Source organism: Actinoplanes teichomyceticus ATCC 31121 (assembly GCF_003711105.1).
Lineage (GTDB): Bacteria > Actinomycetota > Actinomycetes > Mycobacteriales > Micromonosporaceae > Actinoplanes > Actinoplanes teichomyceticus.
Genome location: NZ_CP023865.1, coordinates 4,567,548 through 4,624,336 on the forward strand (window position 1 = coordinate 4,567,548; position 56,789 = coordinate 4,624,336).

50 protein-coding genes and 1 pseudogene (2 of these 51 cut by a window edge) are annotated in these 56,789 nt (G+C 73.6%); 32 read left to right on the top strand and 19 right to left on the bottom strand.

The genetic code is table 11. The annotated features are described in order from the left end of the window. Positions 1-181, bottom strand: the start of a protein-coding gene (locus ACTEI_RS20180; protein WP_122982282.1) for an SAM-dependent methyltransferase. It extends 638 nt beyond the left edge of the window; only the first 181 of its 819 coding nucleotides appear in the window; the start codon lies at positions 179-181; its stop codon lies off the left edge, out of view. Positions 182-281: 100 nt separating this feature from the next. On the opposite strand from ACTEI_RS20180, the gene ACTEI_RS20185 reads away from it, so the two are divergent. After that, positions 282-611, top strand: coding sequence for a hypothetical protein (locus tag ACTEI_RS20185; RefSeq protein ID WP_122979073.1), 330 nt, complete (start codon positions 282-284; stop codon positions 609-611). A gap of 102 nt (positions 612-713) precedes the next feature. Here ACTEI_RS20185 and ACTEI_RS20190 read toward each other — a convergent pair whose 3' ends face one another. Next, positions 714-2,270, bottom strand: a complete 1,557-nt coding sequence (locus ACTEI_RS20190; protein WP_122979074.1) for a sensor domain-containing diguanylate cyclase — start codon at positions 2,268-2,270, stop codon at positions 714-716. A gap of 112 nt (positions 2,271-2,382) precedes the next feature. Beyond that, a complete protein-coding gene (locus ACTEI_RS20195) occupies positions 2,383-3,120 on the bottom strand; it encodes an MBL fold metallo-hydrolase (RefSeq protein ID WP_122979075.1) in 738 nt (245 codons plus the stop codon). A gap of 45 nt (positions 3,121-3,165) precedes the next feature. Between ACTEI_RS20195 and ACTEI_RS20200 the strand changes: the two genes are divergently transcribed. Next, positions 3,166-3,771 (top strand): CGNR zinc finger domain-containing protein, encoded by a 606-nt coding sequence (locus ACTEI_RS20200; RefSeq protein WP_203723697.1) that lies wholly within the window; start codon positions 3,166-3,168, stop codon positions 3,769-3,771. 102 nt (positions 3,772-3,873) lie between these two features. Next, a complete protein-coding gene (gene nadE / locus ACTEI_RS20205; protein ID WP_122979077.1) occupies positions 3,874-4,683 on the top strand; it encodes an ammonia-dependent NAD(+) synthetase in 810 nt (269 codons plus the stop codon). 119 nt (positions 4,684-4,802) lie between these two features. Here nadE and ACTEI_RS20210 read toward each other — a convergent pair whose 3' ends face one another. Continuing rightward, positions 4,803-6,728: a LysM peptidoglycan-binding domain-containing protein gene (locus tag ACTEI_RS20210; RefSeq protein WP_164466030.1), complete on the bottom strand. Its 1,926-nt coding sequence runs from the start codon at positions 6,726-6,728 to the stop codon at positions 4,803-4,805. 484 nt (positions 6,729-7,212) lie between these two features. On the opposite strand from ACTEI_RS20210, the gene ACTEI_RS20215 reads away from it, so the two are divergent. From ACTEI_RS20215 to ACTEI_RS20225, 3 genes are all read left to right on the top strand, one after another. After that, entirely contained in the window at positions 7,213-8,010 is a 798-nt protein-coding gene (locus tag ACTEI_RS20215; protein ID WP_122979079.1) for an SDR family oxidoreductase, read from the top strand. A gap of 22 nt (positions 8,011-8,032) precedes the next feature. Continuing rightward, positions 8,033-9,040: a 5'-3' exonuclease gene (locus tag ACTEI_RS20220; protein ID WP_239082454.1), complete on the top strand. Its 1,008-nt coding sequence runs from the start codon at positions 8,033-8,035 to the stop codon at positions 9,038-9,040. Positions 9,041-9,235: 195 nt separating this feature from the next. Continuing rightward, the gene (locus tag ACTEI_RS20225) at positions 9,236-10,087 is read left to right on the top strand and encodes a hypothetical protein (protein ID WP_122979080.1); all 852 of its coding nucleotides are present in this window, start codon (positions 9,236-9,238) and stop codon (positions 10,085-10,087) included. Here the strand turns inward: ACTEI_RS20225 and ACTEI_RS20230 are convergent. Then, positions 10,084-12,204: a protein kinase domain-containing protein gene (locus tag ACTEI_RS20230; protein ID WP_239082455.1), complete on the bottom strand. Its 2,121-nt coding sequence runs from the start codon at positions 12,202-12,204 to the stop codon at positions 10,084-10,086. The two genes, ACTEI_RS20225 and ACTEI_RS20230, sit on opposite strands and share 4 nt — an antisense overlap. A 222-nt stretch (positions 12,205-12,426) precedes the next feature. On the opposite strand from ACTEI_RS20230, the gene ACTEI_RS20235 reads away from it, so the two are divergent. Genes ACTEI_RS20235 through ACTEI_RS20260 form a run of 6 tightly spaced genes read left to right on the top strand, consistent with a single transcriptional unit; the run spans position 12,427 to position 19,031 of the window. Beyond that, on the top strand, positions 12,427-12,969 hold the full coding sequence (locus tag ACTEI_RS20235; protein ID WP_122979082.1) for a hypothetical protein: 543 nt from the start codon (positions 12,427-12,429) through the stop codon (positions 12,967-12,969). A gap of 9 nt (positions 12,970-12,978) precedes the next feature. Further along, on the top strand, positions 12,979-13,665 hold the full coding sequence (locus ACTEI_RS20240) for a PIG-L deacetylase family protein (protein ID WP_239082453.1): 687 nt from the start codon (positions 12,979-12,981) through the stop codon (positions 13,663-13,665). Beyond that, positions 13,662-15,044, top strand: coding sequence for a glycosyltransferase family 2 protein (locus tag ACTEI_RS20245; protein ID WP_122979084.1), 1,383 nt, complete (start codon positions 13,662-13,664; stop codon positions 15,042-15,044). Before ACTEI_RS20240 ends, ACTEI_RS20245 begins: the two co-directional genes overlap by 4 nt. After that, a complete protein-coding gene (locus ACTEI_RS20250; protein ID WP_122979085.1) occupies positions 15,041-17,047 on the top strand; it encodes an ATP-grasp domain-containing protein in 2,007 nt (668 codons plus the stop codon). The genes ACTEI_RS20245 and ACTEI_RS20250 overlap by 4 nt, the downstream gene beginning before the upstream one ends. Beyond that, positions 17,044-18,189 (top strand): non-hydrolyzing UDP-N-acetylglucosamine 2-epimerase, encoded by a 1,146-nt coding sequence (gene wecB / locus ACTEI_RS20255; RefSeq protein WP_122979086.1) that lies wholly within the window; start codon positions 17,044-17,046, stop codon positions 18,187-18,189. Before ACTEI_RS20250 ends, wecB begins: the two co-directional genes overlap by 4 nt. Then, positions 18,186-19,031: an HAD family hydrolase gene (locus ACTEI_RS20260; RefSeq protein ID WP_122982284.1), complete on the top strand. Its 846-nt coding sequence runs from the start codon at positions 18,186-18,188 to the stop codon at positions 19,029-19,031. Before wecB ends, ACTEI_RS20260 begins: the two co-directional genes overlap by 4 nt. Here the strand turns inward: ACTEI_RS20260 and ACTEI_RS20265 are convergent. Then, a complete protein-coding gene (locus ACTEI_RS20265; RefSeq protein ID WP_122979087.1) occupies positions 19,007-19,438 on the bottom strand; it encodes a PPOX class F420-dependent oxidoreductase in 432 nt (143 codons plus the stop codon). The two genes, ACTEI_RS20260 and ACTEI_RS20265, sit on opposite strands and share 25 nt — an antisense overlap. Before the next feature lie 83 nt (positions 19,439-19,521). Between ACTEI_RS20265 and ACTEI_RS20270 the strand changes: the two genes are divergently transcribed. The 6 genes from ACTEI_RS20270 to ACTEI_RS37175 all read left to right on the top strand — a co-directional run bounded on the left by ACTEI_RS20270 (position 19,522) and on the right by ACTEI_RS37175 (position 27,245). Continuing rightward, the gene (locus tag ACTEI_RS20270; RefSeq protein WP_203723696.1) at positions 19,522-19,929 is read left to right on the top strand and encodes a YkvA family protein; all 408 of its coding nucleotides are present in this window, start codon (positions 19,522-19,524) and stop codon (positions 19,927-19,929) included. A gap of 241 nt (positions 19,930-20,170) precedes the next feature. Further along, positions 20,171-24,271, top strand: a complete 4,101-nt coding sequence (locus ACTEI_RS20275; RefSeq protein WP_187645956.1) for a SpoIIE family protein phosphatase — start codon at positions 20,171-20,173, stop codon at positions 24,269-24,271. Then, on the top strand, positions 24,268-24,567 hold the full coding sequence (locus ACTEI_RS20280; protein WP_122979089.1) for an STAS domain-containing protein: 300 nt from the start codon (positions 24,268-24,270) through the stop codon (positions 24,565-24,567). Before ACTEI_RS20275 ends, ACTEI_RS20280 begins: the two co-directional genes overlap by 4 nt. Before the next feature lie 289 nt (positions 24,568-24,856). Beyond that, positions 24,857-25,618, top strand: a complete 762-nt coding sequence (locus tag ACTEI_RS20285; protein WP_122979090.1) for a DUF6807 domain-containing protein — start codon at positions 24,857-24,859, stop codon at positions 25,616-25,618. A gap of 242 nt (positions 25,619-25,860) precedes the next feature. Beyond that, positions 25,861-26,514 (top strand): hypothetical protein, encoded by a 654-nt coding sequence (locus tag ACTEI_RS20290; protein WP_307837886.1) that lies wholly within the window; start codon positions 25,861-25,863, stop codon positions 26,512-26,514. A 125-nt stretch (positions 26,515-26,639) separates the two neighbouring features. Next, a complete protein-coding gene (locus tag ACTEI_RS37175; RefSeq protein ID WP_149100714.1) occupies positions 26,640-27,245 on the top strand; it encodes a hypothetical protein in 606 nt (201 codons plus the stop codon). A 702-nt stretch (positions 27,246-27,947) separates the two neighbouring features. Here ACTEI_RS37175 and ACTEI_RS20300 read toward each other — a convergent pair. Next, positions 27,948-29,150 (bottom strand): hypothetical protein, encoded by a 1,203-nt coding sequence (locus tag ACTEI_RS20300; protein WP_239082451.1) that lies wholly within the window; start codon positions 29,148-29,150, stop codon positions 27,948-27,950. 317 nt (positions 29,151-29,467) lie between these two features. Here ACTEI_RS20300 and ACTEI_RS20305 point away from each other — a divergent pair, with 317 nt between their 5' ends. Continuing rightward, positions 29,468-29,905, top strand: a complete 438-nt coding sequence (locus ACTEI_RS20305; protein ID WP_122982287.1) for a response regulator — start codon at positions 29,468-29,470, stop codon at positions 29,903-29,905. A gap of 249 nt (positions 29,906-30,154) precedes the next feature. Beyond that, a complete protein-coding gene (locus ACTEI_RS20310) occupies positions 30,155-31,501 on the top strand; it encodes an FAD-dependent oxidoreductase (RefSeq protein ID WP_187645957.1) in 1,347 nt (448 codons plus the stop codon). A 48-nt stretch (positions 31,502-31,549) separates the two neighbouring features. Here ACTEI_RS20310 and ACTEI_RS20315 read toward each other — a convergent pair whose 3' ends face one another. Further along, a complete protein-coding gene (locus tag ACTEI_RS20315) occupies positions 31,550-32,794 on the bottom strand; it encodes a saccharopine dehydrogenase family protein (protein ID WP_122979092.1) in 1,245 nt (414 codons plus the stop codon). Positions 32,795-32,907: 113 nt separating this feature from the next. Between ACTEI_RS20315 and ACTEI_RS20320 the strand changes: the two genes are divergently transcribed. The 4 genes from ACTEI_RS20320 to ACTEI_RS20335 all read left to right on the top strand — a co-directional run bounded on the left by ACTEI_RS20320 (position 32,908) and on the right by ACTEI_RS20335 (position 37,335). Continuing rightward, positions 32,908-33,636 (top strand): TetR/AcrR family transcriptional regulator, encoded by a 729-nt coding sequence (locus ACTEI_RS20320; RefSeq protein WP_122979093.1) that lies wholly within the window; start codon positions 32,908-32,910, stop codon positions 33,634-33,636. Between the two features lie 43 nt (positions 33,637-33,679). Beyond that, positions 33,680-34,330 (top strand): lipoyl(octanoyl) transferase LipB, encoded by a 651-nt coding sequence (gene lipB / locus ACTEI_RS20325; protein ID WP_122979094.1) that lies wholly within the window; start codon positions 33,680-33,682, stop codon positions 34,328-34,330. A gap of 109 nt (positions 34,331-34,439) precedes the next feature. Next, positions 34,440-36,344, top strand: a complete 1,905-nt coding sequence (locus tag ACTEI_RS20330) for an acyl-CoA dehydrogenase family protein (RefSeq protein WP_122979095.1) — start codon at positions 34,440-34,442, stop codon at positions 36,342-36,344. Positions 36,345-36,465: 121 nt separating this feature from the next. Beyond that, entirely contained in the window at positions 36,466-37,335 is an 870-nt protein-coding gene (locus ACTEI_RS20335; RefSeq protein WP_239082450.1) for a CYTH domain-containing protein, read from the top strand. Positions 37,336-37,444: 109 nt separating this feature from the next. On the opposite strand, the gene ACTEI_RS20340 is transcribed toward ACTEI_RS20335, so the two are convergent. Next, positions 37,445-37,825 (bottom strand): winged helix-turn-helix transcriptional regulator, encoded by a 381-nt coding sequence (locus ACTEI_RS20340; RefSeq protein ID WP_122979096.1) that lies wholly within the window; start codon positions 37,823-37,825, stop codon positions 37,445-37,447. Positions 37,826-37,909: 84 nt separating this feature from the next. Here ACTEI_RS20340 and ACTEI_RS20345 point away from each other — a divergent pair, with 84 nt between their 5' ends. The 3 genes from ACTEI_RS20345 to ACTEI_RS37185 all read left to right on the top strand — a co-directional run bounded on the left by ACTEI_RS20345 (position 37,910) and on the right by ACTEI_RS37185 (position 40,312). Next, complete coding sequence (locus tag ACTEI_RS20345; RefSeq protein WP_122979097.1) at positions 37,910-38,563, top strand: NADPH-dependent F420 reductase; 654 nt, start codon at positions 37,910-37,912, stop codon at positions 38,561-38,563. 157 nt (positions 38,564-38,720) lie between these two features. Further along, on the top strand, positions 38,721-39,809 hold the full coding sequence (locus ACTEI_RS20350; RefSeq protein ID WP_203723691.1) for a cytochrome P450 family protein: 1,089 nt from the start codon (positions 38,721-38,723) through the stop codon (positions 39,807-39,809). A 50-nt stretch (positions 39,810-39,859) separates the two neighbouring features. After that, on the top strand, positions 39,860-40,312 hold the full coding sequence (locus ACTEI_RS37185) for a type 2 periplasmic-binding domain-containing protein (protein WP_145831008.1): 453 nt from the start codon (positions 39,860-39,862) through the stop codon (positions 40,310-40,312). A gap of 74 nt (positions 40,313-40,386) precedes the next feature. Here ACTEI_RS37185 and ACTEI_RS39405 read toward each other — a convergent pair. The 6 genes and pseudogenes from ACTEI_RS39405 to ACTEI_RS20375 form a co-directional block, all read right to left on the bottom strand. Continuing rightward, a pseudogene (locus ACTEI_RS39405) lies at positions 40,387-40,597 on the bottom strand (leucine zipper domain-containing protein); the annotation flags it as partial. A 130-nt stretch (positions 40,598-40,727) separates the two neighbouring features. Then, a complete protein-coding gene (locus tag ACTEI_RS20360) occupies positions 40,728-41,870 on the bottom strand; it encodes a pyridoxal-phosphate dependent enzyme (RefSeq protein ID WP_122979099.1) in 1,143 nt (380 codons plus the stop codon). Positions 41,871-42,761: 891 nt separating this feature from the next. Then, positions 42,762-43,493, bottom strand: coding sequence for a hypothetical protein (locus tag ACTEI_RS37190; protein ID WP_145831007.1), 732 nt, complete (start codon positions 43,491-43,493; stop codon positions 42,762-42,764). 367 nt (positions 43,494-43,860) lie between these two features. Beyond that, positions 43,861-44,586: a dienelactone hydrolase family protein gene (locus ACTEI_RS20365; RefSeq protein WP_122979100.1), complete on the bottom strand. Its 726-nt coding sequence runs from the start codon at positions 44,584-44,586 to the stop codon at positions 43,861-43,863. 682 nt (positions 44,587-45,268) lie between these two features. Beyond that, a complete protein-coding gene (locus ACTEI_RS20370) occupies positions 45,269-45,781 on the bottom strand; it encodes an RICIN domain-containing protein (protein WP_122979101.1) in 513 nt (170 codons plus the stop codon). 204 nt (positions 45,782-45,985) lie between these two features. After that, positions 45,986-46,927, bottom strand: a complete 942-nt coding sequence (locus ACTEI_RS20375) for an NAD(P)H-dependent flavin oxidoreductase (RefSeq protein WP_122979102.1) — start codon at positions 46,925-46,927, stop codon at positions 45,986-45,988. A 198-nt stretch (positions 46,928-47,125) separates the two neighbouring features. On the opposite strand from ACTEI_RS20375, the gene ACTEI_RS20380 reads away from it, so the two are divergent. Beyond that, positions 47,126-48,316 carry a S8 family peptidase gene (locus tag ACTEI_RS20380; protein WP_122979103.1) on the top strand — a complete coding sequence of 397 codons (1,191 nt, stop codon included), beginning with the start codon at positions 47,126-47,128 and terminating at the stop codon, positions 48,314-48,316. 59 nt (positions 48,317-48,375) lie between these two features. On the opposite strand, the gene ACTEI_RS20385 is transcribed toward ACTEI_RS20380, so the two are convergent. Continuing rightward, entirely contained in the window at positions 48,376-49,989 is a 1,614-nt protein-coding gene (locus ACTEI_RS20385; protein WP_122979104.1) for an alpha-keto acid decarboxylase family protein, read from the bottom strand. A gap of 141 nt (positions 49,990-50,130) precedes the next feature. Beyond that, positions 50,131-50,994, bottom strand: coding sequence for an alpha/beta fold hydrolase (locus ACTEI_RS20390; RefSeq protein ID WP_122979105.1), 864 nt, complete (start codon positions 50,992-50,994; stop codon positions 50,131-50,133). Between the two features lie 215 nt (positions 50,995-51,209). Between ACTEI_RS20390 and ACTEI_RS20395 the strand changes: the two genes are divergently transcribed. Beyond that, on the top strand, positions 51,210-53,435 hold the full coding sequence (locus ACTEI_RS20395) for a putative bifunctional diguanylate cyclase/phosphodiesterase (protein ID WP_239082449.1): 2,226 nt from the start codon (positions 51,210-51,212) through the stop codon (positions 53,433-53,435). A 4-nt stretch (positions 53,436-53,439) separates the two neighbouring features. Then, the gene (locus tag ACTEI_RS20400) at positions 53,440-54,090 is read left to right on the top strand and encodes a ThuA domain-containing protein (protein ID WP_122979107.1); all 651 of its coding nucleotides are present in this window, start codon (positions 53,440-53,442) and stop codon (positions 54,088-54,090) included. 26 nt (positions 54,091-54,116) lie between these two features. On the opposite strand, the gene ACTEI_RS20405 is transcribed toward ACTEI_RS20400, so the two are convergent. Further along, complete coding sequence (locus tag ACTEI_RS20405; protein WP_239082448.1) at positions 54,117-54,584, bottom strand: TIGR03668 family PPOX class F420-dependent oxidoreductase; 468 nt, start codon at positions 54,582-54,584, stop codon at positions 54,117-54,119. Positions 54,585-54,727: 143 nt separating this feature from the next. On the opposite strand from ACTEI_RS20405, the gene ACTEI_RS20415 reads away from it, so the two are divergent. After that, on the top strand, positions 54,728-55,309 hold the full coding sequence (locus ACTEI_RS20415) for a hypothetical protein (RefSeq protein WP_145831006.1): 582 nt from the start codon (positions 54,728-54,730) through the stop codon (positions 55,307-55,309). A 41-nt stretch (positions 55,310-55,350) separates the two neighbouring features. Here ACTEI_RS20415 and ACTEI_RS20420 read toward each other — a convergent pair whose 3' ends face one another. Further along, the gene (locus ACTEI_RS20420) at positions 55,351-56,391 is read right to left on the bottom strand and encodes an aldose epimerase family protein (protein WP_122979111.1); all 1,041 of its coding nucleotides are present in this window, start codon (positions 56,389-56,391) and stop codon (positions 55,351-55,353) included. 50 nt (positions 56,392-56,441) lie between these two features. On the opposite strand from ACTEI_RS20420, the gene ACTEI_RS20425 reads away from it, so the two are divergent. After that, positions 56,442-56,789, top strand: partial view of a zinc-dependent alcohol dehydrogenase gene (locus ACTEI_RS20425; RefSeq protein ID WP_122979112.1) — the beginning only. Its footprint extends 654 nt past the window's final position; only the first 348 of its 1,002 coding nucleotides appear in the window; the start codon lies at positions 56,442-56,444; its stop codon lies off the right edge, out of view.

Consider the following 56,789-nt stretch of genomic DNA (forward strand, 5'->3'; position numbering starts at 1 on the left):
GCCGGTTCTCCAGGGTGGCGATGCGGATGGTGGGCATGGCGGCGGCGATGGCGTCGCCGGACTCGCGGTCGGCGGCGAAGTTGTCCTTGCCGCCGAGCCAGTAGTTGTAACGGCGGGCCGGATGCGGCCGGCTCGTGTCGATCCGCCCGATCCCGGGATGCTCGCCTCGCCGGTCCGACATCGCCGCCTCCACCACGATCCACTGTGCACGTCCGGGCGTCGAAGCCTACCGCTCGGCCACCGCGCCCGGTCACCGGCCGGTGCGGCGGCCACCCGGCAGGGTGAGCGCCGCCGGGCCGCTGAGCTCGGCGCGGTTCGCCCGGGCGCTGGCCGCCCACTGGCTCGACATCGGTCGCGCCGTCGCCGCCGCGACCCGGGACGCCGACCTGCTGCTGGCCCCGATGGGCCTGCTCGGCTACCACGTGGCGGAGGCGGCCGGGATCCCCAGCATGGGGGCCTTCCTGCAACCGCTGGAGGCGACCCGGGCGTTCCGGCCCGCCGTGCTCCTGCACCGCCTCACCGGTTTCACCCGCGGGCCGTCGCGTCCGGAGATCAGCCGGCTGGTGGCCGGGCTGACCAGCGGTGCCGGGTCCCGTCCGCCGGCCGGGTGACCGGCAGCACCGGGGACAGGCCGATGGCCCCGTGCGACCCGCTGCGTACGTGGTATGGCCGGTCTGGAATCGCTTCCGGACCCGCGAGCGCCGCGGCCCGGGCTACCGCCCGGCGACCTGGAGACCTTCCGCGCGGGCCAGGTCGCCGACCACCACCCGGTTGCGACCCTGTTCCTTGGCGGCGTACAACGCCCGGTCGGCGTGCCGCAGCAGGTCCTCGGCGCTCGCGCCGGGCGCGGTCTGGACCACGCCGGCGCTGAAGGTGGCGCGCAGCGGGCCGCGCGGGGTGTCGACCACGACCAGCGAGCAGGCCTGCCGCCAGCGCTCGGCCAGGTCCGCGGCGGCCCGCGCGTCGATGCCGGGCAGCACGACCGCGAACTCCTCACCGCCGTAACGGGCCACCGTGCCGGCCGTGCCGACCGCGCCGTCGATCCCCTGGGCCAGCCGGATCAGCACCTCGTCGCCGGTGGCGTGCCCGTAGGTGTCGTTGACCGCCTTGAAGTGGTCCACGTCGATCAGCACCGCCGACAGCGGACGGTCCTCGGCGGCGGCGCGCCGCACCTGCTCGCGCAGCACCGTGTTCAGGTGGCGGCGGTTGTAGACGCCGGTCAGGCCGTCCCGTACCGCCTGGTCGGTCAGCTCGGCACGCAGCCGTTCCAGCTCGGTGATGTCGCGGACCACCACCACCGTGCCGGAGGACTCGCCCCGGTCCGGCCGCAGCGGGACCACGCGCACGTCGTAGACGGTGCCGCCGGCCACCGTGATGGCCTGCTGGTCCGGCCCGGAGAGGATGGGCGCCAGCTGCGGCCCGGCGATCTCCTGCCAGGGCCGGCCCACCACGTGTCCGGCCGACGCCGGGTGCAGGGCGGCCAGCATCGCCGCGGCGGCCGGGTTGACGTCGAGGAACCGGCCCGCCCGGTCCAGCACCATCACCGCGTCGCTCAGCGCCGCGATCACCTGCTTGTACGCCACCGGCATGCGCCGGGCGGACAGGCCGGAGCGCTCCGCCCACCACCACATCGTCGCGGTGCCGACGAACAGCACGGGCGTCAGGTCGACCTGCCGCTCCCCCATGTCCACGAAGATGCTCACCAGGTTGCCGACGGCCGGGGCGAAGGCGCCGGTCAGGAAGATGACGAAGACCAGCCGGTGGCCGCGGACCGCCCGCCGCATCGCGACCACCCCGCGCGCGGTGCCCAGCCCGATCATGGCGTAGCAGTACACCGTGTGCAGCCAGTAGAGCGGGCCGGGCTCCGCGGTGACGCCGCCGCCCGGGGCGGCGCGGACCGCGTCGAAGAAGGCGTGATGCCAGGGGTCGGTCAGCACGAACAGCATCAGCAGCACCGGATGCACCAGCAGCAGGGCCTGCCGGCGGCGCAGCCGGTCCAGCCGGTGCCCGGTGAACACGGTGGTGTGCCAGACGAAGCCGGCCACGATCATCGCGACGCCGGGGAACATGGCGTAGGTCGCCAGCAGCGCGACGCGCGGCGACGCGCCGGCGGCCACCGCCTGCGCCAGCGACCAGTGCGTGGCCCCGGCCGTGATCAGCGCCAGCGGCGCCGCCAGCGGGGACAACCGGCGGCGGCGCCAGGAGAGCACCGCGTACAGCGCCGAGAGCACGGCCGCGGCGGCGTACACCCAGACCAGCGCGGCACCCATCGGTCACCCCCTCCACTCCCGCCGACGCAGATCGGCCGGTGGCGCGGGGAACTGAGCCGATCGCGCCGGGGCGGACGATCGGGGCGGGCCGGCCGCTCCGATCGTCGCCGGGTCAGGGCAGCTGGACGCGGTCGATCAGGCCGGCCGCGGTGAACGCCCGGACCAGCGCGTCACGCCCTTCGGTGAAGTGCGCCCAGCTGTCGAAGTGCACCGGCACGATCTGCCGGGCGCCCAGGATGCCGGCGGCCGCGGCGGCCTGCTCGCTGTCGAGGGTGAGCAGCGCGCCGTCGAACAGGCCGGTCCGCACCGCGCCGGCGAACAGGACCGCCGTGCCGACCGGGCCGAACCGCTCGGCGACCTGCTCGACCAGCTCCAGCGCGGCATTGTCGCCGCTGACGTAGACGGTGGGAAGTCCGGCGCCGGTCAGCACGAAACCGGTCACCTCGCCGGTGAGCGGCTCGCAGCCCACCGGGCCGTGCCGCGCGGGCACCCCGGTCACGGTGACCGCGCCGACGGTGACCGACTCCCACGGTGCCAGCCCGCGGGCCGTCCCGCCGAGCCGCTGCGCGCCGCTGACCGTGGTCAGGGTGAGCGGGACGTCGGCGAGCAGGGCCCGGCCGGCGTCGTCGAGGTTGTCGGCGTGCTGGTCGTGCGAGAGCAGGACCACGTCGATGCGGCCCAGGTCGGCGGGGGCGGCGGCGGGCGGGGCCAGCTTGGTCAGCGTGGTGCCGCTGGGTGAGGTGTAGCTGCCGGGCTGGTCGAACGTCGGGTCGGTGAGCAGGCGCAGGTCGCCGTACTCGAGCAGGGCGGTGGGGCCGCCGAGGGTGTGGACCGGGATCGCGTCGGACATGACTTCCTCACGGATAGCAGGGCTGTCATCCGTGAACCTAGCTGTTTGTCACGGATATCGGCAAGCTGTACCGTGAGAAGGGTGATCGAAGCTGCACCCGGCGCGGACCGGCACCCCGGCCTCGACCTGGCCAACAGCCGCCTCGCCAGGCCCGGCGTCCCGCCCACCGACCTGCTCGACACCCCGCCGGCCGCGACCCGCTGGCTCGTCGAGCGCGGGCTGGCCCCGGCCGGCGCCGGCCTGCACGAGGCGTGCGCGGGCCGGCTGCGAGCGCTGCGCGAGCACATCCGGGACCTGTTCGCGGCGCATGTCGCGGGCGGCGAGCCGCCGGCCGGGGCGCTGGCCGCGATCAATGCCGCGCTCACCCGCGTGCCGACCGCCGCCGAGCTGCGCTGGGACCCGGACCGCGGGCTGCACCGCGCCGCCGGGCACCCGACCGATCAGGTGGTCGACCACGCGCTCGGGGTGCTCGCCGCCGACGCCGCCGACCTGCTCACCGGCCCCGACGCCGAGCGCCTGACCGCCTGCGATTCGCACCCCTGCCTGCGGTTCCTGCTGCGCAGCGGGCGGCGGCAGTGGTGCTCGGTGCGCTGCGGCGACCGGGCCCGGGCGGCCCGGGCGTACGCCCGGCGCTCGGCCGCCCCGCGCTGACCGGCCGCCGGCCGCACGGCCACCACCGGTTTATCCGCGCCGGTACGCCGGTACATCCACCACGCGTCCCCTTCCGCGACAGCCCCGACCTCAGGAGAGCCGATGAGCCGAGAGATCGCCCGCGAACTGCACGTCAGCCCGGACTTCGACGCCGGGGTGGAGATCGAGCGCCGGCTCGCCTTCCTCGCCGGCACGCTGGTCACCACCGGCGCGCGGACCCTGGTGCTGGGGATCAGCGGCGGTGTGGACTCGTCCACCGCCGGGCGCCTCTGCCAGCTCGCCGCGGAACGCGCCCGGCAGGACGGGCACCACGCCGAGTTCATCGCGATGCGGCTGCCGTACGGCGTCCAGCGTGACGAGCACGACGCGCAGGCGGCGCTGGCGTTCATCCGGCCGGACCGGGTGCTGACCGTCGACGTGCGACCGGCCGCCGACGCCGCCCTGCAGGCACTGGTGGCCGCCGGGCTGACCACCCGGGACGCCGCCGAGCGGGACTTCATCCTCGGCAACATCAAGGCCCGGGAACGGATGATCGCCCAGTACGCGGTCGCCTCCGCGACCGGCGGGCTGGTGGTCGGCACGGATCACGCCGCGGAAGCGGTCACCGGCTTCTTCACCAAGCACGGTGACGGGGCGGCCGACGTCGTACCCCTGGAGGGCCTGACCAAGCGGCGCGTGCGCGCCGTGGCCGGGGCGCTGGGCGCTGCGGCCGGGCTGGTCGACAAGGTGCCCACCGCCGACCTGGAGTCGCTGCGCCCCGGCGTCGCCGACGAGGACGTGCTGGGGTTCAGCTACGACGACATCGACGACTTCCTCGAGGGCAAGCCGGTGCGGCCGCAGGTGGCGGACGCCATCACCGCGCGCTTCCGGCAGACCGCCCACAAGCGCCGCCTGCCGCTGGGCCCGTCCTGAGCGGCCCGGCCCGCGGGCCCCGCAATCCCGGTGAGCCCGCGGTCCGCGCGACCCGGCCTGAGCGAGGCCGCGGCTCACGGCGAGCCCGCGCCGGCCGGTCCGGCCGGCGCGGGCACCGGTCAGTTCGGCAGCACCAGGATCTGGCCCGCGACGATCCGGTCCGGGTTGGCGATCACGTCCCGGTTCCGGGCGAAGATCTCCGGCCAGCGGTCACCGTCGCCGAGCTGCGCGCGGGCGATGCCGGTGAGCGTGTCCCCACGCCGGACCGTGTACAGGCGCGGGATCGGGCCGGTCGGCTGCGCCGGCGGCAACGCCAGGACCTGGCCGGCGAAGATCTGATTCGGGTTGCGGATCACCGAGCGGTTCAGCAGGTAGATCTCCGGCCAGCGGCTGGCGTTGCCGAGCTGGCTCCTGGCGATGCCGGTGAGCGTGTCGCCGCGCCGGACCGTGTACGTCCGGGGCGGCTGGCCACCGGTCAGCACCCCGGCCAGCCGTAGCAGGTCGGCCAGCTCGAACGTGTCCCGCTTGGCGGCCGGCAGGAACGGCCGCCACGCCGGCAGCCGCAGGATCGAGTCCGCGCTGCGGCGTACCAGCCCGACCAGCACCTCGGCGACCAGGGTGCTGCCCACCGGGCCCAGGCGCGCGCCCCGGTGGAAGTGGTTCGCCTCGGCGAGGATGTAGAACCACAGCGGGGTACGCGACTCGAACCCGCCCGCCTGCAGCGCGGCGACCTGCTCCGGGCCGCCCGCCGCGGCGAGCAGTTCGTCCTTGCCGAGCACCGGCAGGTCGAGCAGCTGGGCGACGGCCTGTCCGGTGGGCACCCGCAGCCGGTAACCGCGCAGCAGGTTGCGTACCGGCAGCCGGGCGGCGTCCGCCGGCGTCTCGGTCACCCCGGTCACCGTGCGCAGGTTGAACAGCGCCCGGTTGCCGGTGGTGGCGACCCGGGTGTCGATCCGGCGCGCCTTGCCGACCGCCGGATCGTCACCGATGATGTTCTCCCACTCGATGATCCAGTTCTCCGGCAGCGTCGCGAAGTCGCCGAGCTGCCCGCTGAGCGCGGTGAAGGTGAACAGCAGCTCCAGCGTCGCGGGCACGCCGCCCGGACGGAGGTGGAAGTTGACGTTGAAGTTGTACGCCGCGCGCACCATCGTGTGGCCGAACCGGTAGCCGGCCGCCGCGAACTCCAGCGGCATCCGCAGCGGCGTGGCCAGCGGATCGAACCAGCGGTTGCCGCGGGTGACGACGTCGTCCACGATCTCCGGCTGGGCGATCCGCTTGAGGAAGTCGTGCACGACGATGTGCTGATAGTGCTGGCGCAGGATGCGCTGCGCCTCGGTGCCCGAGAATCCCCGCGTGACCAGCGCGTTGTGCGCCTTGAGGAACGCGACGTGCAGCTGGGCGATGATGGTGTTCTCGTCGTTGCGCGGGTCGCCGGTCAGTGCCGCGCGATCGTGCTCGATGTCGCCGCCGGCCGGTTCCCGGGGCAGGTCGTTGTCGTCGCCCTTGCCGGGCGGGCGGGCCAACGGCGGCTCGGTGCTGCCGGTCGGGCTGACCCTGCCCACCAGCAGTTTCGCGGGGTCGGCCGGATCGCGCGGCGCGGGCGCGCCGTAGACGCTGTCCAGGTCCAGGCTGCCGGTGCGCAGATTGCGCAGCGTGCCACGGATCTGTTCCGGCGGCAACGGGGTCATCGCCGGGTCGAGCAGGTCGCCGATCGCCGCCGAACCGACCTCCAGCGTGATGTCGTGGTCGACGAACTGCCCGAAATAGGTGTAGGCGGCCGGGATCGGGCTGTCCTCACCCGGCCGGTCCGGGTCGACCATCGTCGCGCCGAGCCGTTTGAGCAGTTGCGGCATGTTCGCCGTCGCGGGCAGCAGATTCGCCTCGTCCTCCTGCAGCCCGGGGAACAGGAAGTCGAAGCTGTGCGCGTCCACCGGTGGAGTGAGCGCGAATCGTGCCGGCGAGCGCGCGCTGAATTCCGCGAGGTCACCGGCGGCCCGGTTGATTTCCTGATCGGTGATGACTCGTCCGTGCGGCAGACGTGGCATGGCCTTCCTTCCCCGTCGAAGTGTGCGGCCGAGAGAACGCCGGGCGGAGGCGGTCACCGGACCATCCGCATCGACCTGCGCCAATCGGGCCACCATAGGCCGATTCACCCGTCCGGGGGCGGTCGGATCATGGACAGCCGGCGACGATGGCCGATTCCGATCGCCGACCGGCAGATCGCGATCCCGCACCAGACCTGCAAATGGGGATTGCGGGCGCGGCTCTCCCGGCGGCGAGAGATGCGGTCACGCAATTGCTCCGTCCCCGGAAACCGCCGGCGCCGCATCCGCCGAGGACTTCGCCCACCGCGGACCGGAATCGCGTTCGCCGCGAATGCGGAAACGACCGGAAATGCCGGCGGCATCTTTTTCCGCGAGGGAGAAGAATCACATGGCGCCATCCGTACGTGCTCGCCGCACGCGCCGATCGGCCGCTGCCGGCGCGCGCCCGCCACCATCGGGGCCCGGCACCGGCTATGTTGCTCGGATGCAGCGCACCGCCCTGGTCACCGGCGCCTCCTCCGGCATCGGGCTCGCCACCGCCACCGCCCTGGTCGCACGCGGTTACCGGGTCATCGGCACCAGCCGGGACCCGTCCTCGATCGGCCACCGGGTGGACGGCGTCGAGTACACCGCTCTCGACCTCGGCTCCGACGAGTCCATCGCCGCTCTGGCCGAGCCGCTCCAGCACGTCGACGTGCTGGTCAACAACGCCGGCGAGAGCCAGTCCGGGCCGTTGGAGGAACTGCCGGCGGACGCGCTGCGGCGGCTGTTCGAGGTCAACGTGCTCGGGCCGGTACGGCTGGCCCAGCTGGCGCTGCCCGGGATGCGCGAGCGCGGCTGGGGCCGGGTGGTGATGGTCGGCTCGATGCTGGCGTCGTTCCCGCTCGCGTACCGGTCGTCGTACGTCGCGTCCAAGGCGGCGCTCCGGGGGTTCGCCAGCGCGGCACGGCACGAGTACTCGCCGTACGGGGTGTGGCTGACCACGGTGGAACCCGGCTCGATCAACACCGGGCTCAGCGAGCGGCGCACCGTGTACCTCGCCGACGACTCCCCGCACCGCGCCGACTTCGGCCGGATGCTGGCCGCGCTCAATCGCAACGAGAAGGCCGGGGTGCCGCCGGAGCGGGTCGCGGCGACCATCGTCACCGCCATCGAGGCGGCGCGGCCCCGGCAGCGGTACGCCGTGGGCAGCAACGCGCCGCTGGTCTTCGCCCTGCGCCGGGTGGCTCCGGCCCGGCTGGTGGAGCGGCTCACCCACCGTAAGCACGATCTGGCCCGCTGAGCCCGGCGGCTATGCTCGTCGGGTGTCGCGTGCGGGTGGGTTGCTGCTGGTGCTGGACGGCAACAGCCTGCTGCACCGGGCGTACCACGCCAGCGACGGCTCGCCGGAGCCCGCCCCGGCGCTGCGCGGCCTGATCGGCTACCTCGCCCGGGCCGCCGCGCAGCTACGCCCGGACGCGGTGCTGGTCGGCTTCGACTGCCCGCGCGACTCGGCCCGGCGCGCCCAGCACCCGGGCTACAAGGCGCACCGGCCGGCGAAACCGGCCGAGCTGACCCGGCAGCTGGCGGCCGCCCCGGACCTGCTGCGCGCCGCCGGGGTGGGCACGGTCGTCCCGCCCGCCTGGGAGGCCGACGACGTGCTCGCCAGCTCGGCGGCGCTGGCCCGGCGGCTGGGCTGGCGGTCGGTGCTGATGACCAGCGACCGGGACGCGTTCGCGCTGATCGACGACAGCACCTCGGTGCTGCGCGTCCGCAACGGCGGGTTCGACCGGTCGGTCCTGGTCGACTCCGGCTCGCTGCCCGCGATGTACGGCGTGCACCCCTGGCAGTACACCGATTTCGCGGCGCTGCGCGGCGACCCGTCGGACAACCTGCCCGGCGTGCGGCGTTTCGGGGCCCGCACGGCGGCGCGGCTGCTGGCGGCGTTCCGGTCGGTCGACGAGGCGTGGCGCGCCGGCCACGCCGCCGTGCGCGAGGTGGTCGGCGAGCCGGCCGCCGCCGCGCTGTGCGAGCCGGGGGCCCGGGAGATCGTCGACCGGAACCGCCGGCTCATGCGGATGCGCCACGACCTGCCCGTCCCCAGCCCCGAGTCGGCCCGGCTGCCGCTGGACTACCTGGTCATCCGCCAGGCTCTGCGCGCGCACGGGATCAATCTGGGGCCGTCGCTGTGGGCGCTGACCGGAGGCGACGCCACGGTCGACGGGCCACCGCAACCGGAGCCCGCCTGGGCCGCGACCCTGCGGCCGCGGGTGCTGCGCGCCGCGATGTCCGGCCGCCGCGACCCGATCCCCGGCCAGGCCGCGCTCTTCTGACAACCCTTTCCGGGTACGAAACCCGCCGTCCCGCCCGCAGGCCACCGGCCGAGCCCCGGGGGCCGGGCCGCGCGACGCCCGCCGCGCGCCGGCCGGCGACGCGGCTTCCGGTGGGCCCCGCGGTGTCGGGTGGCCGTCCGGCGCCGGCGCGGGTTACCCTGCGGGACACATCGATCCCCCGGAATGGTTGATCACGTGCCCGCACTGTTCACCGCCGCCCGGAGGCGACGCTGGTCGGCACCGCCCCTGATCATGGGGCTCGCCGTGCTGGGCGGGGCGGCCGGCTGCGACGACGCCGCGCCCGCACCGCGCGCGGTGTCGAGCGAGATTCGCGGTTTCGATTTCGGCGCCGCGGAATGGGTCGACGCGATGAGCGCGTCCACCGTCCAGCTGACCGGCGGCCGGGCCCGGCGCGCCCCCGCGGCGGCCTGGGGCGGGATGTCCTGGCAGATGCTGGGCCCGAGCGCCTACCTGGATCTGGACGCCGACGGTGACGAGGACGCCGCGGTCGGACTGCACAGCCACGGCGGCCAGATGTTCTCGTTCGCCTGGTACATCTGGCTGTGGCAGGACGGCCGGGCGGTGCAGGTGCGCCGGCCGATCGCCGAGACGTCGCGGTGCGCGGGCCCGATCGACTCGGTGACCGCCACACCGGCGGGTTTCCAGGTTCGCATGCTGATCACCGAGATGGGCCGGGACGACTGCGCGGGCGGCGGGTCGGTGCCGGTCACCTACGTGGTGGGCATCCGCGACGGCTGGCCGGTGCGGGTCGCGCCGGACTTCGGCCCGATCGAGACCTGCAATCCGCACGAGCTGACCGTGCCGCTGTCGCCCCCGTCGGCGGTGCAGCTGCGCACCGCGCCCGACGACGCGGCGCCGCCGATCGGGTCGCCCGCGCGGTACGCCACCGTGCTCACCACCGAACTGGCGGTCAGCCCCTACCTGAGCGCGCAGGAACGCGGCGACTGGCTGCTGGTGACCGCGGTGGCCGCCGGCGGCCACCGCCGGTGCGGGTGGGCCCGGGCGGATCAGGTACTGCCGGGCTAGGCCCGGTACCGGCTCCAGATCTCGACGAGATCGGCGGCCGGGCTGTCCGTGGTCACCACGCCGATCGTCTGTGCCTCCCGGTCGGTCCAGACCAGGGCGCGGTGCGTGGCACTCCACTGGAACACGTGCGTCCCGGACGGCGGCGTCCGCTCCGTTCCGACCGGGTGCTCCGCCGCCGGGGCGCTGAGGTAGCGCTGCGACACGCCGGCGAAACCGGCCCCTGGCCGGAACTCGGCGAACATCACGGTGAGGTTCCCGCCGTTGCCGCACGACAGGCTGTGGACGGGTGGCTCAGGCTCGGCACGCCGGGCCGGGAAGCTGCCGTTCAGCAGGGTGTCGCCGGAGCCGGTCCGGCAGGCGACCCATGCCGGGTACTGGTCCCATGGCTTGACGAAGTTCTTGAACTGCGGCGTGTCGGCCAGCTCGGTCGGCCGGCGGGGCAGGCCGGTCTGCGCGTCGCTGGCGCCCGCGCCGCTGCCGCGCCCGCCGGGCTGGTCGCCGGCCGCCTCGTCGAGCAGCGGAATCGTCACGGCGAGCGCCGCGGCCACCACGCCGATCACGGCGACCACCACGATCTCGGACCGGCGGCCACCGGCCGGATCGTCACGACCGGAGCCGTCGCCGGGAGAATCGCCCCGGGCAACGTCGCCGGAAGGACCGCCCCGGGTCGGACCGTCACCGGAAAGATCGCCTTGGGTCGGACCGTCACCGGGAGGATCGTCGCGGGCCGCGTCGTCGCCGTCCGGGACCGGTGGCCCGGCGGCGGCCGGGTGCGTTGCGGCGGCGGCCCGTACCGCCTCCCGGATCCGGTGGTCGACGGCGGCGGCGCCGATCAGCGCGGTGTGCCGCGCGCACGCCTCGGGATGCCGGCGCAGCGACACGGCGGCGATCGACGCCGCCTGCCCGGACTGCGCCGAGAGCCAGGCCCGCACGGCGCCCCCGGCATCCGCGGCGGCGCCGGCCGCGTCCAGGTGCAGCGCGCTGTCGACGGCGTCCTCCAGCAGGTCCCACTCGCCGAGGCCGGCGGCGTGCCCGGCGATCGTTAACAGCCAGGTCACCACCCGACGGCGGCGGGCCGGCGACGGCGCGGTGCCGGCGTACCAGGACGGGGCCGAGCGGACCACCTCCGCGGCGGTCGCCGGGTCGGCCGCGACCGCGGCCCGCACCCGGTCCGCCGGGAGGTCGACGACGCTGTCGAAGAATCGGGCGTGGTCGTCGCCCGCGTGGCCGGCCAGGCTGAACAGCTCGACCAGCGCGCTGCCGTCGCCGTCGCGGATCGCGCCGGTCAGGCGGGCGGCACGGGCGGCCGCCGGCTCCGGGTCGAACTCGGCGGCGATCAACGCCAACAACCCGTCGACGCCGTCGGGGCGGCGCGCCGGGTCGTGGGCGGTGGCGGCCTTCGCGATGATCCGCCACGGACCGGACGGCGGCAGCAGCGGAACGTTGGGCTGCGGGTCGCGGCCGGTGCAGGCCCAGCCCACGATCTGGCCGATGCTGAAGACGTCGGCCTGCGCGCCGGCCAGATGCGCGTTCACCGCGAGCTCGGGAGCGGCGAAGCCGGCCGTGCCGAACTCGCCGCCCACCCTGGTGCGCGCCGGATCGGTGGTGGTCCCGCGCGGGCGGCGGCCGAGGCCCCAGTCGGCGACCACCCACCGCCGGTCGAACCGCAGGATGTTGTCGGGTTTGAGGTCGCGGTGGATCCAGTCACGCCGGTGCGGCTCGCGCAGCGCGTCGCAGATGGCGGTGATCAGCTCACGCAACGACGCCGGATCGGCCGGCCCCGCGGCCAGCGTCCTGGCCGTGCCGCAGGCCAGCGGCATCACGAACCAGTCATGGGCGGGACTGGCGTCCAGCACCGGCATGACGTGCGGATGATCGCCGAAGAGCCGGGCCGCCTCGATCTCGCGGCGCATCCGGGCGAGCGAGTGCCGGTCGCGCAACGCGGCCTTCTTGAAAGCGACCCGGACACCGGTCGGCTTGTGCACGGCGCCGTGCACCGTGGCCTGGCCACCGCGCGCTATCGGCCGCGGGTCGAGCGCGTAGTCCCGGCGCGACCCGCGCCCGGCACGCCGGACCGCGTCGAGCCGGCTGCGCTCGTCCGCGCCGGACGGATGCACACTCGCCAAGCTGGATGATCCTTCCGGAAGGGGGGCGCCGAGCCAACCGCTGATTCTGCCAGCCGGGCATCGATCTCGGTTTCCGGCCGGTCCGGCCGCGACGCCGCGCCGTCCGCCCGGTACGGGTCAGCCGGCACGCAGCCGCAACCGGCTCGCACTCAACCGGCGGGCACGGCGACCGATGGGTCCCTCGCCAACGCCCTCGACCGCGAAGGAAACCCCATGCGCCTCGTGCCCTCGTCCCTGCGCCGCCGGGGCGGCCTGATCGTGGCCGGCGCCGTCGCGCTGGTCGTGGCGGCCGTCGCCGCGCTGACCCTGAACACCGGCACCGCGGCGGCCACCTGGAAGACGCTGGCCGGCACCCCGACCTGCGACTGCGTGCTGCGCGACAGCGCGAGCAACACCTACCGGGCGGTGTTCGGCTATGTCAGCACCGCCTCCTCGGCGGGCACCATCGCGGCCGGCGACAACAACCGGATCGAACTGATCGGGGGCAGTACCCGGCGGACCACGCACACGGTGACCACCCGTTTCGAGCCGGGCGTCCACAAGGGTACGTTCGCCACCGGCTGGATCAGCCGGGACACCACGGTGACCTGGCGGGTCGGCGGCAAGACGGTCGTCGCCGCCTGGACCAAGCCGACCTGCGGCAAGGATGTCAGCCTGCCGGCCGGCGGCAACGGCACCGGCCCGCTGGCCGCGCTGGTCGTGGCCGGCGCGGTGGCCGCGTTCGTGCTGTGGCGCAAGCGTCGCAGGGCCGCCTGAGCCATGATGATGCGCAGCGTACTCGCGATCGGGGCGCACCCGGACGACATCGAGCTCGGCTGCGGCGGCACCCTGGCCGCGCACCGGGCGGCCGGCGACGCGGTGACCATGCTGGTGGTGACCGGCGGGCAGAACGGTCCCGGGCCGGTCGGTGAGCGGCGCGCCGAGGCGGAGACGGCCGCCCGCAGCCTGGACTGCCTGCTGCTGTGGGGCCGCCTGCAGGACTGCGCGGTGCAGGCCGACGCGGCGACCATCGCGGTGATCGAGGACGCGATCCGGCAGACCGAGGCCGATGTGGTGTACGTGCACGCGCCGGACGACTCGCACCAGGACCACCGGGCGGTGGCCGCGGCGACCGTCTCCGCGGCCCGGCACAACCGGCGGGTGCTGCACTACCGCAGCCCGTCGACCACCCGGTTCGAGCCGTCGGTGTACGTCGACATCTCCGCCCACCTGGACCGCAAGCTGGCCGCGCTGGCCTGTCACCGCAGCCAGGTGGCGAGCTCGGCGATGGTCGACCCCGAGGTGGTGGCCGCCTCGGCACGGCACTTCGGCGCGCAGGCGCGGGTCCGGTTCGCCGAGGCGTTCGTGCCGTCCCGCTTCGTGTGGGATCTGTCGCCGCCGCCTCAGCTGCCGCCGGCTCTGGCCGACATGCCGGTGTACCAGGCCGCGTACCGAAGCCGGGGGGTGACATGAACGCCGGTGGCCGCCACCGCCCGCGCCGCGGTCCGCGGTCGCGGGAGAGCTACCGGCTCGCCCTGGCCGCGCACGGCGCGGTGTTCGTCGCGGCGCTGCTGCTGTTCGGCCTCGACCGGACGCTGGGCTGGCTGGCCACCGCCCTGAACCTGGTCTTTCTGATCTTCTTCTTCCGGCACCTCGGTTTCGCCGTGGCCGCCGCCCGGTGGGCCGAACGGGACCTGAACGCGCCGCTGGTCGGGGTGGAGGACTTCACCCCGACGGTGGCCGTGCTCGTCGCCTGCAAGGACGAGGAGCTGGTGGTGGACGGCATGGTGGCGGCGCTGCTGTCGCTCGACTACCCGGCGCACGCGCTGACCGTGGTGGTGGTCGACGACGCCTCCACCGACGGCACCGGCGCCCGGCTGGACGCCTGGGCCGCCGCCGACCCGCGCCTGCGGGTGCTGCACCGCGAGCCGGGCGCCGGCGGCGGCAAGTCCGGGGCGCTCAACGACGCGCTGGCGCTGACCGACTCGGAACTCGCGGTGGTCTTCGACGCCGACCACCAGCCGGAGCCGGACGTGCTGCGCCGCCTGGCCCGGCACTTCCGGGACCCGCGGGTCGGCGCGGTGATGGGCCGCTGCGTGGTACGCAACGGCGTCGAGTCGTCGCTGGCCTCCACGATCTTCGTCGACTACCTCTCCGGCTACCTGGTCAACGAGTACGGCCGGCAGGCGCTGTTCGAGCTGCCCGCGTACGGCGGGGCGAACTGCGCGGTGCGCACCTCGCTGATCCGGGCGCTGGGCGGCTGGAACCCGGACACCGTCACCGAGGACACCGACCTGACGCTGCGGCTGCTGCTGGACGGTCACCGGGTGCGCTACGACCCGTCGGCGGTCGACTTCGAGGAGGCGGTGCTGTCCTCGCGGCGCTTCTGGAAGCAGCGCTACCGGTGGGCGCGCGGACACCAGAAGTGCCTGCGCGACTACTGGCGGCCGATCCTGCGGACGCCGCACCTGAGCGTGACCGAGAAGGTCGAGACGATCCTGTTCCTGTGGGTGTACCACGTCCCGGTGCTGTGCGGGCTGGGCCTGCTGCTGATCGTGCTGCACGCGTTCGGCGTCGGGAACTCGTCGGCGATCCAGATGGTGTCGCTGTCCGCGCTGCTGTTCGCCGGGCCGTTCTGCGAGCTGGCGGTGGGTCTGGTGCTGGGCCGGGTGGAACGGCGCGCGGTGTGGACGCTGGTCGGCTTCATCCCGGCGTTCGGCATGTCGATCATGACGGCCACCAAGGCGTACTTCGAGGGCATGGCCGGCACCACGTACACCTGGTCGAAGACGGCCCGCTCCGGCGCGACGTCGGTGGTCGCGGCGCCCCGGCAGCTCGAGCCGGCCGGATGAGCACGCTGATCGCCGCGCGGCTGGACCGGACGCTGCACCGGGCGGCCGGTCGCCGGCCCGCCGGCGCGACCGTCCGCCGCCTGCGGCTGGTGATGATCGAGCTGGCCGGGGCGGTGGCCGGCTGCGTCGCCGGCTACCTGCTGCTGGTCGACCACGCCCGCCGGTTCGAGGTGGCGCTCGCCGCCGAGCTCGTCGACCTGCTCGGGGTGGACCGGATCTCCGGTGTGCTCGGCGACTCGTTCGTGGTCTTCGGCCCGCGGATGGAGCCGGTCGTCGCCGAGATGACCGGCTCCTGCACCATCCTCAGCAGCGTCCTGGCGCTGGCCGCGCTCGCCTGCGTGGCGTTGCGGCAGCGGCCCCAGGCGTTGCCCGGCCTGCTCGCCGCCAGCACCTTCGTGCTCGCCGCCAACCAGGTCCGCCTGGTGCTGTCCCTGCTGGCCGGCCGCTACCTCGCGGTGGACGCGCTGGTGTTCTTCCACGACTGGATCGGCGCGGCCATCAACTTCGCGTACACCCTCTTCGGATTGCTCATCATGATCGGACTGACCATGTACGACGCACAGCGCGCCGAGCAGGACCGCTCCGGGCGGCACACCGCCGACCGCCCCGCCGCCTGGGCCCAGCCCGGCCTGGGCCACCGGGTGCCCGTCGAGGCCGAAACGCGGGCGCCCCGGGTGCGGGTCGCCGCGTTCGTGCACCGCCGGGTGCTGCCCGAGGCGCTGTCGCGGCGCCTGGCCCGCCGCCGTGAGCAGCGGCGCGTCGACTACCGGGTGGGGCACGAGAACCCGCAGCGGCGCGCCGAGATCGTCCGCCGGCTGGCCGCCAAGGGCCTGGCCGTGCACACCGCCACGCTGCTCGCGGTCGCCTCCTACGAGACCGACCCGATGGTGCTGGACGCGCTCGCCGACGCGATCGCCGAACGCCAGTGGGAGCCGCTGCACTCCGCCGACGTGGTCGCCCTGCGCCTGTGGGCCCGCGCCTGGCTGATGCGCGCGCCGCACCGGCCGCGGCCCACCGGCCGGCTGATCGCCGTGACCGGCGCCGGCGGCCCGGCCGGCGTCGCCGTCATCCACGCCCTGCAGGCGGCCGGCGAGCAGGTGCTCGCGCTGGACGCCAACCCGGACGCCGTCGGCCTGCGCCTGGCCGCCCGCGCCGCCGTGCTGCCCCGCGCCGACCGGCCCGGATACGCCGACGCCCTGCTCGCCGTGATCGCCGAGCACCGCCCGGCGGCCCTGGTCTGCACGGTCGCCGAGGAGTACGCCGCGCTGACGCCGCTCACCGGCGCGCTCGCCGGGCTCGGCGTCCGGACCTGGCTGCCCGAGCACGCCGACCTCTGCCTGGACAAGGTCGCGTTCGCCACCACGCTGCACGCCGCCGGGGTGCCGCACCCGGTGACCGCCTGGACCGCCGAGGGCGCCCGCCGGGTGCCCGGCCCGTGGGTGGTCAAGCCGGCCCGTGGCCGCGGCAGCCGCGACGTCGTGCTCGTCGACGACCCGGGCGAGCTGGCGCACGCGCTCGCCACCGTGCCCGGCGCGATCGTGCAGACCCGGCTGAGCGGGCGGGAGTTCACCGCCGACGCGCTGGTCGACCGGGACGGCACGATGGTGGCCTGCGTGCCGCGGTGGCGCGAGGAGACCCGGGGCGGCATCTCGGTGCGGGGCACCACGTTCGCCTCGCCGGCGGTGACCGAGGTGGTGGCGGCGACCCTGCGCGCGGTGCGGCACACCGGCCCGGCCAACGTGCAGGGCTTCGTGGCCGACACCGGCGAGGTGACGATCGTCGAGGTGAACCCGCGGTTCTCCGGCGGGCTGCCGCTGACGCTCGCGGCCGGGGCGGACGTGGTGAACACGTACGTCCGGGGCATCCTGGAGCCGGAGGCGAAGCTGCCTTCCCTCGGCTTCCGCGACGGCCTGCGGATGACCCGGCACTTCGCCGAGGTGTTCTACCCGGCCACCGAGACCGCGGCCCCGGCCGGGGCGCCCGAGCTGGAGCCGGCCCGGTGAACCGCCGGATCCTCGTGCCGTTCGGCACCCGCCCCGAAGTGATCAAGCTGGCCCCGGTCGTGCACGCCCTGCGCGCCACCGGCCACCACGTCACCACCGTGGACACCGGCCAGCACCGGGACGCGGCGATGAGCACCGACGTGCAGCGCGCGCTGGGGCTGACCGCCGACGTGCGGCTCACCCCGCCCGCCGGCCCCAGCCTTCTGGCCGCGCTGCTCAGCGGCGCCACCGAGGTTCTCGCGGCGCACCCGGCCGACGTCGTGCTCGCGCTCGGCGACACCCACACGGTTCCGGCGTACGCGCTCGCCGCGCGCGGCGCCGGCGTGCCGTTCGCGCACCTGGAGGCCGGGCTGCGCAGCTTCAACCCGCGCAGCCTGGAGGAGGTCAACCGCCGGGTGGCCGCCGCCACCGCCCAGGTCCACTTCGCGCCGACCGCGCGCGCCGCGGCGTTCCTGGCCGGCGAGGGCGTCCCGGACGAGCGGATCTTCGTGGTCGGCAACCCGGTCGTCGACGCGCTGCGCGAGCGCGGGATCCGCCCGGCGCCGCCCGCCGGCCGGCACGGTGTGCTGGTCACCGCGCACCGCGCCGCCAACGTCGACGACCCGGCCCGGCTCGCGCGCCTGGTCCGGGTGGTCGGCCGGCTCGCCGCGATCGGCCCGGTCCGCTTCCCGGTCCACCCGCGCACCCGTGCCCGCCTGACCGAGCACGGCCTGCTGGACCGGCTGGCCGCACTGCCCGGCGTGCTCTGCCAGGACCCCCTGGGGTACGACGATCTGCTGCACGTCCTGGCGCACAGCCGCGTCGTGGTCACCGACTCCGGCGGGCTGCAGGAGGAGGCGGCGTACCTGGGCGTGCCCGTGGTGGTGCTGCGCCGCTCCACGCCGCGCTGGGAGGGCGTCGAGGCGGGCGCCGCCGTGCTCACCGGCATCGGCTCCGACGACGAGGCCGGCCGGGCGGTCGAGGCCGCGCACCGGCTCAGCGCTCCGCAGTCCCTGGCCCGGACCGCCCGGCTGCCCTGCCCGTACGGCGACGGCCACACCGGCGCCCGGATCGCCGGGCTGCTCGCCGACCCGGCGATGGACGCGCTGCTGGCCCTGGACGAGCCGGACTACACCGGCGGGCGGCTGCCGTGGGCGCGGTGACCGCGCTGCGCCGCCCACCGGCCGCCGTCGTCGTCGATCTCGACGACACGCTCTACCCGCAGGCGGCGTACCTGTACGGCGCGGCCCGGGCGGTGGGCCGCGCCGGCGCCGCCGCCGGCCTGGATCCGTTCCGGCTCGGCCGCGCGGTCCGCCGCCAGCTGATCGCCGGCTCGGACCGCGGCGGCACCATCGACCGGGCGCTGGCCGCCTACGGCCTGCCACCGGACCGCGCCGGCCGGCTGGTGCCCGCGCTGGTCGCGGCGTTCACCGCCTACCGGCCGCGGCGCCTGCCGCACTACCCCGGCGTGCCCGAGGCGCTCACCCGGCTGCGCGAACGCTACCGGCTGGTCTGCCTGACCGACGGCAACCCGGTGATCCAGCGCGCCAAGCTGGCCGCCACCGGGCTGTCCGGCTGGTTCGACGCCGTGGTCATCACCGACGAGCTGGGCGGCCGAGCCGCACGCAAGCCGGACCCGGGCGGCCTGCGGCACGCCGCCGGGCTGCTCGGCGTCGCGCCGCGGGAGCTCGTCGTGATCGGCGACCGGCCCGGCAAGGACGTGGCGGTCGCGGTGGCGCTGGGCGCGCGGTCGATCCGGGTCCGCACCGGCGAGTACGCGGCGGCCCCGGACGAGCCCGCGGCCACCGCCGTGGTCGCCGACCTGACCGCCGCGGCCGCCCTGCTCCTCTGCGGCCGGGGCGGCCCGGCGCGCTCGCGCTGGGGCGCGGACCGCGGCCGGGGTGCGGATCCGGCGACGCTGGGACCCGCGCCCCGGGGTGCCGGTCACCACCGAGACCGGCAGCACCGCGGCGATCGGCGTCAGCTGCCGAGGTCCTCCCCGTAGACCCGGGTCACCTTGAGGGCCAGCAGGACCCGGCGGTCGGCGACCATCGCGGAGCGGTACTCGTCCCAGTCCGGGTGCTCCCCCGCCGCCCGGCGGTAGTAGTCGACCAGGGCCTGCACCTCGGGGCCGTACGGGTCGTCGCCCGGGCCGATCAGGGTGGCGTCGCCGTCGGCGGTCGCCCAGGCCCGCCCGTCCGGCCGGGTCACCTCGATCGCGGCGCGCGGGTCGCGGCGCAGATTGGCGGTCTTGGCCCGGCCGTCGGTGACCGAGACGTAGATCGTCTCGGCGTCCCGGTCGTAGTAGGGCAGGATGGGAGACAGCTGCGGGCGTCCGTCCTTGCGCAGGGTGGCCAGGACACCGAGGCGGCTCTCCGCGAGCAGCGCCCGCGGATCGAATGCGGTCGTCATATCTGTCGCCAAGTTCCCGCCCGCGCCGGGTATTCCGGATCACCCGATCCGCCGGGCGGACGCACCGAGTGGAGGGAGCCGCCGTGGCCTGGTGGTGGCAGACGCTGCTGAGCATCGGCGCCGCGGTCCTGCTGATCTGGCTGGCGCTGCTGATCGCCCTGCTGGCCGCCAAGCCGGACCGGGAGCGGCTGAGCGAGGCGCTGCGACTGCTGCCGGACCTGTTGCGGCTGCTGCGCCGGCTCGCCGGCGACCGGACCCTGCCGGCGGGCGTACGGATCCGCCTGGGCCTGTTGCTGGCCTACCTGGCGCTCCCGTTCGACCTCATCCCCGATTTCGTCCCGGTCCTGGGCTACGCCGACGACGCGATCATCGTCACCGCGGTGCTGCGCTCCACCGTCCGGCGCGCCGGGCTCGACGCCGTCCGCCGGCACTGGCCCGGCACTGAGGCCGGCTTCGCCGCCCTCAGCCGGCTCACCGGCCTGGACCGCTGACCCCGGCGCCCGCTCCGCCGGTGTGCCGCGCGCCGCGGGGTTCGTCCCGGCCACGACGCGGGTAGAAGAAGCCGGAGCAGCGCAACCGGGGACACCGGTGGTCACCGGGCGTGGTGGCCCTCTGCGCTCCGGCCGGTGGTGGGGCGGCGCCGCCGTACCGGTAGCACGACCCGCTGCCGGCGGGGCGCGCCGAGCGGATATTTTGTGAGCGGGCTGTGCCGGTGAGGAGAAGATTCGTACGGTGAGCGACGTCTTCGCTGCGGACGCCGAGGTGGGCCGGGATCTGGCCGCGGTCGACTGGGGGCGCACCCCGGTCGGGTCGCCGGACGGATGGCCGCAGAGCCTGCGGACCGCGGTCAGCATCCTGCTGTCGTCCCGGTTCCCGATGTGGATGGCCTGGGGTCCGGATCTGACGTTCTTCTGCAACGACGCGTACCGCCGGGACACGCTGGGCCGTAAGTACCCGTGGGCGCTGGGCCGCTCGGCGCGCGAGGTGTGGGCGGAGATCTGGACCGACATCGGCCCGCGCATCCGCAACGTGCTCGACACCGGCCACGCCACCTGGGACGAGGGCCTGCTGCTGTTTCTGGAGCGCTCCGGTTACCCGGAGGAGAGCTACCACACGTTCTCCTACAGCCCGCTGCGCGACGACGACGGCGCCCTGGTCGGGATGCTCTGCGTGGTCAGCGAGGACACCCACCGGGTGATCGCCGAGCGGCGGATGGCGACGCTGCGCGACCTGGGATCCGACCCGAGCGTGATCCGCACCGAGCAGCAGACCCTGGCGTTCGCCAACGAGCAGCTGGGACGCAACCGGCGCGACCTGCCGTTCACGCTGACGTACCTGTTCGACGAGGACGGCGGGGCCCGGCTGCGTGCGGCGTCCGGCATCCCGGCCGGGCACCCGGCCGCTCCCGGGGTGCTCGGCGGCGACACGGTGTGGCCGGCGGCCGGCCCGGACGGTCCGGAGTCGCAGCTGGTCGACCTGGACGCCACCGGCCTGCCCACCGGGGACTGGCCGGAGCCGCCCCGGCAGGCGCTGCTGGTGCCGCTGCGGCGGCGAGGCGACGCCCCGTACGGCTTCCTGGTCGCCGCCCTCAACCGCTACCGGCCGGCCGACGAGGCGTACCGGGGCTTCATCGAGCTGGTTGCCGGTCACGTGGCGGCCGGGATCGCCAGCGCCCGCAGCTATCAGGCGCAGCAGCGGCGCGCCGAGGAGCTGGCCGAGCTGGACCGGGCCAAGACCACGTTCTTCTCCAACATCAGCCACGAGTTCCGTACCCCGCTCACGCTCATCCTGGGGCCACTGGACGAGCTGCGGTCCCGCCTCGACGGCGCCGACCCGCAGGTCCGCGACGAGCTGGACGTGATCCACCGCAACGGGCTGCGGCTGGGCAAGCTGGTCAACGCGCTGCTGGACTTCTCCCGCCTGGAGGCCGGCCGGATGCAGGCCCGCTTCGAGCCGGTCGACCTCTCCGCCGCCACCACCGAGCTGGCCAGCGTGTTCCGGTCCGCCGTGGAACGCGCCGGGCTGGCGTTCGCGGTGGACTGCCCGCCGCTGCCCGAGCCGGTGCTGGTGGACCGCGGCATGTGGGAGAAGGTGGTGCTCAACCTGCTGAGCAACGCGCTGAAGTTCACCTTCGACGGCTCCATCCGGGTGGCGGTGCACGCCGAGGACGGGCACGCGGTCGTCACCGTGGCCGACACCGGGATCGGGGTGGCCGCCGAGGAGATGCCCCGGCTGTTCGAGCGCTTCCACCGCATCGACAACGCCCGCTCCCGTTCGCACGAGGGCAGTGGCATCGGCCTGGCGATGGTCAAGGAGCTGGTCGGCCTGCACCACGGCACGGTGGAGGCGGACAGCAGCCCGGGCAAGGGCACCACGTTCACCGTCCGGCTGCCGTTCGGCGCCGCGCACCTGCCGCCCGGCGCGGTGGCCACGACCGGGTCGCGGGAGGCGCCCGCGGTCTCGGCCACCGCCGAGCCGTTCGTCGAGGAGGCCAACCGCTGGCTGCCCAGCGCCGCCGACGGCGGGACGCCGCTGGAGCCGAACCCGGCGATCGGCCGGCTCGCCGGGGCCACCGCCGACATCGTGGTGGCCGACGACAACGCCGACATGCGCGACTACCTGAGCCGGCTGCTGCGTTCGGCCGGGCACCGGGTCACCGCGGTCGGCGACGGCCGGCAGGCGCTCGACGCGGTCCGGGCCGCCGCCCCGGATCTGCTGGTCAGCGACGTGATGATGCCGCGCCTGAACGGGCTGGAGCTGCTCGCCGCGCTGCGCGGGGACACCCGCACGGCGGGGATCCCGGTGCTGATGCTGTCCGCCCGGGCCGGCGAGGAAGCCTCCATCGAAGGGCTGGAGGCGGGCGCCGACGACTACCTGTTCAAGCCGTTCTCGGCGGCCGAACTGCTGGCCCGGGTCCGCGCCAACGTGGAGCTCGCCCGGCTGCGCAACCACCACGCCCGCTGGCGTACGGCCCTGGTCGACTCGTTGCAGGAGGCGTTCTTCGTCTGCGACGAGGACGGCGCGGTCGTCGAGATCAACGCCGCGTTCACCGACATGATCGGCTACGGGCCGGAGGGTCTGCCGTACGCGCCGGTGCACCCGTGGTGGCCGGACAAGCAGGTCGAACCGGAGGCGTTCGCGCAGGTGGCGGCCGCCTTCGACATGCTGATGCAGGACCGGCGGGGCGGCTACACGGTCCCGGTCACCCACCGCGACGGGCACCGGCTGTGGGTGGCTGCCGCGTTCAACCGGGTGCGGGACCCGGAGACCGGGCGGCGCGTGGTGGTCGGCACGTTCCGCGACGTCACCGACGAGCACTACGCGATCCAGCGGGAGACCGCGCTGGCCGCGCTGAGCATGCGCCTGTCCGGGGCGGACCGCCTGGCCGACGCGCTCGCCGGGGCCCTGGACGAGCTGCGCGGGCTGTGGCAGGCGGGGTACGTGCTGGCCGCGGTCTTCGACGGCGCCGGGCCGCCCGCGCTCAGCGCCACCGAGGCCGGCCCGGGCTGGGACGAGCTGCCCGGGCAGCGCCGCGAGACGCTGCTCGCCCTGCGCGACACGCCGCTGCTCACCCCGGTCACCGAGCACACCGCCGGGGCCGGCATCGCGCTGGAGCACCCGGCCGGCACCATGGTGCTCTGGGTCGACCTGGGCAACCGGCGCCCGTTCACCGAGCAGGACCAGACGCTGCTGGCGCTGCTGGCCGGGCATCTCGGGCAGGGCCTGCGCCGGGTGCACCAGATCGACCAGCAACGCGAGACCGCCCTGGCCCTGCAGCGGGCGATTCTCGGCCCGGCGCGGCTGCCGGCCGGGTTCGCGGTGCGCTACGAACCGGCCACCCGGCCGTTGCGGGTCGGTGGCGACTGGTACGACACCGTCCCGCTGCCGGACGGCCGGATCGGGATCGTGGTCGGCGACTGCGTCGGTCACGGCCTGTCGGCGGCCACCGTGATGGGCCAGCTGCGCTCGGCGTGCCGCGCCCTGCTGCTGCGCGACAGCAGCCCGGCCCGGACGCTGGCGGCGCTCGACCGGTTCGCCGCGCTGCTGCCCGGCGCCAGTTGCGCGACCGTGTTCTGCGGGGTCCTCGACCCGGCGAACGGTCACCTGCGCTACTCGGCCGCCGGTCACCCGCCGCCCATCGTCGCGCTCGCCGACGGCGCCACCGCGCTGCTCGACCGGGGCCGGTCCCGGCCGATCGGGATCCGCCCCGACGAGCCGCGGCACGAGGCCGAGTACGACCTGCCGCCCCGTACCACCCTGATGCTCTACACCGACGGGCTGGTCGAGCGCCGCCGCCGGCCGCTGACCGCCGGGATCGAGCAGGCCGCCGCCGCGGTCCGCGCGGGCCGGCGGACACCGATCGACGAGCTGGCCACCGAGGTGATGGAGCGGCTCGCCCCGGCCGGCGGGTACGACGACGACGTGGCCCTGCTGCTGTACCGCCAGCCCGGCCCGCTGGAGATCGAGTTCCCGGCGGACGCCGCCCGGCTCTCCGGGATCCGCAGCGCCCTGCGCGGCTGGCTGGAGCGCTGCGGGGTGGACCCGGGCACCACCCAGAACGTGCTGGTCGCCGCCGGCGAGGCGTGCGCCAACGCCATCGAGCACGGCCACCGCGACCTGCGCGGCGGGCTGATCCGGTTGCGTGCCGCCGCGACCGCGGACAACGTGCGCCTGGTGATCGTCGACAGCGGGCGCTGGAAGGTTCCCCGGCCGGCGGACAATCCGCACCGCGGGCGCGGCATCATGCTGATGCGGGCCTTCATGGGCGAGGTCTCCATCACCACCGGCCAGACCGGGACCATCATCGACATGCAGACGAGGATCGCGTCATGACCACCGCGCTCACGCTGACCGCCGGCAACGGGCCCGGCGGTGTTCCGGTTCTCACCGCGGCCGGCGAGATCGACATGAGCAATGCGGAGTCCTTCGCGGCGGCGCTGAGCGCGGCCGTTCCGCCGGAGGGCGGCACGCTGGTCGTGGACCTCACCGGGGTGGAATATCTGGACAGCGCCGGGCTGGCCGCGCTGTTCCGCCACGCCGACCGGATCGAGGTGGTGGCCGGGCCGCTGCTGACCCCGCTGCTGTCCATCTCCGGTCTGGCGGACCTGACCACGGTGCGCGCCGGCTGACCGGGCCGCCGCCGCTGTTCGTTCCTGTCCGGGCCGATGAGGCGCCGCGCCACCCGCCAGCACTACGCAGGGTATCGAAATAACCACTCTGGGTGGGCAAGCTGTTATTCAGCCGTTAGCCCGGCGACCCTTGACGCCCACTCCGGGCCGGGGGTTGACTCTGGGGGATCGTGATTGATCTCGTCGGAATTTGTGCGCTCCACACCGAGTCGGAACCTGCTAGGAGGAGACGCATGCGACCCCCTGCCTCCCGATGGCGCGCGGCCGGAGCCGGCGCGGGAGCACCGGCATGAGCCGGATGCGAGCGGACCTCACGGCCGGCCGATCGGTCACGGTCGCCGCCGGAGACCTCACCCTCTTCATGTACGCCTACGGCGCCCCGCGCCCACACCTGGCCGGCGGTCGGCTCCCCACCCCGGTGACCTGGGCCCCGCCCCACGCCGATCCGGGGGCCGCCCGGCACGTCACGTTCACCGAGCTGTCGGCCACCCCGCAGGCCGCCACGATCGCGCACCACCTGCGCTGGCCCGCGGTGGCCGAATGGCGCTCGCTCACCACCGCGCCGGCCGGCGGCGACACCTGGGTGCTGCTGCTGGAGCACACCGTCACGAACACCTCCGGCGCGCCGCTCCCGCTGGACGGCCCGCCGCTGGCACTGCCGGCGGTCACCGCCCCGGCGGCCGGCCGCGCCGAGTGGCGCGCCGCCCGGGCCGCCGGGTGCACCGTGGTGGTCGTCGACGACAGCGCCAACCTCCAGCACCCCCCGCGCTGGTCGGCCGGGCTCAGCCCGGCGCCGTTCGAGGCCGGGCCGGTGGTGCTGGGCGCCGACCGTACCGTCGCGTTCCGCTACGCCGTGGTCGTCGCCCCGGCCGCGCGGCCCGCCCCGGCGCTCGCCGCCCTGGGCCGCGACGCGCTCACCGGCCCGCCGCCCCCGCGGCGCGGCGAGATCTGCCCGGGCGCGCACCCGCGGCACCGGCCGGTCCGGCCCCGGACGCCCGTGCTCGCCCGCCGCTGCGAGACCCGCGCGGGCGGCGCACCCCCGGGCGTGTGACGCGCACGCGACCGTGTCCCCGCACCGCACAGGGTCACGGTCCGCACGGGGAACCGGGACCCGGACACACCGGAATCCGCACGCCGCGTGGCGGCTCCGGGACGTACGGCTCATGCCGTACGAAATAGGAAGGGTGACGGGAACGTGTGCCTCGCCGCCCTCTAGCATTTGCGGCGGTTGGGCACGCGGTGGAAAGAGGCGACATGCGCTGGCTCCGAGGACTCGGCAGGCGACGGGTGCAAATGGACCCCGTCCGGCAGCAGGAACTCCTGCGGGAGCTGCGGCAACGGTTCGGGCCGCACGCGCCGGGCCGATTCGCCGACCAGGTCCCGGCGGCCGCGACGCTGCTGGAGGGCCTCGATGGGCTGGCGGTGGCGGCCACCGTGCTGCACGAATTCGCCGACGGGGCGTATGCGAACGTTGCCGCGCAGAGCGCCGCGCTGGGCCTGACCGCCGACCGGCGCAACTACCGGCCACTGTGGGAGGCCGCCGGGAAGCGGCTGAAGTCGCCGCTGTTCGCCGCGCCGGCCGGGCTGCATCCGTACGTCCAGGTGGCCGCGGCGGTCACCGTCGTGGGTGGACGGCCCGCCGAGACGGTTCGGGTCCTCGACCCGCTGCCGCTGCTCGCGCACATGTTCGAGGTGCTCGACCTGACCATCGCCGGCTGGGAGTTCGGCCGGGTGCTGGTGGACGTCGACGGCGCCACCCTGGCGGTCAACCTGATCACCGCGGCCACCGCGATCCGCGGCGAGATGTCCGACCCGCCGCCGCTGCCCGCACCCACCCGCGCCCAGATGCGCCGCAACAACAGCGTCAACGTGCTGGACCCCGCGGTCAGCCGGATCGTCGGGCAGTGGAACCCGGGCAAGCAGATGCGCGAGTGCCTGCTGGCCTGACCGGCGCCGGAGTCGCTCCCCGCCGGCTCGCGCACGGGGGGCGCTCCCGCACGGGAGCCGGCCGCCTTTCCTCAAGCCCGGCCGCCGGACGCCGATGTTCGCGGCGTTCGACGGGAGGGAAGGCAATGGCGCAGAACTCAGCGCGGGGTGTTCCGGCGCGCGCCGACGGCTGGCGGCCACAGGACTCCGTGCTCAACGGACTGATCCACAAGTGCGTCGAGGAGGCGTACCGACGCAACTCGGAGGCCGGCAGCATGACCGCGGTCTTCGGCGGCGGCATCGTGCTGCTGGTCCTCGGCGTGATCCTCGCCGCCGGGACCGGCAACCCGCTGCTGGCGGTGCTCGTGGTGGTGGTCCTGGCCGCCGGCGGCCTGTTCTACGCGGGCGTCAACGCCCCGGCGCCCCAGGTGGACCCGCTGCGGATCCTGGACGTGATGGGCGGACCGGGCAACCTGCCCGCCGGCTACCTGGTGTACCCGCCGGCGTGGCGGGCCGGCCTGCCGGAGTACCTGGCGAGGGTGAGCGACCGCCAGCTGGCGGTCGCCGTCCGGCTGTGCCGGGAGCACCCGGGCTCGATCGCCGACCTGCTGCGCCTGGTGATCACCGCCGAACAGCACGCGCACGAGCACGTCTACGGCCGGGCGCTCACCGAGTCGGACGTCTTCCGGGTCGCGCACCGGGCCACCGCCGAGTGGGCCCGCATCGCGCCCGCCACCATGCTCGCGGCCTGACCGCAGTCGCCGGGCCCGGCCCAGCGGGACCCGGCCCAGCGGGACCCGGCCCAGCGGGACCCGGCCCAGCGGGACCCGGCCCAGCGGGACCCGGCCCAGCGGGACCCGGCCCAGCGGGACCCGGCCCAGCGGGACCCGGCGCCCCATGCCCCGTCGATCGCGGCCCGCAGCTGTTTGACGACACCTGCGCGGCGGCCTGCGGGCTCCCTCGGGCGGACCGGGACGAGACCGACCAGGACATCGACGATCGAAAATATGCGCCGGGTGCGGCGACCAGCGACCTATCGACGGGTCCGGTGAGCGTGCCAGGAAATCGATGGGCCGCGACGAGTTCGTCCGTGCACCTCGCCACGGCCACCCGGGCCGGAACCGCGACGAGCCCGTCGCACGGCACCTCGCCACGGCCACCCGAGCCGGAACCGCGACGAGCCCGTCGCACGGCACCTCGCCACGGCCACCCGAGCCGGAACCGCGGCCAGCTCGTCGCACGGCACCTCGCCACGGCCACCCGAGCCGGAACCGCGGCCAGCTCGTCGCACGGCACCCCTGCGCGGTCACCCGAGCCGGGGTCTCCCCGGGCGATCGCCAGCGGGCCGCCGGCCCGCCCGGAGACATCGCACCGGGCGCGGCAGGACGGCCGGTGGGACCGGAACCGGGGCACACCGGCTCGGCCACGGGCAGACCGGGCAGCGGGCGCGACGCTCAGGAGAGCCGGGAGCCGCTGATCCGGGGAGCGCCGGCCCCGAGGTAGAAGATGCCGGGCAGGCCGGGGGTCCCGAAACCGGCGCTCGGGTTCCGCCGCAGCCTGCAGTCGCGCAGGGTCAGCCTGCCGGTGCGGTCGTTGCTGACGAAGAACACCGCGCCGCCGCCCTCGGCCGCCCGGTTGTTCTCGATGATCGTCTGGTCCAGGGTCAGGGTGAACCGGTCGCCGTCGAGGTAGAGGGCGCCGCCGCTGCCCCCGCCGGGTGTGCCGGCGCGCGCCGGGTTCGCACCCCTGCCCACCGCCGAGTTGTCGGCGAAGTAGCTGTTCAGCACGGTCCAGGAGACGCCGATGCTGCTCAGCGCGGCGCCGTTGGAGCACGAGCCGCCGGTGAACGTGCTGCCCACGACATACACCGGGGTGTCGCCGCCCTGGTCGAGCACGCGTAGCGCCGCCCCGCCGAGATCGGGCCCGGTCCGGTCGCACCGGTTGCCGGTGAACCGGGAGTCGATCACCCTGACGTGTCCGCCACGGACGAAAATCGCGCCCCCGCCGCCACCCTCGGTCCGGTCACCGGTGCTGTCGCCGCCGGTGAACGCCATGTTCTGGATGGTCAGGCGGGGCGTGTCCTGATCCTGGCAGTGCGAGGTGGTCCAGCCCTGGGCCCGGTCGCAGGTGTTCATGTAGAGGATCCGGCGCTTGCCGCCGCCGCTGAGCGTGACCCGGTGCCCGCCGTCGAGGACGGTGTCCGCGCTGGCGTTGCGGACCTTCGCGGTCGCCGTCATCGTGATCGTGACCGGCGCGGGTCCGCAGTCGAAGGTGATGACGCCACCGGCCGCGACGGCCCGCACGACCGCCGCGGAGGTGCAGCTCGCCGGGGTGCCGTCGCCGACGGTCCGGTCCGGCCGGCTGGTGTCGGCCGGGCGCGCCGCGGCCGGGACGTCCGCCCGGCCGGCCGGGTTGCCGGGCGCGGGCAGGGTCGTGGGCCGCGCCGGTCGGCCGGGCGACGACGCGGCGGCCCGCGCGGGGGCGGACGTCGCCGCCGGGGAGGGCGCGGCGGAGGTCGTGGCCGGCGCCGCGGACGGCACGGCGCGGGCCGTCGGGGCGACGGCGCCCACCGGTGCGGGGTCGTCGCCACACGCGCCCAGCGAACCCACGATGAGCAGGCTCGTCACCCCGGCAAGCAGTCCCCGTCGAATACGCACCGGGCGATGCTACGGCGCGCCGGGCCCGGTCCGCATGCCCGTCGCGCCCGGCTGTGGACAACCGGCCTGCCGGGGGCATCGCCGGCCACGGCGGCGGGGACCGGGCCGGGACGCCGGGCCGGTGGCGACTCCCGGACCCGCCCGGACACCCGGCACCGGCACCCGGCGACAGGACCCCGAGCCACCCGGACACCCGGCACCGCGCCCCCCGGTGAGCCTGATCCAGGCAGCTCGGCACGCCGATGCCGGACAGGTCACGATCTCACCCGCCGCCTTGCCGACGCTGCCGCCGCACCTATATTTGCGGGATGGCAAACATGGCGACCTCGGATCGCGTACTGAACGTGCTGATCGTCGACGACGACGACGCGGACACGCTGATGATCGAGGAAGCGCTGCTGGCCGCCGCGCCGGCTCCGGCGGTGCACCGGGTGGCCGACGGCAGTGAGGCGATGGACTACCTGCGCCGCCGCGGCGACTACACCGAGGCGGGCCGGCCGGACCTGATCCTGCTGGACCTGAACATGCCGCGGATGAGCGGGCACGAGGTACTCGCCGAGGTGAAGAGCGACGACGCGCTCAAGAGCATCCCGGTGGTGGTGCTCACCACGTCGACCGCCCTGCCGGACATCACCGCGAGCTACACCCGGCACGCCAACGCGTTCGTCACCAAGCCGATGGACCTGGACGGTTTCGAGACCGCGGTCCGGAAGATCAAGTCGTTCTACAACGACGTCGCCATCCTCCCGGACTGACCTCCGGGGCCGGAAAGCGTGAGACGCCTCACGCACCGTAGCGGTAAGGCGAGCCTTACCAAACCCACGACGGCCCGTCTACCAGCGCAAACATGCGCCGAAGGACTCTGGTGGGCTCGGTTGCGCCGCACCCGTCCCGCGAGACGAAACTTGATCTGAACCTAGGTTGAAGTTTTACAGTTCGTGTTCGCCCGGAGGTCGATCTTGGCTGGGCTCAAGTTGTACGCACACGAGCGAGGGAACGCGACCATGGACCGCCCCCTGAGGGTTGCCGTCATCGGAGCCGGGCCGGCCGGCATCTACGCCGCCGACCACCTCATCAAAGCCGACCCGGACGTCACCGTCGACATCCTCGACAAGCTGCCCACCCCCTACGGCCTGATCCGCTACGGCGTGGCGCCCGACCACCCCCGGATCAAGGAGATCGTCACCGCGCTCTTCCGCATCCTGGACAACCCGCGGATCCGGTTCATCGGCAACGTCGCGTACGGCGTCGACGTCAAGCCGGAGGAGCTGAGCCGCTTCTACGACGCGACGATCATCGCCACCGGCGCGGAGAAGGACCGGGCGCTCGACATCCCCGGCATCGACCTGCAGGGCAGCTTCGGCGCCGCGGACTTCGCCTCCTGGTACAACGGCCACCCGGACGTGCCGCGCGACTGGCCGCTGGAGGCCCGCGAGGTCGCCGTCATCGGCGCCGGCAACGTGGCCATCGACGTCGCCCGGATCCTCGCCAAGACCGCCGACGAGCTGCTGGTCACCGAGATCCCGGACAACGTCTACCAGGCGCTCAAGGCCAGCCCGGTCACCGACGTGCACCTGTTCTCCCGGCGCGGCCCGGCACAGGTCAAGTTCACCCCGCAGGAGCTGCGCGAACTGGACCACTCGCCGAACGTCGAGGTGATCGTCCACCCCGAGGGCATCGAGTTCGACGAGGGCAGCCTGCAGGCCATGCGGGAGACCCGGCACGTCAAGATGTGCGTCGACATCCTGCAGAACTGGGCGGTCCGCGACCCGCGCGACCGGCCGCGCCGGCTGCACCTGTACTTCCTGCAGGCGCCGGTGGAGGTGCTCGGCGAGGACGGCCGGGTGGTGGGCCTGCGCACCGAGACGCAGGAGCTGACCGGCGACGGCTGGGTCCGCGGCACCGGCGAGTTCACCGACTGGCCCGTGCAGGCCGTCTACCGCGCCGTCGGCTACCTCAGCACCGCGCTGCCCGACCTGCCGTTCGACACCCGCACCGGCACCATCCCGCACGACGCCGGCCGCATCCTGGACCTCGACGGCGAGCACATCCCGGGCATGTACGTGACCGGCTGGATCAAGCGCGGCCCGGTCGGCCTGATCGGCCACACCAAGGGCGACGCCGGCGAGACGGTGGCCAGCCTGCTCGCGGACGCCGACAAGCTCCAGCAGGCCCCGGCCCACGACCCGGCCGAGGTGCTCGCCTACCTGGAGCAGCGCGGGCTGCCGTACACCACGTGGGCCGGCTGGCAGAAGCTCGACGCCCACGAGATCGCGCTGGGTGAGCCGCACGGCCGCAAGCGGGTCAAGGTCGTTCCCCGCGACGAGATGACCAGCATCTGCAACGGCTGACCGACGCACGCGCGAAGGGCTCTCCGGCACGCCCGGGGGCCTTTCACGTCAGGCGGAGGGAACCGCCTCACGCGCGGCCGACTGCTCGCGGATGCCCCACGGCGATCCGTACGCGGTGAGCAGGTCGAGGAACGGCCGCGCCGGGAACGCCTCTGGCCCGAGCACCCCGGCGCCCGTCCACGCGCCGCCGGCCAGCAGTTCGAGCGCGACGACCGGGTTGATCGCGGTCTGCCAGACCACGGCCTGGCAACCGTACTCGGCCATCGACCACTCGTTGTCGACCACGTGGTAGAGGTAGACCTCGCGTGGCGTGCCGCCCTTCGTCCCGCGGACCCAGGTGCCGGCGCACGTCCTGCCCCGCATCCGCGCCCCCAGCGAGGCCGGGTCGGGCAGGCTGGCCGCGACCACGTCGCGCGGCGAGACCGTCACCGGCCCGTTCGGCCCGGGGACGATCACCCCGTCCGTACGATCGAGGCCGATCTGGTGCAGGGTCCGCAGCGTCCGGATGAACTCCTCGCCCAGGCCGTACTTGAAGGTGACCCGCCGCGCGTCCACCCACCTGGGGATCAGCAGGACCTCCTCGTGCTCCACGTTGACGCACTGGACCGGCCCGATCCCCTCGGGGAAGTCGAACACCTCCGGCTCGCTGAACGGCGCCGTGGTGAACCAGCCGCGACCGGCCTCCCACACCACCGGCGGATTCAGGCACTCCTCGATGGTCGTCCAGATGTTGAACGACGGGGCGAACTCGTAGCCGTCGACGGTCAGGTTCGCGCCGTCGCGCACCCCGATCTCGTCGATCTCGTCGAACAGCTCGTCGGCGGCGTGCCGGGCGAACACATCGGACAGGCCGGGCTCGACTCCCATGCCGACCAGCGCCAGCGCCCCGGCCCGCGCCCAGGCGTCGTGCTGCTCGAACTGGGCGTCGCCGAGCTTGACGCCGGTCTTCTGGTAGGGCAGCTCGGGGTGCGGGCGCGACAGTGACATCGCCATGTCCAGATAGGTCGCGCCGGCCGTCCGCGCCGCCTCGAACAGCGGCATCACGAAACGCGGGTCGGTGGCGTTGAGCAGCACGTCGCAGCCGGTCCGGCGCAGCAGCGCGGTGACGGCGACCGGGTCGGAGGCGTCGACCCGCTCGGCCCGGAACCGGCTGTCACCGACCGTGGAGACCGCCGACCGCGCGCGAGCCGGGTCGTGGTCGGCCACCACCATCTGGTCGAAGAAGGATCGCCGGGCGGCGATCCGGGTGATCGCCGTGCCGACACCGCCTGCGCCGATCAGCAGGACACGCATGGGGAGAGATTCCTTTCCGTCTCGCAACAGGTCTCTTGGGGCCCCGCACTGATCAAACGTGGCGGCCTGGCGTAAGGTCAACTGTGTTGGCATAAGAGAGGCGGAGGGTCCCGATGCCGAAGGCCGTGGTCAGCGAGGAGAAACGTCGCCGCCGGCGCCCCACCCGCAGCGGCACGGTGCTGTCCGAACATCTGATCATCGAGACCGCGCTACGTCTGCTCCGTGAGCACGGCAGCGCCGGGCTCAGCGCCCGCCGGCTGGGCCTCGCGCTCGACTGCGACCCCAGCGCGCTGTACCGGTACTTCCGCGGCATGGACGACCTGACCCTGGCGATCGGCGACACCCTGATCGGCCAGGCGCTGCAGGGCTGGGCGCCGACCGGGGCGTGGCGCGCCGACCTGCGCTCGCTGGGCATGCGCATCCACGGGGCGTACGTGTCGCACCCGCAAGCCGCGGTGCTGACCACCAGCCGGGTCACCGGTCGCGCCAACGAACTGGCCGCCGACGAGGCGGTGCTCGGGGTGCTGCGTACCGCCGGACTGCCGGTCGCCGAGGCGGTCCGGGCGTACCACGCCTTCATCGACCAGACGCTGGCCTTCGCGGCCCTGGACGCCGCCTCACTGGCCCTGCCGAACGCGGCCCTGCGCGCCGAGGACGAGGTGTGGCGCTCCACCTACGCCCACCTGCCCGCGGCCACCCACCCGCACCTCGCCGAAGCCGCTCCCCTGCTGGCCACCGAGATGGTCGACAGCGCCTACCCGGCCGCCCTGGACCTGCTGCTGGACGCCGTCGCCGCCCGCCTCGCCGGGGCCCGGGCGGCCGGGCCGGGCGGCGACAGGTGACCGCCACGGCCGGGCCGGTCGCGGCCTGCAGCAGAATGGCGTCATGCCGCACACCCTCCGGAGTCTTCAGCGCGTCGACCTGGGGCAGGTGGAGTACCACACGGCGATCGAGCGGATGGCCGGCTGGGCCGCCGAGCGCGCCGCCGGCACCGCGCCGGACCGGCTCTTCCTGCTCAGCCACCCACCGGTGATCACCTACGGCCGGCGGACCCCGCCCACGGACCTGCCCCGGGACCTGTCGGCGATCCCCACCGTCCCGGCCGACCGGGGCGGCAACGCCACCTATCACGGCCCCGGCCAGGTCGTCGGTTACCTGGTGATGGACCTGCGCCGGTGGGGGCCGGTCGACGTGGTCCGCTGGCTGGAGCGCGGCCTGGTCGACGCCCTGGACGCGCTCGGCTTCCCCGCACAGCGGCGCGACACCCCGCCCGGCTCGCCGAGTCTGGTCGGGGTGTGGACCCCGGACGGCCGCAAGATCGCCTCGATCGGGATGCGGATCCGCGGCGGCATCACCACGCACGGGTTCGCCCTCAACGTCGATCCGGATCTGGCGGTCTTCGACCGGTTCGTGGCGTGCAGCCTGGACGATGTGGCGATGACCTCGCTCGCCCGGCTGGCCGACGAGCGCGGCGTCCCCGCGCCGGCCGACGCCGAGGTCCGCGACGCGGTCGCCGCACACCTGGGCGCGCGCTGACCGGTGCGGGACGATCCATTGTTGTCGATCATTGCGGAGGGCTACCCCTGGCGTGACGGCCCGGCGTAGCGTGGCGGCGAGGCACGTCCGTCGTCAAAGGGGATGACCGATGACCACGACGCATGGCAAACCGGCAGACGTCTCGGAGAAGCAGGCCCGCCAGGTCGCCGAGGATGCCCGCGAGTCGCAGTGGCGCAAGCCCAGCTTCGGCAAGGAGCTGTTCCTCGGCAGGTTCCAGCTGGAGCTGATCGATCCCTGGCCACAGGCGCCGGAGCGCCCGGACGCCGACGAGTTCCTCGGCCGGCTGCGCGCGTACGCCCGCGACGGTCTGGACGGCGCGCGGATCGAGCGGGAGGCCCGCATCCCCGACGAGGTCTTTCACGAGCTGACCCGGCTCGGCGCGTTCGGCATGAAGATCGACAAGGAGTACGGCGGGCTGGGCCTGTCGAACCTGCACTACTGCAAGGCGCTGACCCTGCTCGGGTCGGTCAGCGCGAGCACCGCCGCGCTGCTGTCGGCGCACCAGTCGATCGGCGTGCCGCAGCCGCTGAAGTTGTTCGGATCCGCCGTACAGAAGCAGACCTTCCTGCCCCGGCTCGCCGCCGGCGAGGTGTCGGCCTTCCTGCTGACCGAGCCGGACGTCGGCTCGGACCCGGCCCGGCTGGGCACCACGGCCGAGCCGGTCGACGGCGGTTTCCGCCTCAACGGGGTGAAGCTGTGGGCGACCAACGGTACGGTCGCCACGCTGCTGGTGGTGATGGCGCGGGTCCCGGAGAAGGGCATCACCGCGTTCGTCGTCGAGGGCGACTCGCCGGGCATCACGATCGAGCGCCGCAACGCGTTCCTCGGGCTGCGCGGCCTGGAGAACAGCGTGACCCGCTTCCACGACGTGTTCGTGCCCGCGGAGAACGTGATCGGCGGGCTCGGCAAGGGCCTGCGGATCGCGCTGACCACGCTGAACACCGGTCGGCTGTCGCTGCCGGCGATGTGTGTCGGCGCGGGCAAGCGGGCCCTCGCGATCGCCCGCGAGTGGTCCGCGGAGCGGGTCCAGTGGGGCCGGCCGGTCGGCACGCACGAGGCGGTGGCCAAGAAGATCGCCTTCATCGCCGCGACGACGTACGCGATGGAGTCGATGCTCGACCTCTGCTGCCTGATCGCCGACGACGCGCGCAACGACATCCGGATCGAGGCCGCCCTGGTCAAGCTGTTCGCCAGCGAGATGGCCTGGCAGATCGCCGACGAGCTGATCCAGATCCGCGGCGGGCGCGGCTACGAGACCGCGGAGTCGCTGCGGGCGCGTGGCGAGCGCGCCACGGAGGCCGAGCAGATCCTGCGCGACCTGCGGATCAACCGGATCTTCGAGGGCTCGACCGAGATCATGCACCTGCTGATCGCCCGGGAGGCGGTCGACGCGCACCTGTCGGTGGCCGGCGACATCATCGACCCGGACGCCGATCTGGCCCGCAAGGCCCGCGCCGGGGCACGGGCCGGGAAGTTCTACGCGCGGTGGCTGCCGGCGCTCGCGGTCGGCCGCGGGCAGAACCCCACCGAGTACGGCCGGTTCGGCCCGCTGGCCGCCCATCTGCGGTACGTCGAACGTGCGTCGCGCAAACTGGCCCGCTCCACCTTCTACGCGATGTCGCGCTGGCAGGGCGGACTGGAACGCAAGCAGGGCTTCCTGGGCCGGATCGTGGACATCGGCGCGGAACTGTTCGCGATGTCGGCGACGTGCGTGCGCGCGCACGCCGAGCGGGAGCACCGGCCGGCCGGGCTGGAGCTGGCCGACCTGTTCTGCCGGCAGGCCCGGTTGCGGACCGAGGCGCTGTTCGCAACGCTGTGGGACAACACCGACGCCCTGGACGTGAAGGCGGCGCGGCGGGTGCTCGACGGGCGGTACGCGTTCCTGGAGGACGGCGTCGTGCACCCGGACACCGACGCGGCGTGGGTGGCGCCCTGGCAGCCGGGCGCGGCGACGGTGGCGGACGTGCGCCGGCGCATCCCTGAGGTGCCATGACGCACCGGGGCACGTCGCCGTCCCCGTCCGGGCCGCCCAGGTCGGGTACGGTTTCGCAAGCATGTTCGAGATTGCGGCGGGTGAAACGGGGGATCCGGCGGGGGTGGGCAAGACGGATCAGGTGGCAGCGGAAGAAGTCTCGTGGCAGGCGGTGTCGCGCAGCCGGCGCCATCGCCGCACCCCCGACGGGGAGCACGACCTGCTGCGCCCGCCCGGCCGGCAGCGTGTCCGCACCACCACGAAGTGGGGGTTCTGGTCCCCGCCGGTGGATCACTCCGGTCGTACCCTGAAGATCACCGAGGAGGCGGACCGGGTCGAGCTGAAGGTCGTCTCGTCCGAGCGGCAGTGCCGCTCGCTGGGCATCGAGTACGACGCGGCCCGCATCCGCCGGGTGTACTTCCTCGACACACCGGACCGGGCGCTGGCCCGGCACGGCCTGATCGTGCGCATCCGGGACATGGACGGCCGCCCCGACGACGCCGTGGTGAAGCTGCGCCCGATGGCGTCGCACCGGGTGCCGAAATGGCTGCGCCGCAAGAACCGGCTGGAGGTGGAGATCGACGCGATGCCCGGGCATCGGGTCTGTTCCGGCTCGTTGAAGGTGCGGCTGGGGCGCGGCACGGTCGCCCGCACGCTCCGCAAGGGTCGCGCACCGGCCAAGCTGCTCGTGCCGGCGCAGCGCCGGCTGCTGGCCGCGTGCGGGCCGGACGGCGTGTCCCTGGACGACCTGATCGTTTTCGGCCCGGTCGAGGTGCGCAAGTACAAGTTCCAGCCGGCCGGGTTCGACCGGCAGCTGTGCGCGGAGCGGTGGGCGTACCCGGACGGCTCGACGATCCTGGAGCTGTCCACCCGCTGCCCGGTCGGCAAGGCGCCGGAGGTGGCCGCCCGCCTGACCGAGGTGCTCGCCGCACACGGCGTCGAACCGGTCGAGCCGCAGCGGACCAAGACCGACATGACGCTGCGCTTCTTCGCCTCCGGGGAGCCGGCCTGACCGCCGGTCGGGCGAGTTCACCCACGCTCAGGACGCGCGGCCCGTTCGCCGCACGCCCTTGACAAGGCCGGGCCGTGCCGCCGCACTGGCGATGGCGGGACATCGGGCGTCAGGTTCGCACCCTCCGCATGCGCTCCTGTGTTTCGACAAGCTCGTCGCCGAATCGGGTCACCCATGCAGCGAGTGCTCGCATCGGGCCGTCGACGAAGGCCCGGCCCAAGGGGGTCAGCGCGTAGTCGACTCGTGGCGGCGCCTCAGCGAACGGCCTTCGCGCGATCAGCCCGTTGGCGATCAACCGGTGGAGGGCCTCGGTGAGGGCCTTGTCGCTGATGCCGCCGATACTCGTCCGCAGCGATCGGCGGCGTCGCGGACCGGAAACGAGAGCACTCAGCACCACCGGATCCCACACGTGCGAGAACAGGTCGGTCGCCATTCGTACTCGGCAGTCCGCCACAAAACCCACGCAGTCATCGACGCTCTCACGAGACATCCAGCCATCGTGACAGGCCCGACGCGTACCGCGTGGTGCGTAACAGCCCGATCGGTTCGTATCGGGCTTCCTAGGGTCTTGGTCATGCGTATCGGAATTCTCGGCACCGGGACCCTCGCCGTCGCTCTCGCCACCGGCTGGGCCCGGACCGGACATGACATCGTCATCGGCGGCCGCTCATTCGAACGGGCGGAGGCGGCGGCGAAAGCATCCGGGGTGCGGGCCCGGCCGCTGTGCGAGGTCGCCGAACACGCCGCCGCCGTGTTGCTGAGCGTGCGATGGGAGGGCGTCGCCGACATCCTCCAGGCGGTCGGCGCACCCGCCGGAGCGCTTGCCGGCAAACCCCTCATCGATCCCACCAACGCGGTCGACCACGGCATCGGCGTGCTGCGGACCGAATCCGGACGCGCGGCCGCACATCGGGTTGCCGAACTCGCACCGGGGGCTCATGTGGTCAAGGCATTCCATCTGTTCCCGTCGACGCATTGGAGCAGCCTGTCGTCTCCAGCGGCGGTGGTGGCGATGTGTGGGGACGACCGGCGGGCGCTCGAGGTCGTCGGCGCTCTGGTCCGCGACATCGGCGGTGTCCCGGCCGTGATCGGTGGGTTGGACCGGGCACGCCAGTTGGAAGAGGTCGCCGGGTTCGTCATCGCGCTCGCATTCGCCGGCATCGACCCCCGGTCGGCCGTTCCTGCGGTGCCTTCTCCGGAGTCGAACGGCGGTGCTCCGCAGTCCTGAACATTCCGGTCCCGCCTCCAGGATGGATTTCCGGCTCCGGTACGGTCCTCGCCCGTCGGAGCTTGGCTGACTACGGTTGCGGGTCATGACTCTGTTCAGCGATGAATATCAGGCCGATCCGCACCCGGCGCTGGCCGAACTACGGCACGCCGGGCCGGTGCACCGGGTGGTGTCGGCGGCCGACGTCTCGTTCTGGCTGGTGACCCGTTGGGCCGAGGCGCGCCAGATCCTGGCCGATCCTTCGCTGTCCAAACGACAGCCGCTCGGCGGGCTGCCGCAAGAGTTGCAGGCTGTACTGTCGAAGCAGCTGCTCCTGCAGGACCCACCGGACCATACCCGCCTGCGTCGACTGGTCTCGGGGGCGTTCACGCCGCGCCGCATCGCGGATCTGCGGCCCCGGATCGAGCAGATCACCGATCGCCTGCTGGACGGGCTCACCGGCGCGCTCGAAGTCGATCTCATCGACGCGCTGGCGTTTCCGCTGCCCTTCGAGGTGATCTGCGAGCTGCTCGGGATCCCGGTCGAGGAGCGCAGATCGTTCCGGGGATGGTCCAACACGATCATCCTCGGTGATCTCGGCAGTACGGACCTGGCCGAGGCCGTACGCGAGCTGAGTGCGTACCTGCGCGGGTTGTTCGCCCGTAAGCGGGCTCGGCCGACCGACGACCTGCTCGGCGCGCTGCTGGCGGTTGACGGTGACCGGCTCGACATGGACGAGTTGATCTCCATGTCGGTCCTGCTGCTGGTCGCCGGTCACGAGACGACGGTCAACCTGATCGGTAACGCGGTGTACCTGCTGGACCGGTGGCCGGAGCAGAAGCGCCGGCTGCTGGATGACCCGGGCCTGGTGCCAGCCGCGATCGAAGAGGTGCTGCGGATGGCCGGCCCGGCCGCCATGAGCACCTACCGGGTGACGACCCAGCCGATCACGGTAGGAGACACGACGATTCCGGCAGGCGAACAGGTGCTGGTCTCTCTGCTGTCGGTCAACCGTGACGGCGATCGGTTCACCGACCCTGACACATTCGAGCCGCTGCGGGCCGACAGTGGTCATCTCTCCTTCGGCCACGGCATCCACTTCTGCCTGGGCGCCCCACTGGCTCGACTGGAGGGGCAGATCGCGATCGGCCGACTGCTGGCGCGCTATCCGGACATCCGGCTCGCCCGGCCGTGGCAGGAACTGCGCTGGCGACCCGGCCTGCTGATGCACGGCCTGGCCACCCTGCCGGTGCGCATGCAGCCGTAGTGCCGGGGGCGGAGACACAGCGGCCCGGCGACCCGGCCGCGCTCCAGCGAGTGTTCACCGTGCTCGCCGACGACGTGGCCATCACGCTCGGGCCCGAGCTGCTGGCTCGGGTGCGCGCCGAGGCGCCCGGGGTGAGCCTGTGTTTCCTCGGCCAGGACGCCACGTCCGAGGGCGTGGCGCAGCCGCGTGACCGCCGGGCCGACCTGGACATCGGAGTCATCGAGGACGCCCACCGGAGATCGTCGTCGAGCCCCTGTTCACCGACCGGATGGCCGCGGCAGGAGAGGGGCACCGCTCGGCGCCGACAGCGCCACCCCGGCCGACCGCAAGGCGAATACGACTTTCCGCCGGATCAAGCAGCGCGCGCCGCCCACAGCCACGGCCTGCCGAGGAGCATCGGATCTGCCGGAGAACGGATGCTCCGGCTCGTCGTTGCTGCCGAGATTCGAGGGGGGATGACGACGACGTCCTACGTGAGGCCCAGGCCGACGGCAGGCACGTGACCGAGGCCCTCGACGCGTTGAGGGCGTGGCTGCCCACGGAGGGACGCCTACGAGCACGGCGGCGTATCCGATGAGGTCCGTAGTCCCCGCGATCGCCGCGGACGGTGCGGGCGGCTGGACCGGTCCGTTGTCGCGGCCGGTCCGTCGCTCGGTACCGGTGGCCCAACGCTTCGCCGTGGTCGCGCTGACCTGGAAGCGCTCGGCGGCCCGGCGCATCGGCCACTTGTCGGGCACGACGCAGCGGGCCACGCGCAGCCTGCCGAGCTCGGACAGCGGGGCGTGCAGTGCCCGCGCGGCGTGAGCAGTCCGGGGCTGTCGCGCAGGTCGATGCCGTCGGCTGCGGCGGCGGCGCTCGTGCCCGGCCGGTCTTGCGTCATGCTGGCGCTCTCCTCGGTGTGCGGTCGTCGGCGTGCGGTCAGGACGGCGAGCCGGCGAACAAGGCCGCCATCTTGTCGGCGGACTTCAGCCCCGAGCCGGTCAGTACGACGACGGTCGTCTGGCCACCGGTGATGGTGCCGTCGGCGATGAAGCGGTCGAGCGCGGCGACCGCCACCGCGCAGGTCGGCTCGGCATACAGGCCCCGGGCCGCGATGGCACGGACCGCGTCGTGGATCTGCTGCTCCGGCACAGCGACGGCCGCACCGCCGCAGCGACGCAGCGCCTCGACGGCCTCCGGCAACCGCACCGGGGTGGCGATGGAGGCCCCCTCAGCGATGGTCGCGACGCGCGGGCCGCGGCTGGCGGGGTCGATGCCGTTGAAAACGTCCGCGATTGTCGCCCAGTGTTCCGGCTGACCGACGAGCAGCCGCGGGAGGCGGTCGATCTGCCCGGCCCTGAGCAGCTCGGAGAAGGCGATGTCGCAGCCGATGATCTGACTGCCGGCACCGGCGACGAGGACCACGTTGTCCGGCGCGGTGAAGCCCAGTCCTTCCCAGATCTCGTAGGCGATCGTCTTGGTGCCCTGGACGAACATCGGGTGCCAGTTGTGGCTGGCGTACGGGATCTGCTCGGACTGCCGGACGGCCTCGGCTCCGACCTCGTCCCGGGTGCCTTCGACGAGCTCGATCTCGGCCCCGAAGGCCCGTGCCTGCAGGATCTTCGGAGCGCTCGTGGCCGCCGGGACGATGATCTTAGCGCGGATCCCGGCCGCCGCGGCGTAGGCGGCCACCGCGGCGCCGCCGTTGCCCGAGCTGTCCTCGAGCACGCGGTCCGCGCCCTGCGAGCGCAGGTGCGACACCATGATCGAGACGCCGCGGTCCTTGAAGCTGGATGTCGGGTTGAGCCACTCGAGCTTGACGTGGACCCGGTGCTCGCCCCAGCTGAGCGGGACCATCGGCGTGAGTCCCTCTCCGAGCGACACCCGGTGCCCAGGATCGACGGGGAGCACCGCCTGGTACCGCCACAGCGAGCGCTCCGTCTGCACGATCCGGTCCGGGGTGAGGCCGGGCAGCGGGGACAGGGCCAGAGGACCCTCGTCGTCACCCCGCCAGCGACGGTCGCTGAGCGGGTAGCTGCGCCCACTCCTGTCCACCAGCACGGGTGCAACCTCTGCCTGCATGACCCTTCCCCTTTCTCGAACACGGCGCGCCGGCTCGCGTCAGCGCAGGTCCGCACGCCACTTCCCATCGGTCTGCAGACCGGCCGGAGCCGGCGGCGTCATGGCGCTCAGGCCACCAGCTGTCGGCGTACGGGTTCCAGTACAGAGGCGGGTACACCAGCTGTGCAGAGGTTCGGGGACGCCGGGCGGTCGGGACGCCGCACGCCGGTGAGCCCGGCACCCTACGTCCACCGCTCACGATGAGTAATCGGTGGTCCAGGACGCCGCCCGATTCGCGGCAGAAGAGGATGCTTACCTGTTGAGTCGTCCCCCACCCTCCTGTTCCATCAGCCGCCGTTCGAACCAATAGTCCGAGGTGCTGTGGGGGTCGGGCAGAGTCCGAGCGGCATACCAGCGGTCGATCCGGGCGAGGGGCGTTCGCAACAATGCCCTCTCGCGGCGGGGAAGGTCTGCCATGAGTTCCGCTAGTAGCCACCGCGCGCCGATGGGATCGCAGTACGGACAGGAACAGACTGGCACCGGAAGACACAAGGGGTACCCAGGCTCGCGAGTGACGCGACTCCACGCCTCAAGGAGTTCGGCGCTACGACCAGGACACCAGCCCTGAGACTGTTCAGCGGTAGCAAGCCGACGTGTTGCCGCCTCCGACAGGCCCGGAATCCTCGCGGGCGGACGAGAGGTGGCGAGCGGGGGATCCACCAGCTTCCTGAGCTGGTTGGGACGCTTACGCGGCACGAGCCTTTCGGATCATGTTCATGTGGCCATCGTTCCGGCGTACGGGTTCCCGCGCAAGACATAGAAACCACTGTCACAGCAAGACTGCGGAACGTCGGCCACATCACCGACGGCTTGAGCATGCTGATCTCCACGCCATCCACTCATCGGCTCAGTTCAAGGCAACAACTTGCGCAGTAAACGGCCCAAGTACGTCGTCCGGGTTGGCGATATATGGCGATTCGGAACACGCTCGGCGGTATCCGGGAACATCTCCAAAGCGGTTATCGCTGCCATCGTCGGGTCTCGGTGCGGGACTCCGATATACCACCAACGACCCCAGCGCTCGAAGACGAACTCCCATCGATGTTCCGTGATGGAGCTGCGAAGTTCGACGACTGGTTCGGACAACTTCGCGCCGCAGGCATGCAGCGTCGAGTTCAGATGGGCCGCATAGTATGCGACGACGCGCGCCTCGTCGAGGCTCAGCGGCTCAGGCGGCGCGCCGGCGATTTGGCGTCTCCTGTAGGAGATCGCAGCGGCCTTGATCGCGTCCCAGGCCGCGTTTCCCAACACGCCTGACGCAAGAATGTTCGCAAGCCATTGGCCATAGGTAATAAGATCGACCGCAGATCCTCGAGCCTTGACACGCACCATGTCTTGCGGGCGATCCGGTGATGTTCTGGCTACAGATATCTCGGCAGCGATCTCGTCGTTGTACACAATAGGCGGGTCCGAGTGCAGCGTCTCGGACGCGTCGTGCCGCCTATCCCCGGCCGACGGTGCGCCAAGCAGATCCTGCACGAATCCTGCCATGAATGCTTCATAGGTTCGCGCATGTTCCATGCACCTATCGAGCTGAGCCTCGGTCGATTCGTTCAGCGGAGACAGCGGGCCAGCATGATCCATGGAAACAAATGCTATAGCTTGGTGGCAACCGCGAAACCTGGCGTCACCCGCTCAGTCCCGATTCCGCGCCTCGCGACTCCGCCTAATTGGGGGGAGTCATGCGAATCGCAGATTAGAGTGATATGTCGGCTTGCGTGGAATATCCTCTTCCGCCGCAGAGAACGCGCGCTGGTCCCGTCGCTGCCAGCGCCCAGGCCGGCACACACCGCAGTCATCCTTGATGACGCGGCGCCCTCGTCTACGGCAACGTCGGGGTGGAGCGGGAGGTTGGACGGCAAGGTCAGTGGCTGTCTCGCAACCTGTTTCCGCAGCCGGCCGGTAACGGTTCGGCCTGGTCGGCGGGCTGGAATTACGGTGGCTGACCAGATCACTGCGTCACGGGCAGGCACTCGGCGAGAAGGCCGACGACGTCGCGCCAGGCCCGCTGCGCGTGCCGTGGGTGGTAGCCGACGCCCGGGAGCACGGGCTGGTCGACCGGCGGGTGATGGAAGGCGTGCAAGGCGCCGCCGTAGACAACGAGGCGCCAGTCGACGCCCGCGGCCTGCATCTCGGCGGTGAACGCCTCCCGTTGCGCGGGCGGCATGATCGGGTCTTCCGACCCGACCCCGGCCCACACCGGGCAGCGGATGCGCGCCGCCTCGCCCGGTCGGCCCGTGGTCAGTGCGTTGACTGTCCCGATCGCGCGCAGGTCGACGCCGTCGCGCCCGAGTTCCAGCCCGATGGCGCCTCCGGTGCCGTAGCCGACGGCGGCGATCCGGTCGGGGTCGGTCCGCGGTTCGGCACGCAACACGTCGAGCGCCGCGTGGCCGATGCCCCGCATCCGGTCGGGGTCGGCGAGCAGCGGCAGGCAACGGGCCAGCATCTCGTCGGGGTCGCCCAGATAGCGCCCGCCGTGGATGTCGAAGGCCAGCGCTACGTATCCCAGTTCGGCGAGAGCATCGGCCCGGCGGCGCTCGACGCTGCCAAGCCCCGGGCCCTCCGGTCCGAGCAGCACCGCGGGCCGGCGGTCGACGCCGGCCGGGATCGCGAGGTGCCCGATCATCGTCAGGCCGTCGGCCGGGTACTCGACCGTGCGCCTGCTAATCGCCGTCATGAGACCGGACTGTAGTGATCGTCGAGCCCGGCCGGGCCGGTGTTCTCCCACCGGCAGAACAGCGCGGGTGTGCCTTGCAGATGCGGCGATGGCTCACCAGACCCGTCACCAACCCCGTTCCCGTCAGCGTGGTCCTTCCTCCTTCAGCGATGACGGGCCGGCTGTCAGGGGCCGTGCCCCGTTCGACGTGCCGGAAGAGGAGGTCGCCGTTTCCCGGCGGCACCGGGCATGGTCGGGCCCGTCGAAGCCCGGCAGCCCGGCGGCGAGGGCCGCTTTGCGGCAAGCGCGCTCCGGTACCGGACGCAGGTCGCGCCCCGGCCGTGATGGACGTCGTGGTCGGCGCGGGTGAGCAGCCGCTCGACGGCCGGGTCGTTGATCGCGCCGGTGTTCGCTTCGCCGGCGTACGGCGGGGTCACTTCGGTGGCCAGAGGGCCGTACTGCAGCGCTGCGGCGACCAGGCCGCGGGCGGCGCCCGATGAAGTACGCCAGCGTGCGACGGAACCGGCGGGCGTGCAGCCGCCCGGCCGGGTCGGCGGGGATCGGTGCCGTGCCGTCCCGCGGGGCGAAGGTTGATCGACCCGGGTGACAAGGGCGGTGACGTCTCGGCGATGTGGTGCCCGGTGCGCGCGTACGCCGCGGCGGTGCGCGCCGGTTGTGCTCGCCGTACCGCGGACCCGGCGATTCACACCTGATACCACGTCCAGTAATCCGGTTCGGACACGCAGGTGTCCATGAACAATCCGACGCCGTTGGTGCCGCCGCTCGGGGTGAAGCAGTTGGTGAACGCGGGCAGATAACGTGGTTGGATCGTGTAGTAGTCGCGGCCGCCGCTGCTCGTCATCAGATGCATGGCCCAATGGGTGGCCCAGTTGCCGTCACACGGCAGGTTGTAGATCGGCGAAAATCCCGCGGTGCCGTTGCTTCCCAGGCAGAGCCCCGTCTTCACGTTCCGCATCCGCCAGTAGCCCTCGATGGGCTCGAAGTAGAAGTACTGGTTGGTGGCCCGCACGCAACTCCAGATGTAGGCCTGTCCACCCGCCCCGCTGTTGCCGTCGGCACACCTACCCGCGTAGTAGTAGTTCTCGATCCGCCAACGCACGGCCGCCTGTGCCGCCTGCGGAGGCTGCACAAGAACAGCGATCGTCGCGATGACCGTCATTGCCGCCCACTTGCGCAGCTTCGACCATGAATTCATTCTTGTCACCCCGCTCAGCGGTCATCATCACTTCGCAAGGGAAAGTATCAGGGCACGATATCGGCCATCATGGATCTGTCGTTGATTCGCCTGTTGCGAGGTCGATTTTCTCGCCGGGCACCTGGCGCGGGAGAGGTCCGGTAGCGGCATCGGCGCGTCGTGAGCCGGGGTTCAGGCCCCCGCGATCCCGGGTCCGGCGCCGGCTCAGGCGGACGCCAGGGCGCGGCGGGCGTCCTCGTACTCGGCCCGGAGCCGGGCGATCAGCTCGGCGGCCGGGCGGACCGCGTCGATCACGCCGATGCCCTGCCCGGCGCCCCAGATGTCGCGCCACGCCTTGGTGTCCGTGGCGGCGCCGAAGTTCATCGCGGACGGGTCGGAGACCGGCAGATCGTCCGGGTCGAGCCCGGCGGCCTCGATGCTGCCGCGCAGGTAATTGCCGTGCACGCCGGTGAACAGGTTGCTGTAGACGATGTCCTTCGCGCTGCTCTCCACGATCATCCGCTGGTAGGCGGGGGCGACGGTGGCTTCGGCCGCGGCGAGGAAGGCGCTTCCCACGTACGCCAGATCGGCGCCCGCCGCCTGCGCCGCGAGGACGGCGCGGCCGTGCGCGATGGCCCCGGAGAGCACGAGCGGCCCGTCGAACCACGCGCGGATCTCCTGCAGCAGCGCGAACGGCGACTGCGTCCCGGCGTGCCCACCGGCCCCGGCGGCGACCGCGATGATCCCGTCGGCGCCCTTCTCGATCGCCTTGCGGGCGAACTCGTTGCTGATCACGTCGTGCAGGACGATCCCGCCGTACGAGTGCACGGCGTCGTTGATCTCCGGCCGCGCGCCGAGCGAGGTGATCACGATCGGCACCCGGTGCTCCATGATCACGGCCATGTCCTGCTCGAGGCGCTTGTTGGAGCGGTGCACGATCTGGTTGACCGCGAACGGGGCCGCGCCGGGGCAGGCCGCGGTCTCCGCCTCGATGCGCTCCAACCACTCGCCGAGCAGCCCGGCCGGGCGGGCGTTGAGCGCGGGGAACGAGCCGACGACGCCGGCCCGGCACTGGGCGATGACCAGGTCGGGTCCCGAGCACAGGAACATCGGGGACGCGATCACCGGGATCGACAGCGTGCCGTCGAGCAGAGCGGGCAGGGCCATGGCGGGTCCTTCCTCGTCGAAGTGCGCCGATGCTATGCCGACGCCGCTCCGATATGCAACTAGTTGCAGGGTCGGGCGTTTGCAAGTCGGCATCAGCTTCCTGAAGAGCCCCTAATGAATCGTTGACTGTCAATCAAACATTGGTTCCTAGCCTCATCTGCAGGCGCCCATCGGGACGCCGCAGACCAGGAGGAACCCATGAGCCCCGTACGTCATCACCGAGCCGCCGCCGTGCTCGCCGGCACCGCCCTCGCCGTCGTCACGACGGCGCCCGCCTTCGCCGCCGAGGCGACCGGAACCGTCCTGCACGCCGGCAGCCCGACCGCGGTCGCCGGCACGTACCTGGTCACCTTCAAGGACGGCGTGCAGGCCGACCAGGCCCGGGCCGGCCGGCTCGCCGCCCCCTACGGCGGCTCGGTCGCCAAGGTCTTCGGCCACGCGATCGAGGGCTACACCGCGCACCTGACCGCCCGGCAGGCCGCCCGGCTGGCCGCCGACCCCTCGGTGGCCAGCGTCGAGGCCGACCAGACGGTGACCGTCGCGGACACCCAGAACTCCGCGCCGTGGGGCCTGGACCGGATCGACCAGCGGGCGCTGCCGCTGAGCGGCACCTACACGTACGGGCCGAGCAGCGGCACGACCGTCTACGTGATCGACACCGGGATCCGCACCACCCACCAGGACTTCGGCGGGCGGGCCAGCTACGGCTACGACGCGGTGGACGGCGACAACGTGGCGCAGGACGGCAACGGGCACGGGACGTTCGTGGCGGCGGTCGCGGTGGGCAGCACGTACGGCGTCGCCAAGAACGCCAGTGTGGTCGGCGTCCGGGTGCTGAACAACAACGGTTCGGGCACCACGGCCGGGGTGATCGCCGGCATCGACTGGGTCACCGCGCACGCGGTGGCCGGGCGCTCGGTGGCGAACCTCAGCCTCGGCGGCGGCGCCAGCACCACCCTCGACGCGGCGGTCCGGCGGTCGATCGCGGCCGGCATCCCGTACGCCATCGCGGCCGGCAACTCCGGCGTCAACGCGAGCACCAACTCCCCGGCCCGGGTCACCGAGGCGCTCACCGTCGGCTCCACCGACCGCACCGACGCGCGGGCGTCCTGGTCGAACTACGGTTCCGTGCTCGACGTGTTCGCCCCGGGCGTGTCGATCACCTCGGCGTGGCGCACCGGCGACACCGCGACGTACACCGGCAGCGGCACCTCGTTCTCGTCGCCGCACGTCGCCGGGGCGGCCGCGCTCTACCTGAGCGCCCACCCGGGCGCCTCGGTGGCGACGGTGAACGCGGCCGTCGTCGGCACGGCCACCACGGGCGTGGTCACCGGCGCGGGCTCCGGATCGCCGAACCGCCTGCTCTACACCGGATCGCTGGCCGGCTGACCGGCGTACCGGCAGATCGGGCCCGGCGCCGGGGACATCCGGCGCCGGGCCGCGTGGTCCTACCGCTGCAGGCTGTCGTTGCGCTCGGCCAGGGCGCGCAGCAGCGGCGGCGTGTCCCGGGCGCCGAGCTCGGCCTCGATCAGCACCGGGGAGTCCGTCGTGGACCCCGCCACGTCGAGAGCGTGCCGCAGCTCGGCGGCGGTGCGGGCGAGGCGGTACTCCACCTTGTCACCGGTGAGCGCGGCGGCCAGATAGCTCCAGTCCCAGGCGGCGACGTCGTTGTACCCGGCGTCCGGGCTCTGCAGCGCGCGCTCGATGGTGTAGCCGCGGTTGTTGAGCAGCACGATGATCGGCGTCAGGCCGTGCGCGGTGATCGTGCTCAGTTCCTGCACGGTCATCTGGGCGGCGCCGTCGCCGATGAACAGGATCGGACGGCGGCCGGGGTCGGCGAGCCCCTGGCCGAGAACCGCCGGCAGGGCGTAGCCGATCGAGTTCCAGATCGGCTGGCCGAGCAGCACCGTATCGTCCGGCAGGCGCAGCGCCGCCGCGCCCCAGAATGACGTGCCGGTGTCGGCCAGCACCGCCATCCCCGGCGGCAGCCACTCCTGGACGGTGGCCCACAGCCCGTCCTGGGTCAGCGGGGCGTCCGGATCGGCCGGCGCGTAGTACGCCGGGCGCGGCGCCGCGGGCCGGTCGGCGAACCGGCGGCCGGCGCACAGCCGTTCCAGCACCCGGACCGCGCCGGCCAGCTCCGCCGCGCCGACGTGGACGACCTGCTCGTCCGGCGTACGGTGGGTGAAGAATCCGGACAGCACGTCGGTGGCGACGGTCCCCAGCTCGACGACCAGGTCGGCGTCGGCGACCAGGTCGCTGGCGCCCCGGTCCACCATGGTGCCCGCGTAGGTGCCACGGAACAGCGGCTCGGACTCGTCGATGCAGCCCTTCGCGGCCAGTGACGTGACCAGCGGGATGTTGGCCTGCCGGGCCGCTCGCCGGACCGGCTCGGCGAGGCCGTGGCGGGCCACCAGGTGCCCGACCACCAGCACCGGCCGCTCGGCGACGGCGAACAGCCCGGACAGCCGCGCCTGGAGTTCGGCGGCGGTCGGGGCCGCGACGGTCAGCGGCCGCGCCAGCGGGGCCGGGTCGACCGGCAGCGTGGCCAGGTCCTGCGGAATGCTGAGATAGGCCGGCTTACGGTACGTCATCGCGGCCAGCAGCACCGCGTCCACCTGCTCGGTGGCCCGCTCCGCGACGACCGTCTCCTGGTGCACGGTGACCTGCGCGTACGCCATCTCGAACCGGTCGAACACCCCGTCGGCCAGGGTGTGGTGCAGCCGCCGGCGGCCGACCACCGCCACGGTCGCCGGGCCGCCCACCACGTGCACCACCGGCACGTCCTCGGCGGCGCTCCCGGCGATCGCGTTGATGCAGCTCAGTTCGCCGACGCCGTACGTCGTGACGATCGCCGACAGGCCGCGCGCGCGGGCGTACGCGTCCGCGGCGTACCCGGCGCCCAGCTCGTTGGGCGAGCCCACCCAGCGTAGGCCCGGCACGGTCGCCAGGTGGTCGAGCAGGGTGAGGTTGAAGTCGCCGGGAACGCCGAACAGATGCGCGACGCCGGCCTGGGTGAGACGGCGGCCCAGGTACTCGGCGAGGGTGATCGTGGAACTCATGCCGTCACCCTCAGGTCGACGGTCAATCTGCGCAACTGATCACGTTGTGACTGGACAATCTGCTCGACGAAAGCGGACAGTACGTGAACGGATCGCGCATGATGATCATGCTCGACGGCATCGCGCCCGAGGCGCGGCGGGTCACGGCGCCAGGAAGTCCAGCAGCGCCTCGGCCACCGCGGCGGGCGCCTGCTCCGCCTGGTGGTGCCCGGAGTCGACGACGCGGTGGCGCAGCGGCCGGGCCAGCCAGGGCGCCCAGATCGCGGCCGGGTCACCCTGCAGGTCCAGGTCGTCGTGGGCGGATTCGAGCAGCAGCACCGGGCAGCGCACCTGCCGGCCGGCGGCCCGGTCCGCCGCGTCGTGGGACCGGTCGATGCCCAGCCCGGCGCGGTAGTCCTCGCACATGCCGTGCACCACGGCCGGGTTCCGCAGCGCCGCCCAGAGATCCGCGTGGTTGCCCGCGCCGAGCACGTCCGGGCCGGGAATCCGGTACCAGGCCTCCGGGGCGGCGTTGATCAGCGGCTCGGCCGGCTTCTCGGTCTGCCCCAGGAACCACCAGTGCCACCAGGCCCGCGCGAACGTGGCGTCGGTGCGCTCCAGGTGCTCCAGCACCGGCAGGCCGTCCATCACCACCAGGTGCGACACCGCGTCCGGGCGGTCCATCGCGGCGCGGAACGCGACCAGGGCGCCCCGGTCGTGGCCGACCACCGCGAACCGGTCGTGGCCCAGGTACGACATCAGCCGCACCACGTCGCGGGCCATGGCGCGCTTGGACGACTGGGCGTGGTCCGGCGCGTCCGGGGGCAGCGTCGAGCCGCCGTAGCCGCGCAGGTCGGGCGCCACCACGTGGTGCCGGGTGGCCAGCCGTGGCGCGACGGCGTGCCAGGTGGTGTGGGTGCGGGGGTGGCCGTGCAGCAGCACCACCGGTGTCCCCGCGCCGCCGTGGCGTACCCGCAGGGTCACCTCGCCGACGTCCACGTGCTCCAGGGTGAAGTCGTCGAACATCCTGCTCGCCTTACCCGGATCCGGCGACCGCGAACACCGCCGGGGCGCGGGACGCTCCCCGGCGCCGGCCGGAGGTGACCTGGAACTCAGGCGCTTGTCTTCGCCGGTGCTCGCCGCCTGCCGATAGAGGTTGCCGAGGACCGCCCACGAAAGGACCCGCAGGCTTCATGCGATTTCCGTCCCGGCCCACCCGCGCGGCGGGCCTACTCGTCGCCGTGACGGGCGGATGGATGCTGGCCGCCCTGCTCCTCGGCGTCCTGGGTGTCCTGGCGCCGGTGCCGCGGTGGGCGCTGTGGCCGGCGTCGTTCGCGGCGTCGGCCACCTCGGCGGCGGCCTGCCTGCTGGCCGCGGCCACCGGCCGGGGCGCGGGACGGACGTTCTGGCGGTGGCTGGCCGGCGCGGTCGCGCTGCTGTGCCTGGGCATCGCCGGCCAGGCGGTCGACACGCTGCGCCACCTCGGTCAGGTGGTGGCGATGAGCCCGCTCACCGGCCTGTTCTACTTCACCGCGGTGAGCGTGGCGGTGCTGGCCCTGCTGCGCCTGCCCGGGCACCGCCGCACCTGGCGCGCCACGGTCGCGATGTGGCTGGACATCGCCATCGTCGCGGCCGCCTCCGGCCTGGTGCTGCTGCAGTTCATGGCGACGCTGCCGCTGCCGGTCCCGGACGGGGTGGTGGCCACCGTGTTGCGGATCATCATGCTCGGTTCGGCGTGCGCCGCGGTCGTCGCGGTGGTCAAGGTGGGGATGAGCGGCACCGGGCCGGTGCACGGCCGGGCGCTGTGGATCCTCAGCCCGGTCGGTTTGCTCGGGCCGCTGTCGCTGCTGCTGGCACCGGCGTTCCAGCGGTACCCGCACCTGAACGCCGCGGTGGTCGTGATGCCGCCGCTGGCTCTCGCACTGGCGCTGGCGGCGCACGCGCAGACCCGGGCGAACCTGGCCGGCGCCGCCGGTCCGGTGCTCGCGGAGCAGCCGCGCGAGGCCGCCGGCCAGCGGGGCATCAGCCGGATCCCGTACGTCGCGGTCGCGGTGACCGCCACCATGCTGCTCGGCGTCACGGTGCGCACCGGCTACCTGCCGGCCGGGCTCGCCGCCGGCGCGGTGTGCCTGATCGTGCTGGTCCTCATCCGCCAGCACGCCGCGCTCAGCGACAACAGCCGGCTGGCCGACCGGCTCGCCGTCCAGGCCCGGCACGACGACCTGACCGGGCTGCCGAACCGCCGGCACTTCACCGACGCCCTGCACGGGCGGCGGGCCGCGACCACGGTCACGGTCTGCGACCTGGACGACTTCACCGCGCTCAACGACCGGCTCGGCGACGACACCGGCGACGCGATCCTGCGCCGGGCCGCCGAGCGGATCACCCTGGCCGTCGGCGGCGACGCGCTCGTCGCCCGGCTGCTCGGCGACGAGTTCGGCGTGCTGCTGGGCGCCGAGCACCCGCTGGCCGAGGGCGACCGGCTCGCGGAGGCGCTGCTGCAGGCCTTCCAGGCGCCGCTGCCGGTGGACGGGCACGACCTGCTGGTCACCGTCACGGTGGGGTCGGCGGCCGGGCGGGACGAGGTCGTACCGGATCTGCTGCGCCGCGCCGAGCTGGCCCTGCAGTCCGCCCAGCGGGTCGGCGCCAACCGCCACCAGCGGCACACCGCCGGCCTGGACGCCTCCGCCCAGCACCACGCGGACCTCGCCGCGGCGCTGCGCCGGGGCCTGGCCCGGGGCGAGTTCCGGCTGGTCTACCAGCCCATCGTGGAGCTGCCGCTGGGCGGTATGCACGCGGTCGAGGCGCTGGTCCGGTGGCATCCGGACGGCGGGGCGCCGGTCTCCCCGGCCGAGTTCATCCCGGTGGCCGAACAGACCGGCATGATCGTCGACCTGGGCGCCTGGATCCTGGACACCGCCTGCGCCGACGCCGCCGCCTGGCAGCGCCGGCATGGCACGGCGGCGCCGCGGATCAGCGTCAACGTCTCGGCCCGCCAGCTGCTCGACCCGGAGCTGCCCGGCCTGGTCGGCTCGGTCCTGCGCCGCCACGGGCTGGAGCCGGGCCGGGTGACGCTGGAGATCACCGAGACCGCGGTGTTCGCCGGCGGCCCGGCCCTGCACACCGTGCGCGCGCTGCGCGCCCTGGGCGTGGGCATCGCCCTGGACGACTTCGGCACCGGCCACTCCTCGCTCACCCTGCTGCGGACCTGCCCGGTCACCACGCTCAAGGTGGACAAGTCGTTCATCGACGAGCTCAACGGCAGCCCGGAGCAGGAGGCGATCGCGGTGTCGCTCAGCGGCATCGCGGCGACGCTCGGGCTGCGCGCGGTGGCCGAGGGCGTGGAGACCCGGGACCAGGCGGACCGCCTGCACGTGCTGGGCTACCGCTTCGCCCAGGGCTACCACTTCGCCCGCCCGCTGCCGGCCGGCGACATCGATGCCGCGCTCCTGTCCGCCGTAAGCTGAGCGGATGCGTGCGCTGATCGTCCGTGGCGGGTGGGACGGGCACGAGCCCGTCGCCTGCACCGAGCTGTTCCGGCCGTTCCTGCGGGAGCACGGGTTCACCGTGCGGGTCGCCGACTCCCTCGACGTCTACACCGGACCGGACGAGCCGGACCTGATCGTCCAGTGCTGGACCGGGGCCCGGTTCACCGAGGAGCAGGAGGCCGGCCTGGTCGAGCGGGTCCGCGCCGGCGCCGGGTTCGCCGGGTGGCACGGCGGGATCGTGGCCACCGGGTACGAGGCGCCGCGGTATCAGTACATGGTCGGTGGTCGGTTCGTCTGCCACCCGGGCGACTTCGTCGACTACACCGTCGACATCACCGGCGAGCACCCGGTCACCGCCGGGCTGGACAGTTTCGCGGTGCACACCGAACAGTACTTCTGCCACCTCGACCCGACCCTGGACGTGCTGGCCACCACCACGTTCACCGGCGCCCACGGCGCCCCGGAGACCGCCGGCGCGGTGATGCCGGTGGTCTGGACCCGCCGGTTCGGCGCCGGGCGGGTCTTCGTCTCCACGCTCGGGCACAGCGTCGCCGACCTGCGGGTGCCGCAGACCCGCACGATCACCGAGCGCGGGCTGCTGTGGGCCGCCGGGCTGGTTGCCGGACCCCGCTGAGCCCGGCGGGCGGGTCAGCGCCGCGGTCAGGCGCTCCAGGCGCTCCAGGCGGTGACCCGGATGCGCAGGAACGGCCCGGGCGGCGGCTGCACGCCGTACTGCGGGTACCGCGCGATCAGCGCCGGCTCCGGCACATCGGTGATCGTGGCGAGGCCGTCGGCGCGCACCCACCACAGCCGCGACCAGTCGCCGTCGTCGTAGTGGTCGGCCAGCACGCTGACCCGCGGGTCGTGCTCGATGTTGGCGAGCCGCCGCAGCCGCCGGTGCCGCTTCGGCTTGCCGTCGACCGCGGTGTGGATCACATCGCCGACCAGGGCGAACACGATCGGCACCAGGTGCGGCGCGCCGTCCGGGGTGACCGTGGCCAGGTGCGCCACCCGGGCCGTGGCGAAACGCTCGGCCGGGGTCGGACCGGGCCGGACCGGGCCGGTGGCCGGGGTCGGACCGGGCCCCACCGGAGCCCCGGGGCGCCTCGGCATCGCGCCGAACGTCATCCCGCCACCTTACGACGACGATCCCGCGGGCGCCCGGCGGTGGCGGCCGGGCGGCGCGCCGCGTACGGCGGCCATGCGCTTCGCTCCCCCGGCCGGTCCGATCGCCGGGGCGGCGCTGGTCGCCGGGTCGTAGCGTGGTCGGGGTGGAGTTGAGCGAGGAGCGGCGGCGCGGGATCGGTGTGGCGCTGAACGAGGCGGACTGGGTCGGGATCACCGTCGAGCCGGCCGGTCACCGGGTCACGGTCGCGTTCGACGTGCTCACGTCGCCCGCCCGGGAGGCCCGCACCGAGCTGGTGCTCGACGGTGTCGGCCGGGTCGCCGCGTCGCTGCGGCACGGCCGGTGGGACGACCCGGCGGCCCCGGTGCAGCCGTTCGGGCTCGGCGAGCTGCCCGGCGTGGTGCGCGGTTTCGGCGGCTGCCCGATCTACGGCTGGGAGTTCATCGACCCGCCGGAGCGTGACTGGCTGGAGTGGCGCGACCGGCTCAGCCTGGACGTCGCGTTCCGCCCGGCGCCGGGCCGGCATGTCCTGGAGCTGTTCCAGGAGGGGGACACCGAGCCACCGCGCCACCTGGACCTGCGGGTCTGGTTCGACGCTCTGCGGGTGACCCGGGGCGGCGCGGAGCTGCCGGTGCAGGAGTTCATCGACGGCGGGCGCCGCTGGTGGAACGCCCTGTGGGCGGGCGACCCGCGCACCGGCGGCACGGGCATCGCCCCGGTGCGATGACGGCGGTGGCGGGCCGCCGCGGCCGCCCGCCACCGGCCGGCTCACCCGAAGGTGGCGAACACGTGGGTGGTGCTGGAGGTGTAGGTCTCGCCCGGGCGCAGCACCGTGGACGGGAAGTGCGGCTGGTTCGGGCTGTCCGGGAAGTGCTGCGTCTCCAGGGCGAACGCGTCGCCCTGGCGGTACCGCCGGCCACCGGGGCCGCGCAGCCTGCCGTCCAGGAAGTTGCCGGAGTAGAACTGCAGGCCCGGCTCGGTGGTCTCGATGGTCAGCTGCCGGCCGGACCCCGGCTCCCGCACGACGGCCGCCTCGGACGCGCTCAGGACGTAGTTGTGGTCGTAGCCGAGCCCGGCGGCCAGTTGCGGATGGCCGTCGCGTACCCGCTCGCCGATCGCCCGGAACGTGCGGAAGTCGAACGGGGTGCCGGCCACCGGCTCCAGCGCCCCGGTGGGGATCAGATCGGCGTCGACCGGGGTGTAGCGCTCGGCGGCGATCCGCAGCAGGTGGCCGTCGATCGTGCCGCTGCCCTCGCCGGCCAGGTTCCAGTAGGCGTGATTGGTCAGGTTGACGACCGTGGGCCGGTCGGTGGTGGCCCGGTAGTCGATCCGCAGCCGGTTCCGGTCGTCCAGGGTGAACGTCACGGACGCCTCGACCGTGCCGGGGAAACCTTCCTCGCCGTCCGGTGAGGTACGGGTCATCCGTACGCCGTCACCGGCCGGCGCCGCCGACCAGACCCGCTTGTCGAAACCCCGCGCGCCGCCGTGCAGCGTCTTGCTCTTCTCGTTGCGGGTCAGCTCGTAGGTCTGCCCGTCCAGCGTGAACCGGCCCCCGGCGATACGGTTGGCGTACCGCCCGACGGTCGAGCCGAAGTACGGGTTGGCCGGGTCGGTGTAGCCGGCCATGTCGTCGAAGCCGAGCACCACGTTGGCCAGGCGACCGTCCCGGTCCGGCACCAGGACGGACTGGATCGTCGCGCCCCAGGTGAGGACGGAGACCGAGGACCCGCCCGCGTTGGTCAGCGTCCATTTCTCGATTTTCGTGCCGTCGGCCAGTTCGCCGAACGCCGTGCTGTCGATACTCGTCATGATCTCGTTCTACGCTGGGCCACGAACCGCCGACAACGGAGGGTCCCGTGATGCGTGCGCTGGTCCTCACCGGGCCGGGCGAGGCCGAGGTCCGGCGCGTGCCGGAGCCGCAGGCCGGTCCGGGCCAGGTGCTCGTCGACGTGGAGCGGGTCGGGGTGTGCGGCACCGACGTGGAGTTGTTCACCGGCGAGATGAGCTACCTGCACACCGGCGCGGCCTCCTATCCCCTGCGGCCCGGCCACGAGTGGGCCGGCACGGTGCTGGCCACCGGTCCGGGGGTGGACCGCGACTGGGTGGGGCGGCGGGTCACCGGGGACACGATGATCGGCTGCGGGGAGTGCGCGCGCTGCCGGGCCGGGCGGCACCACGTCTGCCCGCGGCGGCACGAGCTGGGCTGC

Bases quoted from the DNA above. Each gene is read 5' to 3' on its own strand.
- ACTEI_RS20190 (WP_122979074.1), bottom strand. From the start codon at position 2,270: ATGGGTGCCGCGCTGGTCTGGGTGTACGCCGCCGCGGCCGTGCTCTCG.
- ACTEI_RS20195 (WP_122979075.1), bottom strand. From the start codon at position 3,120: ATGTCCGACGCGATCCCGGTCCACACCCTCGGCGGCCCCACCGCCCTG.
- nadE (WP_122979077.1), top strand. From the start codon at position 3,874: ATGAGCCGAGAGATCGCCCGCGAACTGCACGTCAGCCCGGACTTCGAC.
- ACTEI_RS20210 (WP_164466030.1), bottom strand. From the start codon at position 6,728: ATGCCACGTCTGCCGCACGGACGAGTCATCACCGATCAGGAAATCAAC.
- ACTEI_RS20215 (WP_122979079.1), top strand. From the start codon at position 7,213: ATGCAGCGCACCGCCCTGGTCACCGGCGCCTCCTCCGGCATCGGGCTC.
- ACTEI_RS20235 (WP_122979082.1), top strand. From the start codon at position 12,427: ATGCGCCTCGTGCCCTCGTCCCTGCGCCGCCGGGGCGGCCTGATCGTG.
- ACTEI_RS20240 (WP_239082453.1), top strand. From the start codon at position 12,979: ATGCGCAGCGTACTCGCGATCGGGGCGCACCCGGACGACATCGAGCTC.
- ACTEI_RS20245 (WP_122979084.1), top strand. From the start codon at position 13,662: ATGAACGCCGGTGGCCGCCACCGCCCGCGCCGCGGTCCGCGGTCGCGG.
- ACTEI_RS20250 (WP_122979085.1), top strand. From the start codon at position 15,041: ATGAGCACGCTGATCGCCGCGCGGCTGGACCGGACGCTGCACCGGGCG.
- ACTEI_RS20265 (WP_122979087.1), bottom strand. From the start codon at position 19,438: ATGACGACCGCATTCGATCCGCGGGCGCTGCTCGCGGAGAGCCGCCTC.
- ACTEI_RS20280 (WP_122979089.1), top strand. From the start codon at position 24,268: ATGACCACCGCGCTCACGCTGACCGCCGGCAACGGGCCCGGCGGTGTT.
- ACTEI_RS20285 (WP_122979090.1), top strand. From the start codon at position 24,857: ATGAGCCGGATGCGAGCGGACCTCACGGCCGGCCGATCGGTCACGGTC.
- ACTEI_RS20290 (WP_307837886.1), top strand. From the start codon at position 25,861: ATGGACCCCGTCCGGCAGCAGGAACTCCTGCGGGAGCTGCGGCAACGG.
- ACTEI_RS37175 (WP_149100714.1), top strand. From the start codon at position 26,640: ATGGCGCAGAACTCAGCGCGGGGTGTTCCGGCGCGCGCCGACGGCTGG.
- ACTEI_RS20305 (WP_122982287.1), top strand. From the start codon at position 29,468: ATGGCGACCTCGGATCGCGTACTGAACGTGCTGATCGTCGACGACGAC.
- ACTEI_RS20310 (WP_187645957.1), top strand. From the start codon at position 30,155: ATGGACCGCCCCCTGAGGGTTGCCGTCATCGGAGCCGGGCCGGCCGGC.
- ACTEI_RS20315 (WP_122979092.1), bottom strand. From the start codon at position 32,794: ATGCGTGTCCTGCTGATCGGCGCAGGCGGTGTCGGCACGGCGATCACC.
- ACTEI_RS20320 (WP_122979093.1), top strand. From the start codon at position 32,908: ATGCCGAAGGCCGTGGTCAGCGAGGAGAAACGTCGCCGCCGGCGCCCC.
- lipB (WP_122979094.1), top strand. From the start codon at position 33,680: ATGCCGCACACCCTCCGGAGTCTTCAGCGCGTCGACCTGGGGCAGGTG.
- ACTEI_RS20330 (WP_122979095.1), top strand. From the start codon at position 34,440: ATGACCACGACGCATGGCAAACCGGCAGACGTCTCGGAGAAGCAGGCC.
- ACTEI_RS20340 (WP_122979096.1), bottom strand. From the start codon at position 37,825: ATGTCTCGTGAGAGCGTCGATGACTGCGTGGGTTTTGTGGCGGACTGC.
- ACTEI_RS20345 (WP_122979097.1), top strand. From the start codon at position 37,910: ATGCGTATCGGAATTCTCGGCACCGGGACCCTCGCCGTCGCTCTCGCC.
- ACTEI_RS20360 (WP_122979099.1), bottom strand. From the start codon at position 41,870: ATGCAGGCAGAGGTTGCACCCGTGCTGGTGGACAGGAGTGGGCGCAGC.
- ACTEI_RS37190 (WP_145831007.1), bottom strand. From the start codon at position 43,493: ATGGATCATGCTGGCCCGCTGTCTCCGCTGAACGAATCGACCGAGGCT.
- ACTEI_RS20365 (WP_122979100.1), bottom strand. From the start codon at position 44,586: ATGACGGCGATTAGCAGGCGCACGGTCGAGTACCCGGCCGACGGCCTG.
- ACTEI_RS20370 (WP_122979101.1), bottom strand. From the start codon at position 45,781: ATGAATTCATGGTCGAAGCTGCGCAAGTGGGCGGCAATGACGGTCATC.
- ACTEI_RS20375 (WP_122979102.1), bottom strand. From the start codon at position 46,927: ATGGCCCTGCCCGCTCTGCTCGACGGCACGCTGTCGATCCCGGTGATC.
- ACTEI_RS20380 (WP_122979103.1), top strand. From the start codon at position 47,126: ATGAGCCCCGTACGTCATCACCGAGCCGCCGCCGTGCTCGCCGGCACC.
- ACTEI_RS20385 (WP_122979104.1), bottom strand. From the start codon at position 49,989: ATGAGTTCCACGATCACCCTCGCCGAGTACCTGGGCCGCCGTCTCACC.
- ACTEI_RS20390 (WP_122979105.1), bottom strand. From the start codon at position 50,994: ATGTTCGACGACTTCACCCTGGAGCACGTGGACGTCGGCGAGGTGACC.
- ACTEI_RS20400 (WP_122979107.1), top strand. From the start codon at position 53,440: ATGCGTGCGCTGATCGTCCGTGGCGGGTGGGACGGGCACGAGCCCGTC.
- ACTEI_RS20405 (WP_239082448.1), bottom strand. From the start codon at position 54,584: ATGACGTTCGGCGCGATGCCGAGGCGCCCCGGGGCTCCGGTGGGGCCC.
- ACTEI_RS20420 (WP_122979111.1), bottom strand. From the start codon at position 56,391: ATGACGAGTATCGACAGCACGGCGTTCGGCGAACTGGCCGACGGCACG.